This window comes from Hymenobacter sp. FMD4 (assembly GCF_058932745.1).
Genome location: NZ_JBZYWH010000007.1, coordinates 56,712 through 114,382 on the forward strand (window position 1 = coordinate 56,712; position 57,671 = coordinate 114,382).

Genomic DNA, 57,671 nt, shown 5'->3' on the forward strand with positions numbered 1-57,671 from the left:
AGAGAAAGGCATTGCCCCGAACCAGGCCCGCATTATCGTAGCCGAGCACAACTTCCACGGCCGCACTACCGGCATCGTGTCCTTCAGCACCGACGCCGATAGCACCAGTGGCTTCGGCCCTTATATGCCCGGCTACCAGGTAATTCCTTACGACGACCTGGCTGCGCTGGAAGCCGCTGTACAAGACCCACACGTGTGCGCTTTTATGGTAGAGCCTATCCAAGGCGAAGCCGGCGTGGTGGTACCGCACGATGGCTACTTGGCCCACGCTCACCAGATCTGCAAGAAGCACAACGTGCTGATGATTGCCGACGAAATTCAGACCGGCCTCGGCCGCACCGGCGAGCTGCTGGCTTCTTGCTACGAAGGCCTGCACGCCGATATTCTGATTCTGGGCAAGGCCCTGAGCGGTGGCGTACTGCCGGTATCAGCCGTGCTGGCTCGCAACGAAATCATGCTCACCATCAAACCGGGCCAGCACGGCTCCACTTTCGGCGGCAACCCGCTGGCTTGCGTGGTGCTGGTGGCCGCACTGGATGTGCTGCTGGAAGAAAAGCTGACCGAAAACGCCCGGGCTTTGGGCGAGGTGTTCCGCGAACGGATGCGCCGCGTGCAGGCCAAGCGCCCCGAAGTGGTGGAGCTGGTTCGCGGCAAAGGCCTGCTCAATGCCGTGGTCATCAAGCCCCGCCCCGATGGCCGCACCGCCTGGGACGTGTGCGTGACGCTCATGGAGCGCGGCGTACTGGCCAAGCCTACCCACGGCGACATCATCCGCTTTGCGCCGCCGCTGGTAATTACCGAGGAGCAGCTACACGAGGCTTGCGACGTGATTGAACAGGTAATTATGGAATTCTAATCTGCTACGGAACGCATCGGCCGAGTACGGCGGTTTGACGACTGAAGCTCCGGGTAGCTTCGCTGCTGATACCGACATTTACTTTTCGCTATGACAATGCGTTACGTACTGGCCTTGGCTCTGCTGGGCTGCTTATCTTTCACCGGCTGCCAAAGCAGCAAGAGCGCTTTTCAGACTCCGGCCTTGCGGACCGAAGCCGATACCGAGCGCACAGTAATGTTGCTGCATGATTCGCAAAGTCCCGAACCGACGCGCATCCCGCGGGCGGCTTGGCAGGTAGAAGATGCCGCTGCACCGCGCAAAAGCAACTAACGAGCGGCAACCAGTCACTCTTGAACAAAAACGCCGCTCCGGGTTAACGTCCGGAGCGGCGTTTTTTTGGTTTCGGGTGGTCCGCCCTATTGCTGTTATTGAGGCTGGATTTGGTGAAACTCAGCTATGCGGAAAACAATTACTCATTGGTGCCTCGTGCTGCTGGCGGCGATAAGCAGTTGTCGGCCCGGGCGCGAAGCTTACCGCTTTGCCCTCAGCCCCGGGACAATGCCCCCTAGTGCGCCTTTAGAGGCTGACGCAGTGGAGCCACCTTCCGCTTTCCAGCCCTTGGAGGCTAGCATAACGGCGCCTCTCACGTTCACACCTTTGCCTGGCAAAATGCGCCGCAACTCGTCGCTTCGGCAGCACCTCCGGCTTGAAAAAGCACCAGCAGGCACTGATGTCGAAGAAGGATTAAGCCTGCGGCGTCCAAATCTGCAAAAGTCAACCCACCCTACCAACCCAAGGCAGCCCCAGACGGGAGTGGATGATGCTTTCTTCTTAACGGGTACAGCCCTTGCCATCGGGGGTGCCATTTTGGGTATAGCCATTGGAGGTAGTGCCGGCTTGGCAATAGGTGGCGCCTTTTGCATTTTGGGAGTCGTCTTGGCGGCTCGCGGCTACGCCGGAAGCTGGAAGTAAAGCCACTCGTCCCGGCAACTTTATCTTTGTTCCGGCTGTTTTGCCCGGTTGATTCACACGTTCTCATGGCTATACTTCCCACTCACCGCCCGCGGCGCAACCGCAAGTCGGCAGTTATTCGCGACCTGGTGCAGGAAACCACCCTCACCACCAACGACTTCATCTACCCGGTGTTTCTCATCGACGGGCAGAACAAGGCCGTGGAAATTCACTCCATGCCGGGCATCTTCCGCCTTTCGCCCGACCGCCTTATCGACGAAATCGGGCAGTGCGTGGAGCTGGGTATCCGGGCTTTCGCGCCTTTCCCCGGCCTCGACGACAAGGTGAAGGACCGCATGGCCACCGAAAGCACCAACCCCGAGGGCCTGTACCTGCGCACCGTAGCCGAGATTAAGCGGCAGTTTCCGGACGTGGCCATCATGACCGATGTGGCCATGGACCCCTATTCCTCCGACGGCCACGACGGCCTAGTGGACCCCGAGTCGGGCGAAATCCTGAACGACGCCACGCTGGAAATTCTCGCCCAAATGGCCTTGGCCCAGGCCCGCGCCGGCTCCGATATCATCGGCCCCTCCGACATGATGGACGGCCGCGTGGCCTACATCCGCGACGTGCTCGACCGCAACGCGTTCAGCCATGTGAGCATCATGAGCTACACGGCTAAGTACGCCTCAGCTTTTTACGGCCCCTTCCGCGACGCTTTGGATTCGGCCCCGAAACGCGGCGACAAGAAAACTTACCAGATGAACCCGGCCAACCGCCGCGAAGCCCTGCGCGAGCTGCTGCTCGACGAGCAGGAAGGCGCCGACATGGTGATGGTGAAGCCCGCCCTAAGCTACCTCGACGTGATTCGGGACGTGAAGCAGCACACCAACCTGCCCGTGACGGCCTACAACGTATCGGGCGAATACGCCATGGTGAAAGCCGCCGCCCAAAACGGCTGGCTGGACGGCGAGCGGACCATGATGGAAGTGTTGCTAAGCATCAAACGCGCCGGCGCCGACGCCATCCTGACGTACTTCGCCAAGGAAGCCGCCGCGGTGCTGCGCCGCGGCTAAGCAGAAGCTATTATTTCTCACTGTTGAGGCAGCGGCCAGGGCGGATAACCTAGGCCGCTGCCTATTTTTATGGCCATTCGTTTGTTTTAAACCTCTCTATTCCGCCTTTCTATTGTGTTTACTCGCGTAGCTGTTAAGCTGGCCGCGGCCGGTTCAATGCTGATTTCTGTTCCTGTGCTAGCCCAACAGGCTAACGTTCCTCAAGCTTCAGCAGCCTACCCTGCGGTGGACGCCCGCATGCAGCAGGTGCCTGATTCATCCACTCATTCGGTGGGTGGCTTGGTGCGCTACATTCGGGCGTCGTTCAAGACCGAAGATGAGCAAGCGTGGGCAGCATTTACTTGGGTAGCCCACAACATCCGTTACCAGGTTCCTGCGCAAGTCTCTAACAGTTTTGAGGCTGAGCCAGCTGAGACAGTGCAGCAGGCGCTCAGCCAACGCACCGGCATGAGTGCGGAGTTTGCTGAGCTGTACGCGGCGTTGGCCAACGGGCTTGGCCTGAAAACCTACGTCGTGCCCGGATTTATAAAACAGCCCGACGGGCGCCTGTTACCGTGGCCACATGCCTGGTGTGTTACCCGCCTTGGGAATCAGTGGCATATCATGGATCCTACTCCCGTTACTGGGCGCGGCTCCAAGGGTGCGCCGGCACCCAAGCCTGGAGCTGACATGTTCAAAGCTGCTCCTGCCGATTTTGTGCGCACACGCCTGCCATTTGACCCCATGTGGCAGTTGCTAACGGCGCCTTACTCGTTTACAAATTTTCAGCAGAATACGGCCCCAGCGGCACCAGCTCAACCCTTTGCGTATTCCGATTCATTGACGGTGTACGATCAGCAAAGCATCGAGCAGCAACTACGAACAACCAGTCGGCGGGTGCAGCAGCAGGAGTTGCGGCACAACTTGGCCGACTTGTACTTAACTACCAGCCATCGTCGGCTTTACGATTACGGAGTAGCCCGGCACAACCACATGCTAAACGAATACAACCGTGCGCAGCAGCAGGCCCAACGCGCCATTGCCCGGTTGAATAGCTTCTTCGACTACTACAACCATCAGTTCCAGCCCATCAAAACCGACGCCCAGCTTCAACAGTTCCTGCCGCCCATTGCAGCGGACCTACAGCAGGCTCGTACCATATTGGCGGCGGTAAGGTTTGATGATGAAGTAAGTCAAACCATGGTTCGGGAGCTTTCGGCAGCCGTACAGAAAGGAGAAGCGCGCCTACGCAACAGTCAAGCTTTCCTGAAACGATACCTGAGCACGAAGCCAGCACAACGCCCTGTACTATTTACAACACGTGGCGGCCCTAATGAAATGACGCGTTGAGCGTGGTTGCGTGGCTGCCTGCGTTGGCAAGCTTAGAGCTTCTTATTCGGGTCGATGGCAACAGGTGCAGCATTAGGCCCGGCAACCGACCCAAACGGCCAGCGGCCCTGCTGCCGGTTCCAGATCAGGAATACGCCCACCCCCACCGCTATCATAGCCAGGCCCGACAGCATAAACTGCACCCCGGTACTCCAGAAAACCAGCAGCCACACCAGCACCGCCACGATGACTGGCAACGGGTATAGCGGCATGCGAAATGGTAGCCCAGCCGTGCCGCGTCGCTGCCGCAGGCGCACCAGCCCGATGGCCTGCCCCACAAACTGCACCACGATGCGCATGGCCAGAATGGCGCTGATGACCTCCGATAGCTTAAACAGTAAACTGAACACAAAGCCCGCGCCGCCGAGCACCAGCAGTGATACATGCGGAAACTGCTTGGTAGGGTGCAGCCGCCCAAATACTGGCAAAAATTCGCCATCGGCGGCGGCTGCGTACGGGATGCGCGAATAACCCAGCAGCACCGCGAAAAGCGAGGCAAAAGCGACCCACAGCACCAGTGCCGTGGCCAGTTGCGCCGCGCGCGGCCCGTACAGCCGCTCCACGAAGGTGCTGACGATAAACTCCGACCGCGCTGCCTCGGCCCAGGGCACCACGTGCGCCACGGCGTAATTCAGCAGCAGATACAGAACCGTAATGCCCAGAATGCTCAGGAAAATGGCCCGCGGGATGGTGCGCTCCGGCTGGCGGATTTCGGCCCCAAGGTGGCATACATTGTAGTAGCCCAAGTAGCTGTAGATGGTCTTGACGGAGGCCTGACCGAGCGCCACAGCCAGCAGCAGCCCGGTAGCTGGCGCTCCGGCTAGCGGCGCGGCCGTGAAGCCCGGCAGCGGCACAGGCTCGGTACCCAGCAGCAAGCCACTTCCAATAAGGCCCAGCAGCAAGGCCAGCACCCCTACCCACAAGGCCACGCCCAGCTTGCCCACGCTCCCGATGCGCCGGTACAGCAGTGCCACCAGCGCCAGCACCACAGCACCACTCAGCAGCCGCGGCTGCCAAAGAATTTCAACTACCTGGTTGTTGAGCGTCAAGCGCCACACGTCGTCGAGCGGCACGAGGTAGCCGGCGTACTGCGAAAAGCCGATGGAGCCCGAGGCCAGCACCAGCGGCGCTTGCACCAGCGTTTGCCACACGTACAAGAACGACAGTAGCCTGCCCCAGCGCTGCTCGCCGTAGGCCAGTTTCAAAAAGCGGTACGAGCCGCCGGCCTCAGGGTACGCCGCCCCAAGCTCCGACCAGATCAGCCCATCCACCACCGAGAGCAGCGCACCCGCTATCCACGCCCACATGAAGTACGGCCCCAGCAGTTGCATTACCAGCGGCAGCACCACGAAGGGCCCGATGCCCACCATGTCGATCATGTTCAGGGCGGTGGCCTGGACTAAACCCAGCTCGCGACGCAGGGCCGCGGGAGTTTCGGTAGAAGTAGAAGCCATAGGCAGCGTGGAGGGGGCGGGTGGCGCGAAGTAACCGGTTTTAGACAGCGTAAGTTTACGGGTGACAATCAAACGCGTACCATCAGACCGTCAGCCGACCGTCGCCAAGACAGAGCACACGGTGGCGAGGGATATTCAGTGGATGGCAAAGTTTATGGCCGCCCGCGAGCAGCCAGCGGCTCGATAAGCAGCAGATCGGGCTCCGCTTTTGCACTTCCTGCCCGCCTACGAAATGTTGGCGGGCAGTTTTGCGTTAAGGCCTTACCTTAACGGCAATGTACCTTTACCGCAGCGTCGCCACCCGGGCGGCCTGGCTTTCTCCATGAAACGAATTTCCTTCCTGCTGGCCTGCTGCTCCACGCTGCTCGTCAGCCCCGCAGTAGCCCAAAAAACCAAGGTCAAGACGAAAGGCGCCGCGGCCGCCGATGTGCCCCTGAGCGCCCGCCGCCAGTTGCCGCTGTTTGGCGGCCTAGCGCCCGAAGCGGCCCAACAGCTCGTGGGCGAATCCTTTCTGAAAGGCCTGGAACAGAGCTTTGCCTCGCGCGCCGAAGCCAGCAAGTTCTTCAGCAATAAAGGCTACGAATACCTCACCGAAGGCCAGGTGGATACCGCCCGCTACCGCTTCAACCTGGCGTGGCTGCTCGACCCTAAAAATCCCGAAGCTTATCGCGGACTCGGCCTGCTGTCGGCCAATACTTCGGTGGACGAGGCCATGAGCCTGTTTACCCAAAGCTTGGCGCTGTCGCCCAACAATGCACAGGTACTGACCGACCTCGGTGGCTTATATGCACTGCGCTACGGTCAGAATAAGAAAGCCAAGGACCTAAAGCTAGCCGAAGAAAACCTGCGTAAGGCCCTGGCCGTGGACCCCAACAGCTCCTACACGTGGCAGCAGCTGGCGTGGGTGCAGTACTACCAGAATGACTACGCCCAGGCCTGGGAATCCTTGCACAAAGGCAGCGGCTCCAGCCTCGCAGGCGTTGATTTTGAGCTGGTGAGCAACCTCAAAGAAAAAATGCCCGACCCCAAAGGGATGTTCAAATAGGCGGTGCCCGACAACGCCGCCGGGCCGGGCGGCGTATCGGGCCTGCTTACCATCTTTGTTTGTACGTGCGCATCACCCCCCTATTGCTCGGCGTGGCGCTGCTGGCTCCGCTAGCCGCCGCCGCTCAGGCTCCTCGTCGCCACTATGACCGCCAAGGCCGTGCTTTTTACCGCGGCCCCTTACGCCTGGTGGCCGGCGGCGGTGCCGCTATGTACACCGGCGACCTGACCTCCAGCCCAGGCGAGAACTTTATCGGCCCGGCAGGCCAGCTGGGCGTCATTTATACCTGGCGGCCGCATTGGAGCGTAGGCGGCGAAGTCACTGGCTTTGTGCTGGGCGCCCGCGACCAGTTACCGGCGCGCAACCTGGCCTTCCGCGGTACCAATTTGTCGGTGACCACCTTTCTGCGCTTCGAGCCCCTGCGCGACCCGAGCTGGTACACTGCCTCGCGCTACGAGCACGCCCGTGTCAAGCCGTTTTTGCAAGCCGGCTTGGGCTACCTGCTTTACAACCCCAAGGCCTACAACGGCACCGACCGCCCCACTACCAACACCGTGTACTTGGCTCCTGAGCGCCCCGACTATACGGCCACGGCGCTGGTGGCACCCGTGGGCGGTGGCCTCACCTTTTACCTGGCCCAGCGCTTCTGGCTGACGGCCGAAGCTACCTACGGCTTTACCTCCACCGACCACCTCGACGACGTAAGCCAACGCGCCAACCCCGACCGCAACGACGGCTACGGCCTGCTTTTGCTCAAGCTGGAATACCAACTGAAATAACCGCTCAGCTACAAGTAAGTCGTACGGCCTTGCTGTGCACCCACTTTCAGCTGAGCACTTAGTCCTCCCAATATGCCTTTTCCCGCTGATGCCACTGCGCGCTGGTCGCTGCAAAACCGAGTTTTCGTAGTTACCGGAGCTTCTGCCGGCATCGGGGCGGCGGTAGCGGCCGAGCTGCTGGGCTTTGGCGCTACGGTCATTTGCGTGGCCCGCCGCCTGGAACCGCTGCAGGAAGCGGTGGCGGCGTGGCAGCAGCAGGACCTTGATGCCCACGCCTTGGCCGCCGATGTCAGCCAACCCGAAGGCCGTCAGGCGTTGATAGCGGAAGTACAGGCCCGTTGGGGCCGGCTCGATGGCTTGGTTAATAATGTGGGCACCAACATCCGCAAGCCTACCGTCGAGTACTCCCAGGATGAATACCAGCGCGTGATGCAAACCAACCTAGACTCGGCCTTTGGACTGAGCCAACTGGCACATCCGTTGTTGCAGGCCAGCGGCGCAGGCGCCATCGTGAATGTGTCATCGGTGGCGGGGCTGACTTCGGTGCGCACCGGCGCTGTGTACGGCATGACCAAAGCGGCCATGGTACAGCTCACGCGCTACCTCGCCGCTGAGTGGGCTGCTGATGGTATTCGGGTAAACTGCGTGGCACCGTGGTACATCCAGACGCCGCTAGCCGCCGGCGTGCTCAGCAACGAAGCTTACCGCGACGAAGTAATCAGCCGCACACCCATGCGCCGCGTCGGCGAGCCGCAGGAAGTGGCTGCTGCCGTGGCCTTCTTATGCCTGCCGGCCGCCAGCTACATTACTGGTCAGACCTTGGCAGTGGATGGCGGCTTTGTAGGGTACGGCTTCTAATTGCGGTTCTTTCTAACGGCCCGAATTACGCGAGGCCTTTGAACGCAGTGGTGCCACGACTCATGAAGTCGTGGCACCACTGCGTTTACCCCGGTAGTATTTCGACTTCCACCGAGAAGTACCCGCGGCCTAAAATGAGCGCTGTTACGACTTATGAAGCCGTGGCACCATTGTCCGGCTTACTGATGTAGCAGCCGGCGCAGCGCCTGGTAGTACCGCTCGAAGGCCGCTTCGCCTTCTGAGTCCATGTACAAAAACGGCTCGATCAGCTCCAGCTCCATCAGCCAGAAACCTCCGTCGGGGGCTTCTACTCCGTCCACCCGGGCGTAGAGGCAGCCCTCGGCGAAACGCGCTACGATGTCGGCGGCGATGCGCTGAATATCGGCGGGCGGCGTTTCGGTGTGGATGCTACCGCCGTGGAAGTGCTGCACGCGGAAGTCGCCGGACTTAGGCGTTTTGCGCACACAATGGCTAAGCTCGCCGCCGAAGTAGATCAACGACCATTCGCCGGAGGTCTGAATCTGAGGCAGGAAGGGTTGTGCCAGGAAATCGGCTTCGTCTACCAAGGCCTGCAGCTGCGCGGTGGCGGCTTCCGCCTCTACCTGGGTGAGGGCAAAGGTATCTTTCGCGCCGCCGCTCACGGTAGGCTTCAGCACTAGGCGGTCGGTAGCCAACTCCGCCAGCAGGGCGGCCGGCTCCACGCGGCTGCCACGCCCAAGCCACTGCGTGGGCACGATAGGCACCCCGGCTTGCTCCATGTCGCGCAAGTAGGCTTTGTCGGCATTGTAGCGCACGATGCTGGTCGGATTGAGCAGGCGCACGCCGCGGGCATCCAGCTCGTTGAGCCACTGATGAAACTCAGCGGGACGCTCAAAGTAGTCCCAAGGCGACTTCAGTACGGCCGCATCGTAGGTTTCCCAACGCACGCTGGCGTCGGTCCAGGAAACGTAGGAAACCTGCAGGCCGCGGGCTTCGAGGTAGGCTTGGATTTGCTGGTCTTCCACGGCCACGTTGGTGGCTGCGTACTTGGCCAGCGCGTCGCAGGTAACGAGGGCTATGTGCATGTCAGAAATAGCAGATGAAGGGCCGATAACAAGGCAGCGGCGGAAAAAGGTCACAAAGAAACCACCCGGCCCATCGGCAAACAAAAAGCCCGCCGCACCGAAGTGCAGCGGGCTTTGGGCAAGCAGCTTACGCCGCGAGCTTATTGCTTGGCGAAGCGCGAGTGGAAAGCTTTCTGGCCGTCGGAAATGCTCAGCTGGTAGATACCGGCTTTCAGGCCACTGACGTCTACCTGCCCGTCTTCCAGCAGGCGTACTTTCACCTCGGCACCGCGGGCGTCAAACACCTGCACCGCTTGCACGGGCATGTGGCCGGGCAGGGCTACGCGCACCATTTCGGTGGCGGGGTTCGGGAATACGTGCGCCGTACGGGCTTCCTCGTGGCCGAGCTGCGTAGCAGAGGCAATACCGGCGAAAGTCGTCGGGGCGAAAGTGCCGCCGGTCACGTTCACGGTGTAATCCTCGGTTTCGCCGTAGGTGTAGCTGTTGCAGCTAGTGGTGGCTGAGTTGTCGCTCATTACCACCCGTAGGCGGGTAGCGCCGCTCTTGGCCGTGCTGGGCACGGTGAAAGTGCTGCTCAGCGTACCACTGCTCGACGAGGAGCCCGATACCACGGTTTCGCCCGCGTCGGTGAAGTCGCCGTCCTGGTTCCAGTCGATGTAGATTCTCCAGTACTCGGTGTAAGCCGTGGAGGCAAAGCCCGCGCTGAAGTAGATGGTCTGCGACGAGCCGGCAGCTACCGAGGTGCTCAACGCCGTGCCGTTGTAGTAGCCCGCGTCTTTGCCCGACGAACGGTTGATCGAGCCCAGTTGTACCAGATCGACCCATTCGTACGATACGTTGTTGCCCTTCGAAGCGCAGTAAGTAACCGTGGTGGGCGGCGGAGTGGTGCCACCGCCGTACGCAGCGCCCACACCCACGGCGTGCCAGGCGTTGGTTACGGCAATTTCCTGGGCCGAGCCGGCACCGTACAGGTCTTTGGCCGACTGGATGGAGTAAGTGCGGGCCGCCGCGTAGTTCGACGAAGAAGTCAGGTACACGCTCTCGGTGCGGTAGGCAATCTTGGCGGCAGCATCCATGCCGATGCCCGTCACGCTGAAGCTGTTGCCGATGTCGTTGGTGCCGCTGCCGCCCACCACGAGGCGGTAAAACCAGTGGTTGAGCACGCCCGAATTGGTGTGCACGCCGCCGTTGTCGCCGGTGCCGGCATACCAGTAAGTACCCTTGTAAGTATCAGGTTGATTTTCGGCGTTGGGGTTGCTCATCGAGCGCAGCGAGGGCCGCACTTTGTCGATGTCTTCGCCGATCAGCCAGGTTTGCTTGGTGGGTGCCTTGTAGTATTCCACGGCCGCGCCCCAGATATCAGAGAAGCCTTCGTTCAAAGCGCCCGACTCGTAAGAATAGGTCAGGTTGGCCGTTGAAGAGCACACCGCGTGACCGATTTCGTGAGCTGCCACGTCCAGCGAAGTCAGCGGCTGAAAGCGGGTGTAACCGTCGCCATATGTCATGCGCGAGCCGTCCCAGAAGGCGTTTTCGTAGCCTTTGCCGTCGCCGGGCGTGTCATCAAAGTGCACGTAGCTGCGAATAGCGGCGCCGGCATTGTTGTAGCTGTTGCGGCCGTGTACGTTCTTAAAATAGTCGTATGTACCCTGCGCGCCCCAGTGCGCATCCAGCGCGGCGTTGTCGAAATTGGCGTTGTTGTACTCTGTGGCCGTCCAGTTGTTGTCGGCGTCGGTGAAATCAACGGCGTTGGTGTAGCTGTTGCTCTTGCGGCAATTGTAAGTCAGAACACCGGAACCGCGGCTCACGTCGCGCAGACGGTAGGCCGTACCGCCGGTACTGGGCGCGTACGAGTCGGTGGTGGTGGTTTGGGAGCCGGCGTAGCGCGTGGCCAGCGTGCCGGTAGCAGCGGCGTGCTTGATGATGGCGTCCTGAAAGACGATTTCGCCGGTGTTGGCGTCCACATAGATGTAGGCGCGGCTCACGGGCTGCTGGGCGTACACATCAAACTTCCAGGCCAGCGTATGCTTGCCGGCCTTGGCGGCATCCATCGACAGGCCGTTCTGCACGATTACCAGCTCGCCGGTGGGCCGGTACGTAGCGTTCGGGTTCTGCTCCATTTGCTTCAGCAAGGCTTCTTCTTGCGCATCCTGCCACATGTAGCGGTTGGCACGCACGAAGCTCAGCGCCTGCTGCAAGGCCGTGCTGGCCGACAGCGTCGGGCGTACGCTCAGCTCGGCGGGCAGCTGGGCAAAATCACCGCTAATAGCTTCGATCTGCCTGTTGCGGCTGTGCACGGAGTACGAGGAGTGCTCCACTTTTACGCCCTTAAAGTACTGCTGAAACTTCTCGTGCGCGAAGCCCTGCTCGTCGGCATCGGTACGCGCCACGCGCAGCTCGTCGTTGGCGGTAATCGGCAGTGCAGAGGCTAGGGCTTGTCGGGCGTCGCTGAAGCGGGCGCCGGCTTCGAACGCCACCAGCTGCGGCAGTCCGTTGGCGCCGTTGACGCGCTGCGGACTGCGAGCGGCGTCTTGTGCTTGTATAGAGGCACTGCTGAGCAGCACCAGCCCAAGGGCGGTGTACTTGTTAAACATAGAACGATGGTTTGGTTGTGGAAAAGTAGGACGACTTCGAAGCGGATCGAAGAAGGGCTCAAATTAACATTATTTTAACATATCAGAAATTTATAAGTACACATTTTAAAAAAAGCAGCTTAAAAATAAATACCTCTTAAACATCAACCATTTATAGCTGTCCTGCGTAGCCATCTTAATGTAGTAAATAGGCTATATACAAAACCTGATTCAATGGCCTTTCTGTCGTCAACTTCGTTCTGAATAGCACTTTTCCGCACTGCGGGCGCTGGCTCTCAATTCTTCGTTTATTGAGCTTGGATATAACAAACCGCCCTCCCGCCAACCGAAATTTCGGCTGGCGGGAGGGCGGTTTGTTATATCCGAAAAGCCTACTTACCGGATGACGCCAGCCAAGTAATCCACCGCTAAGCGCGACAACGTGCGCACGCCCAGCCCAAAGCCGCTTTCATCGAGGAAGAATGTGGGCGTATGGTGCGGGCCGGTGGTAGCCGGGTCGGCGCCGCGGGGCATGCCGCCAAGGTACAGAAATACGCCGGGCACCTTCTCCTGGTAGCAGCCGAAGTCCTCGGCGCCGGTTACAGCTTTCATCTCGCTCACATTGCCGGCGCCGGCCACGGCGCGCAGCGAAGGCAGAATGCGCGTGGTCAGCTGCGGGTCGTTGTAAGTGAGTGGGGCGGCCGGACGTACTTCCACTTCGGCAGTAGCGCCGGCAGCCTCGGCAATGTTGGTTGCCACGCGCTGCACGCTCTTGGCCAGTTGCTCGCGGGTTTGGGCATTGAGGGCGCGCAAGGTGCCCTGCAGCTCTACTTGCTCAGGAATGATGTTGTTGCGTACGCCGCCGTGTACCATGCCCACCGTCACCACGGCGGCATCTTCGGTCAGCTGCACCTCGCGGCTCACGATGCTCTGCAGGGCCACTACAATCTGCGACGACACCACCACCGGATCGACGGCCAGCCAAGGGTACGCGCCGTGCGCCGACTTGCCCTTCACCCGAATCTGGAACACGTCGGCCGAGGCCATCATGCCCCCAGCGCGGTACTTGATCTGCCCGACTTCCGTCTGGGCATTGATGTGCAAACCGAAAATGGCGTCCACTTTGGGATTGTTGAGCACGCCTTCCTTCACCATCAGCGCCGCGCCGCCTTCCTCGCCGGGGGGCGGTCCTTCTTCGGCGGGCTGAAACACAAACTTCACCGTGCCAGGCAGGTCCTTTTTCAGCTGGCTGAGCACGTTGGCGGTACCCAGCAGCATGGCCACATGCGAGTCGTGGCCGCAGGCGTGCATCACGCCCACCTCCTGCCCGCTGTACTGGGTGCGCACCTTGGAGGCGAAGGGCACTTTGCGGTCCTCGGTTACGGGCAGCGCGTCCATATCGGCGCGCAGGGCTACCACGGGGCCAGGCTTGCCGCCGCGCAGAATACCCACTACGCCAGTTTTGCCCACGCCGGTCTGCACCTCCAGCCCGAGGCGCTTCAGTTCCGCCGCAATGATGCCCGCCGTGCGCGTTTCACGGTTGCCGAGTTCCGGGTTTTCGTGAATATCGCGGCGCCAGGCTATTACCTGCGGCTCTACGCGGGTGGCCAGCGCATCAATACGGCCCGCAAGGGCATTTTTCTTCTGCGCCTGCGCATCGGGCGCGGCAGCGAGTAGCAGCCCAGCGGCTGCAAGTAGGGAAAAAGTCAGGCGAGACATCGGCGCCGGGTAGAATTTGATCGGCAGCCAAGGTACGACACAGCATCCTTCTTGCACCGCAAAGTCTGCTCACCGCACCAGATGCAGAAACCGCAGGTAGAAAGGCGTGGCGCTATCGGCGTGCCGGGGCTGGTAGCGACCGGCCACAATGGGCACGTACATCACTCGCCGCCGCGACGCCTCACCCATCAGCGGTGAGCGAGCCACGCGGTGCCACAGGCGGCCGTCGTGCACAGTTAGGTCGCCGGCTTCGGTTTCGATGGCGAGTTCCTGCGGATCGGGTTCGTGGCTGCTGAAGTACCGCTTGCGAAACAGCAGGTCGTGTAGCGGCTGCCGGTGCGTGCCGGGCAGCACACGCAGTCCGCCGTTGGTGGCGGGGCAGGCATCGAGATGCAAGCCTACATTCAGCATGGGGCTGATGCGACGACCATCAAACAGGTCGCGCAGCGCATCGGTGTGCCAGCCCATTTGCGAAAACTCGCTACCGGTTGCATTCACGTAGTGACTGACGACTAAGCCATTTTTTTCTGCTGCGCCGATGCGACCATTCGGTGTTTCCAGCAACGACATCAGGGCTTGCAGGCGCGGATCCCGCAAAAAATTTTCCAGTACCGAGCTGTGTTGCGAGGCAAACGCAAAGCGCTGCACCATGCGTGAGCCGTCCACGTCGCGGCCGTACTTGATCGGAATGCCGTTTACCTTCTTTAGCCCTTGCCTTAGCCAGCGCTGCTGTACTTCCTCGATGGCCCCTAACAACTCCTGCACCCCGGCAGCATTCACAAATTGACGGAAATGAAGAAAGCCGTGGCGGTGAAAAAAAGCGACTTGCTCGGCAGTAAGCGCCGAGCAAGTGAACAGGAAGCGCGGATAGTCAGTGGCTGCTTTCATTGCCCTTAGCGCGTAACAGAAGGTGCAGACGTACCAGGGCCGCCACCAGCCCGAAGATACCGCCGAGCGTATGCTTAAAGCAAGGCTTGCCGCTCAGCCGCGGGCCAGTATTCGCGGGCTAAATTCTTGACTTCAATAAAATTGTGTATTTTCGGGATGTTGGAACCCCCTCCACCTTCCAACACTCCACCTATGAAATGCCTTGCCTGGCTGCCTTTGGTAGTGCTGCTCAGCCATGCTACGGCCGCGGCCCAGCCCGCTACGGCCCGCCTCGTTCCGTTCCGCAAAGGCACCCAATGGGGTTACGCCGACCGGCGCGGCCGCCTGGTGCTGCCGCTGCGCTACGATGAGGCCGGTCCGTTTATCAACGAGGTAGCCTGGGTGCGCATCGGCCCCTGCTACGGGTACATCGACGGGGCTGGCAATTTTCTGACGCCGGTGCAGTATGATCGGGCGGGCAACTTCCACAACGGCCGCGCCACCGTCAGCATCGGCCACGACACCTTCGATATTTCTATCACGGGCAAGCGCCTCGTCGAATCAGCGGACGTGATGGAGGAAGAATTTCTAGCCCAGGGCGACCCGGTGCAGCAGAACGGCAAAGTGGGTTTTCGCTTTACCGTGGGCACTGCTGTGGTGCCACCCGTGTACGACGAAGTGCGCGACCTATACCGCGACGGCCTGCTACTAGTGCGCCAAGGCCCAAAGTGGGGCGTGGTGGATAACCGCGGCCGTTTGCGCTTGCCCACCCAGTACGATGCTATCAAGGCCACGGAGCAAAACGGATTTGCCTACCCCATCGTGGAGCAGCAGGGCCGCTACGGCTACCTCGGCCCAGCTGGCAAGCTCATCGTGAAGCCCAAGTACGCCAGCGCCGAACCCTTCGTGGCCGGTGTGGCCCGCGTGACTACGCCCGATGGCCGCACTGGTTACATTGACGAGAAGGGGCGGGAGTATTTCGAGTAACGGTTGATTGGCTGTCGGTTTGTGCTATTTCGAAACGGCGCGGCTTTAAGCTTTGGCACCCGAATCTGAGTGTAAAACGTGTGCGGCAACTACTGGAACTGCTGTTAGTCAGACGTTCGTAGCCAAGATCCTTGTTTGGGGGTGCTTAAAATCGTCCCACCAAATCATACCTTGAGCCCCTTCACTCATTTCCGACCTTATGGAGTCAATTCTACTGACTGTGCTTTCGCGTTTCCGAGGTTTATTTGAATGGCTGGGGAAAGCAGGTATTTGGCTGGGCATTTTGCCTTTTTTTTTACTGTGTTGGTATGCCCACCCATCCGCTGATGATTTTCTGCAGGCCAACGACGTAAGCAAACATGGGCACTTGGGCTATTTGCGGTACATGTACCTGCACTGGACCGGGCGCTACACCGCCATGGTCGGCTGGAGCTTTCTTAACCCTGTTTCCTATGGCGAGACCAAGGCAGGCTACGGGCTGGTATGTTTTCTCCTGCTACTGGTTTTGCTGGGTGTACTGGTACTAGTACTGCGCGTATTGGTGCGCGGCGCTGGCTACAGTGCCCGGCAGCTTTGGTTGGCGGGCGCAGGCGCCTTTCTGCTTCTTACTTACAACCTGCCCAGTACTGCCGAATTTTATTATTGGCTCACGGCTAGTTATAACTACCTACTACCGGGCATGTTGCTGTTGTTGGCTTTGGCAGCATTGGCCGCTCACGCAGCAGGCCCTGGTCCGAACGGACGACGCTTTCCGCTACTAGTTACGGCTGGACTATTGTTTTTGACAGTAGGCTGCAATGAAACCATCGCCGTGCCGGTTCTCCTCACGGTTTGGGTATTCGCAGCACTGGAATCTTGGCGTCGGCGGCATGCGGTGGGCATGGCAATGGTACTGATCGTCAGTATCGGCTGTGTTCTGGCATTTTTTGCGCCCGGCAACACCGCCCGGGCCGTAGAGCAGGGCAATACGTCGCAAGGCCTGGTACACACTGTGTTGGACGCCCTCCGGTTTACCAAATACACCTTGGCCATATGGGTGGGCAATGGCATTTTGGTTGCCGTGACGCTGCTGCTAATTCCGGTATTTGCTCGGCTGTCCCGTTTGCCCGGTTTGCCCATCAACCATATAGTACGGTACCCGCTGCTGCTTACCTTGCTGGTTCCGGCTTTTCTGATAGCAGGTATGCTTCCTAGTTTCCGGGTACTCGGCACACCTCCACCAGTTCGGGGCCTGAATTTGCTGTACCTCTGCTTTCTGACTTCTTGGATGCTGGCCGTATATGCTTGGGTATGGTATTTTGAGCAGCAGAAGGCCGACCACGAAGCCCCGGTGCGCCTGCCGGCTTTTGTCAGCTGGGGCTTATTGCTCTGGCTGCCCTTCACGTACTTGAATGACTACAACCATCACCTCACCGCGGGCAACAGGCTCAACACCAACAACTCTTTTCTGGCCTACCGCGACCTGCTGCGCGGTGCCGCGGCCCGCTACGATGCCCAACTGACGGCCCGCTATGCGTATCTACAAAATACCCCTCTGACAAGGCCAACCGTGCAAGCTCTCGTCGACCCACCTATGACTTTATTGTTCAGTGATATCACGCCCGATTCTACCGATTGGTCCAACCTTGCCTACGCTGATTTTTTCAAGAAAAAAACCATTGTCACGCAAACTGACACGTTAAGCACTCGGCCCTAACTGGCTGAGGAATGGGCTTGAGCAGCGGTCCTGATTTGGGTTTCGACTTACACACCGGCTATACCGGCGAAAAAACGGCCGTTGTATAAACCTTGACTTATACACTTTGACTGAGTTCGGCGCGTCCTCAACATCCATTCGCTTGTCATGCTGTATGCCCTGTCCATTGCTGATGCCCACTTGAAACTTCGCTTTATCGGGGCTGACATGCTTGTTCGCGTGGCCGTTGGCCAGTACTGCACCGACTGTAAGCGTGCGGTCCAAGATTTACCTGGGCTACGGCCGCTGAGGTAGCCCTAAGAGTATTTGCAAACATGCCCGACTGGGAGCCTGCCAAGAACAATGGTCAGCCGCTGGGTGGGCACTATATGTTACCCGTCACCTTCGTTCTTGAATGAGCGCCGGGTAAGCGCAAGAAGCGCCGGTAGCCGATTAGCTCACGGAGAGCAGGCGTTTATGGCCAGCGGCACTCCGGCATATGGCCGCATTGAAGCCGGCTACGTAGCACAGCAGTAGCATTCAGACCGGAAAAGCTTATACTTATAGCCGGACCTGATAGCTCCTTCCCGCGACTATGGAAACCGCATCCTCCCCTGCCATGATCTTCACCCCCAGCCCCATGCTGCTGAAGCTGCTCTACACCCGCGGCAGCCTCCGCAACCTGCCCGACAACGGTGGCATTTCGTTCTCGCTCAAGAACCGCCTCGATACCGTGCGCCTCACCCGTATCGACAAAGTGCAGGTAGACGGCCGCACGCTCGGCCCGGAGCAGATTACCATCGATTTGGGCAATGGCAACATCCGCCCCGCGACGGAGCTAAACCGCGACGGCGGTCTGGAATTTCCGGTGGGCCATAGCATCACGCTACGCCTGCACACCAACGCGCTGCCCGAAGGCATGCACCCCGTGCAGTTGCAGTTTCAGACCGATCCTTTCGGCCAGCTAAACCTGGAGGTGGAGGATGCCATTGCGCCCCAGGACTCCCGCGTGCGCATTCCGCGCTTTGAGCCCGATGATTACAACGATGCAGCCATTCAGGCGCGGCAGCGGTTTGCGGAGGAATTCAGCGGGCAGAAATTCGAGCACATCACCAAGTACTCCTTCGATCCGCACATGCTCAAAGGCAACTGCGAGCATTTCACCGGCGTGGCTCAAATTCCCATCGGGCTGGCCGGTCCGCTGCACGTCAACGGGGAATACGCGCAGGGCGACTTCCTCATCCCGATGGCCACTACCGAGGGCACTTTGGTAGCGAGCTACAACCGCGGCATGCAGTTGCTCAACCTCTGCGGCGGGGTCAAGTGTACCGTCATCGGCGACGCTATGCAGCGTGCCCCGGTGTTCGTGTTCGACGACGCCCGCGGCGCCCGCGACTTTTCGCGCTGGGTGGATGCGACGATGGACAAGATTCGCCCAGAGGCCGAAAGCACTTCGCGCGTGGCCAAGCTGCAATACATCGACACCTACCTCTCCAACAAATTCGCTTACCTGCGCTTCAACTTCTCCACCGGCGACGCTGCCGGCCAGAACATGGTTGGCCGGGCTACTTTTGCGGCTTGCTCCTGGATTCTGGAGAACTACAAGGGTGCGCCCATCCGCCACTTCTACCTCGAGTCGAACTTTGCCACCGATAAAAAAGCTTCGCAGATCAACGTGATGCGCACCCGTGGCAAGCGCGTGGTGGCCGAAGCCGTCATCAAGCGCGAAATCCTGCAGCAGCGCATGCGCGTGACGCCCGAGCAACTGGCCTACCACGGACAAGTAAGCAACGTGGGCGCCTTCATATCGGGGGCCAACAACAATGGCGCGCATTCCGCCAACGGCATCACGGCCATGTTTATCGCGACTGGCCAAGACGTGGCCAACGTGGCGGAATCATCGGCCGGCGTCATTTACTCTGAAGTGACGGCCGAAAAAGATTTGTACCTGAGCATGACCATTCCGTCGCTGATTGTGGCTACCCACGGCGGCGGCACCGGCCTGGCCACCCAAAACGAATGCCTGCGCATGCTGGGCTGCACCGGCCGCGATACGGTGAACAAGTTTGCCGAAATCGTGGCCGGCGTGGTGCTGGCCGGCGAGCTAAGTCTAGCCTCTGCTATCAGTAGCTCGGACTGGGTAAGTTCTCACGAGCAGTACGGGCGCAACCGGTAGGCCAAAGCCCCGCCTCACAAAACCGTCATCCTGAGCAACGCGAAGGACCTTATCACCTTGGAACGAGTCGTTGTTACGACAGTCGTTCACACGTGGTAAGGTCCTTCGCGTTGCTCAGGATGACTGATGGGTCTTAATTGTTCTTCAGCAAACAGCTCGTCTGCCGCAGCTGCTCCACTTTCTGCTGAATCACTTCCAGCCCGAGGTTATGCACACTGCCCTGGTGGGTAGTGTGGAAATCTTTGTGCGGCACGTAGGTGCCATCTTCCACGGCCTGCCCCACCTGCTTGTAAGCAGTGCGGAAAGGCGTCCCGGTTTGGATCAGCTGGTTGATGTTTTCCACGGTGTACGTGGCGTCGTACTTCGTCTGATCCAGCAGGTTGGGCTTGATGCGCAGCTGTGGCAGGGCAAAGAGCACGATATCAAGGATGTCCATGAACTGCGTCAGCGGCTCGAACAGGATTTCCTTTAAAATCTGGAAGTCGCGGTGGTAACCGCTGGGCAGGTTGCTGGTGACCAGCATGAGCGTGTTGGGCAGGCCCTGCAAGGCGTTGCAGCGCGCCCGAATCAGTTCAAACACGTCAGGATTCTTCTTGTGCGGCATGATGCTGGAGCCGGTGGTGAAGGCCGCCGGCAACTCCACGAAAGCGAGGTCCTGGGAGTTATAGAGCACCAGGTCGTAGGCCATTTTGCCGAGCGTGGCGGCCATGCCGGCTAGGGCAAAGGCCAGCGTTTTCTCGGTCTTGCCGCGCAGCATCTGAGCGCCTACGCTGCTCACCGCCAGCTGCCCGAAGCCTAGCTCGGCGGTGGTCATCTGCCGGTCGATGGGGAATGAGCTCCCGAAGCCGGCGCCGGAGCCCAGCGGATTTTGATCGGCCACGCGGTGGGCGGCTTCAAACAAGGCCAGATCCAGCAACAGGTGCTCGGCGTAAGCTGAAAACCATAGCCCGAACGAGCTGGGCATAGCAGCCTGAAAGTGCGTGTAGCCGGGCATCAAGTCGGTTTGGTGTTGCTCCGCTTTTTGCAGCAGCACCTGCACCAGCTCCAGGTTGCGGGCTCCTACGCGCTCGGAGTAATCTTTCAGAAACAGCTGAATGGCCGTCAGCACCTGGTCGTTGCGCGAGCGGGCGGTATGAATCTTCTTACCCGCGTCGCCAAACTTCTCGGTGAGGTAGTACTCGATTTTGGAGTGCACATCTTCGAAGGCTTCCTCAATCTGAAACTCGCCCGCTTCTATCTGGGCTGCCAGCTCCGAGAGGCCTTGTTGCAGCTGCTGGTTTTCTTCTTCAGAAATCAGCCCGGCCTTTGCCAGCATGTTGGCCTGGGCTTTCGAGGCCTGCACGTCGAATTTAGCCAGGTACAGATCTAGCTCCCGGTCGCGCCCCACGGTAAACTGCTCGATTTTCTTGTCGACAGCAATGCCCTTGTCCCAGATTTTCATGTGTCTTGTTGTAGTCAGAAGCGAGAAGCCAGAGTTGTGACTAGACTTTACTTGCCTCCTCGTCCGAGGGAAACCAGTTCTAGCTTCTGGCTCTATTTAAAATTAAAACCATCCAGCAGCTCCACGTACCCGCGTATTCCGTCGCGAATTTCGCTGAGCAGAATGTATTCGTCGGGCGTATGTGAACGAGCCGAGTCGCCGGGCCCCATCTTCACCGTTTCAAAGGGCATCACTGCTTGATCGGAGAGCGTGGCGGAGCCAAACGTTTTGCGGCCCAGCGCCGCGCCGCGCCGCACCAGCGGGTGCTCCGGCGCAATGCGCGAAGAATTCAGGTGCGTGGAGCGGGGCGTGACGGTGGCGCCGATATGCGTTTGCACGGTGCGCACCACGTCTTCGTTGGAGTAAAACTCATTGGTACGCACATCCACCACGAACGAGCAGCGGTCGGGCACCACGTTGTGCTGCGAGCCGGCCTGCACCTGCGTCACGGTCATCTTTACCGGGCCGAGCAAGGGCGACACCTCCGGAAAGCGGTACTGCCGAATCCACTCGATGTCCTGCACGGCTTTGTAGAGCGCGTTGTCGCCTTCGTCGCGGGCAGCATGACCGGTGCGGCCGTGGGCTACACAATCCAGCACCACCAAGCCTTTTTCGGCAATGGCCATGTCCATCTGCGTCGGCTCGCCGACGATGCCAAGGTCAATTCGTCCCAGCTGCGACAGGATGCTGCGCACGCCGCCAGCACCGGATATTTCCTCTTCAGCCGTGATGGCGCAAATCAGATTAAACGGCAGCTCCCGCCGCTCGTGAAAGTGCAGAAACGTGGCCAGCAAACTCACGCCCGACGCCCCTGCGTCGTTGCTACCGAGGCCGGTGAGCCGGTCGCCTTCCACCACCGCGCCGAAAGGGTCATAGGTCCAGCTGGCGCCGGGCTTCACGGTGTCGTGGTGGGAATTGAGCAGGATGGTTGGCTTAGCGGCATCGAAGTGCCGGTTCCGGGCCCACACGTTGTGCCCCGCCCGCTGGGGCTGGGCGCCGTGCTCGGTTAGAAAGTCGAGCAGCAGCGCGGCCGTCTGGTCTTCCTCCCTGGAAAACGAAGGCGTCCGAATTAGCCGGGTCAGCAAATCAATAGCCGCATCGGCCAAGCGGCTTAGCTCCGGCATAGCACCGATTTGATGGGCTCGTTGATGTTCAGCGCGTTTTCAATCACCACTTTCTCTACACCCGCATCGAGGGCGGCAAAAGCATTATCGAGCTTGGGCAGCATGCCCGCCGCAATGCGGCCATCAGCTTTCAGCGAGGCGTACACGTCGGGAGTAATTTTGGGTACTACCGAGTGCTCGTCGTTGACGTCGTACAACACGCCGTCCTTCTCGAAACAGAAGTGCAGCTCCACGGTGTAATGCACGGCCAAGGCCCGCGCCAACGTGCTGGCAATGGTGTCGGCATTGGTGTTGAGCAGCTGCCCCTGGCCGTCGTGGGTAATGGCACAAAACACCGGCGTGACGCCAGCGCGCAGCAGCTGATCCAGCAGCACCGTGTTTACGCTTCGCTCGTGCAAGTCGCCCACAAAGCCGTAATCAATGTCAGCGACGGGGCGCTTCGTAGCCCGGATGGTGTTGCCGTCGGCGCCGGAAAGGCCCAGCGCATTGATGCCGTACATCTGCAGCAAGGACACAATCTGCTTGTTGGTTTTGCCGGCGTAGAACATCGTCACCACGTCCAGGGTGGCGGCATCGGTAATGCGGCGGCCGTCCACCATCTGCGGCTGAATGCCCAGGCGGGGCAGCATATCATTGGCGCCTTTGCCGCCGCCGTGCACCAGTATTTTCTTGCCCTCTACCCGGGAAAGCTCGCTCAGGAAGAAGCGCAGCTTAGCGGCATCGTCAATTACGCCACCGCCTATCTTGAATATCTTAAGAAACTCTTTCATCTACGTCTGTTGGTCGGTTCGCGAGTACGCGAATCGTTGCGGGCAAGGCTGATTTCTGGAAAAAATACGCTCCAAGCAGGGCTGGCCGAAGTGCATGGGGTTGATGGCCGACGACAAGCTTTGCTGCGCTGCAAATAACGCCCTCAATTGAAACGATTTTGGATTTAAAACACGTTAGCGCCACTAGAATACCTTACCGCCATCCGGCCTCTGCCATGCTCCGACAACGCTCCTCTTCTTGCCTGCTCCCGACACCGACGCTGGTGTTTCGGTTGAGCCTGGAGTGGTTGTCGATTTGATACTTGGCACTAAGTGGGCGCTAGGTTACCATTAGGTTAGCATCCACTTTTTTCAGCATTTTCTCAGTCACCCAAAGCGCATCAACGTAAGATTTAGCTCGTTTTTAAGCTATTACAGTTGAGCTCAACGGCGTACCCTGCTGCCTGGCGGCAAAAGTACGTTTGCATTCTAAAGACTGAGGAGTATGTTTGCGAAAAATTTCAGGAGTGGTGCTGTCTTCCGACGACGAAGCCCACAAGTGGAGAGGACTCTAACGACCCAAACTGGCTGCACGAGTGTAGGACGCGGTACATGTACTGATGGTGGGCTTGCCTAACTGCCCCGCCTGAGCGACGCCCAAAGTGTGCGTTGCCCGCCCCAGCCATTCCCCCTCCCACTGGCACTTTTCCCGGATACCGGGCCCTTGCGTGGTCTGGTCGTCGCGACATCGGTCTCCCCCGGTTCGCCCGCGTACATCTTGTACATCTGCTGTTTTTCCTGACTCCTGACTTTTTGCTGCGCCCATGCAGTGGCCGGCACCATTGTCTCCTTCCCGATGATTTTACGAGTTGCTAATGCTGCCGACGCGCAGTATGTAGAAACGCTTTGTCAATGGTACGAGGAATCGGCCAGACAGCGGGGCGTGGGCATTGCCAAGCGCGACCCTAACTACCTGAAAAAGAAGATGGAGCGCGGCGACTCCATCATTGCCTTCATCGACGACCAACTGGCCGGCTTCTGTTACATCGAGACGTTTGAGGACGCTAAGTTCGTCGTCAACTCGGGCCTGATCGTCAACACGGAACTGCGCAAGGAGGGCCTCGGCCGCGCCATCAAGCACCGCGTGTTTGAGCTGTCGCGCACGAAGTATCCGCAGGCCAAAATCTTCGGTATCACGACCAGCGCCGCCGTAATGAAGATCAACACCGAGCTGGGTTACAAGCCGGTGACGTTCCCGGACCTGACCCAGTCGGACGACTTCTGGAAGGGCTGCTCGGCCTGCAAGAACTACCCCATTCTGCAAGAGAACCAGCGCAAGATGTGCCTATGCACCGGCATGGTGTACGACACCCTGAACGACAAATACAGCCAACCGGCGCAGGAATCCATTGACTTCGTTGGACAGGAACCGGTGAGAAACCAGCAGTAGAAGCCTGCCTGATGCTGGCAGCCACTTTGCCCCGCTTTTCTCCCAAAGTCACCCGCCTTACTTCTCACCTCTCACACTCACATGTCTCAAAAAAAGGTAGTTCTCGCCTATAGCGGCGGATTGGATACGTCCTACTGCGTCGTGTATCTGACGAAGGAACTGGGCCTGGAAGTCCACACGGTAATCGTCAACTCTGGCGGCTTCTCCGAAGAGGAGCTGGCCGGCATCGAAAAGCGCGCCTACGAGATGGGCTCGAAGCGCCACGAGGTAATTGACGTTACTGAGCGGTTCTACCAACAGTGCCTGCGCTACCTGCTGGCGGGGAATATTCTAAAGAACGACACCTACCCACTAAGCGTCAGCGCGGAGCGCATGTTTCAGTCGTTGGCGCTGGCGGAGTATGCCCGCGAGAACAAGGCTGACTACATTGCCCACGGAAGCACCGGGGCCGGCAACGACCAGGTACGCTTCGACGTGGCTTTCTCAGTGATTTCGCCTAATACCGAAATCCTGACGCCCATCCGCGACCTGCGCCTCTCGCGCCAGCAGGAAATCGAGTACCTGCAAGCCAACGGTGTGGAGATGAGCTGGGAAAAAGCCAAATACTCCATCAACAAGGGTATCTGGGGCACGAGCGTGGGCGGCGTCGAGACACTGACTTCGCGACAGGGCCTGCCGGAGTCGGCCTGGCCGACCCAGCTGACGGCGTCTGAACCGCAGGAAATCAGCATAACCTTCGAGAAGGGTGAGCCGGTAGCGCTGAACGGCGAAACCATGAAGCCGGTGGACCTGATTGTGGCGCTGAACGAGCTAGCCGGCCAGTACGCCATCGGCCGCGATACGCACGTAGGCGACACGATTCTGGGCATCAAGGGCCGCGTAGGCTTTGAGGCACCGGCGCCGCTGATTCTTATTAAGGGTCACCACTTGCTGGAAAAGCACACCTCCTCGCGCTGGCAGCTGCTGCACAAGGACTACATCGCCAACTGGTACGGCACGCTGCTGCACGAGGCACAGTACCTCGACCCGGTGATGCGCGACATGGAAGCCTTCCTGGAATCGTCGCAGGAGCGGGTGTCGGGCACGGTGTACGTATCGTTGAAGCCGTACCAGTTTGAGCTGCTGGGCATCGAGTCGGACTACGACATGATGCAGTCGAAAGTGGCAACCTACGGCGAAGAGAACAACGCCTGGGACTCGCGCGACGCGAAGGGCTTCATCAAGATTTTCAGCAACCAGCTGCGCATTCACTCCTCGTTCAACGATGAAAATTAAGGTTGGCATCGTCGGCGGGGCCGGCTATACGGCAGGCGAGCTGATTCGCATTCTGCTGCACCACGAGTTTGTGGAGCTGGGCGCCATCGTCAGCTCATCCAGCGCGGGCAGCCCGGTGTACCAGGTGCACGACGATTTGGTGGGCGAAACAGAGCTGCGGTTTGCCGCGGAGCTGGCCGGCGACGAAGACGTGGTGTTCCTGTGCCTGGGCCACGGCAACTCACGGACGTTTCTGGAGAAGAACAACTTGCCGGAAACCACCCACGTCATCGACCTCAGCAACGACTTCCGCCTGCAGGCCGACCGAGAGTTTCAGGACCGTGAGTTTGTGTACGGGCTGCCGGAACTGAACAAGACACAGATTCAGCAGGCCCAAAGCATTGCTAACCCCGGCTGCTTTGCCACCGCCATTCAGCTGGCTTTGCTGCCGCTGGCCCAGGCCGGCCGGCTCACCGACGACGTGCACGTATCGGCCATTACCGGCTCGACGGGCGCGGGGCAGAGCCTATCGGAAACGGTGCACTTCTCGTGGCGCTCAAACAACGTGTCCATATACAAGCCCTTCACGCACCAGCACCTCGGCGAAATCGGCGAAAGCCTGGCGCAGCTGCAGGCACCGTTGGAGCTGGACATCAACTTCATTCCTTACCGCGGCAACTTCACCCGCGGCATCTTCGCCAGCGTGTACACACCCTCTGAGTTGACGCAGGATGAGGCCCGGGAGCTGTATCAGAAGTTCTATGCCGACGCACCGTTTACCACGGTTTCGGATAAGGAAGTTCACCTTAAGCAAGTGGTGAATACCAATAAGTGCCTGCTGCACGTGCAGAAATTTGGCAAGCAGCTGCTCATCACCTCGGCTATCGACAACCTGGTGAAGGGCGCTTCCGGCCAAGCCATCCAGAACATGAACCTGCTGTTCGGTCTGCCCGAAACGACGGGTTTAGGATTGAAAGCAGGGTTGTTTTAAGCAGCTTGATTACTAGGCATGACGGCATATAACCTTAATATTTTGGTGTTCATTGCTCTGTCAGCATTGCTGGTTTATGCGTTTGTTCTAACAATAAGAGGTGTAAGGAAAACTAAAAAATCTCGAAGATTTCTCTGGATACTGGGCTTTACAATACTAATTCCGTTTGCCTTACTAGATGTGTTTGTTTGGTTCTTACTTCTGTTGTCCTATTACCCCCACGTAAGTTTTGATAAAGACGCCTGGGCGAACAATGTACAGCAGCGTTATACTATGGCGGATGATTTGGTTGCTTCCAAAAGGCTAATAGGACTCACGAGAAATCAAGCCATCATATTGCTTGGAAAGCCCTATAAAGAGTGGGACAGCATCGACAGCACTATTCGTTTCGATATTGGTGACCGACCAACCATGGGCTTGGACCTTGACCCAGACGAGTTAGTTCTTGAAGTAAAAGATGGAAAAGTAGTTAGTAGCTACTTAAATGAAAGGTAAGGCACTCAGCCAAAACTCATACATGGAGCTTTTTAACGTCTATCCGCTCAACGACATCACGCCGGTGCGCGCCCTCGGGGCACAGCTCTGGGACGATAAGGGCGAGCAGTACCTCGACTTCTACGGCGGCCACGCCGTGATTTCCATCGGCCACAGCCACCCGCATTACGTGCAGCGCCTTACGGAGCAGGTGCAACAGATCGGCTTCTACTCGAATTCGGTGCACATTCCAATTCAGCGCGAGCTGGCCGAGAAGCTGGGCGAGGTATCGGGCTACCAGGACTACACGCTGTTTCTGTGCAACTCGGGCGCCGAGGCCAACGAGAATGCGCTGAAGCTGGCTTCCTTCCACACCGGTAAAAGCCACGTTATTGCGTTCAAAGGCGCTTTCCACGGCCGTACCTCGGGCGCGGTAGCGGCTACCGATAATCCGAAAATCGTAGCGCCGTTCAACGCCAGTCACCCCATCAGCTTCCTGCCTTACGACTTGGCAGAAGTGAAGCGGGTGCTGCAAGAGGGCAAGACCTGCGCCGTCATCATCGAGCCGATTCAGGGCGTGGGCGGCATCATCATGCCTTCCGACGAGTTCCTGCAGGGGCTGGAGCAGTTGTGCCAGCAGTACGGCGCGGTGCTCATCGCCGATGAAGTGCAGAGCGGCTACGGGCGCAGCGGCAAGTTCTTCGCGCACCAGCACGCCGACGTGCGGCCAGGTGTCATTTCGGTGGCTAAGGGCATGGGCAACGGCTTCCCCATCGGTGGCATTCTGATTGCGCCGGAGTTCAAGGCTTCGTACGGGCTGCTGGGCACCACCTTCGGCGGCAACCACCTGGCCTGCGCTGCCGCGCTGGCCGTGCTGGAAGTCATCGAGCAGGAAAACCTGCTGGAGCACGCCCGCCAGATGGGCGAGTTCCTGAAGCAGGAGCTACTGAGCAACGGTGGCGCGCAGGAAGTACGTGGCCGCGGCCTGATGATCGGCCTGAAGTACGACTTTCCTATCAAGGACATGCGCGACAAGCTGCTGAGCGAGTACCACATTTTCGTGGGCAATGCTTCCGACCCAACGGTGCTGCGCCTGCTGCCGCCGCTGAATATCAAACGCGAGGAAATCGACCAGTTTCTGCAGGCGCTGTACGCAATTATTCCGGCAGAGGTAAGGAGGTAAGCGACTTGTGGCCTAACTTGCGGCCTTAATGAGTGGCACGACGAAGTTCACGAGCAAAGCTCTCCTTCTGATCAGCTGCACGCTGCCATTGCCTACAATAGCGCAGCCCCTGGCCGGTTCTTTCCCTGAAAGCGCGGCCACCCCTTCCTTTTTCCAGCAGTCGTGCCCACCCGACTTTCCGATGCCTGACATCTGGGAGCGGTATGGCGCGGGACCGATTGATATACCTTCTTTCGCTCCCGTTTGGCTTAAGTCCTCGTTCGGCTGGAATAGACCTCTAATTTTTGGTTCTGTTCCAGCCGAAATTGTTTCTAGGCGGCTGCAAACGCTAGCTGAGGCTACGCCGCTACCTAACAAAACTCCCGGCTACGGGGCTTTCCGAATCGTGGCATTCTTCTTTGAGGGCAAGGCTACGAGTAGTGTTAACGGGGCTGATGGGCGCACCTACTGCCTCAGCCAACCGCAACGAGCAAGGAAGCCGCGGGCCTGACAACTGCAGAAAATCAACCATAGCATAAACCCTTTTTCGGACAACAGAGTGGAAAACGCTAAATCGGTGAAGCTGGTGCTGGAAGACGGCACCGAAATCCAGGGCAACTCCTTCGGCGCATTCACCTCGGCTGCGGGCGAGGTGGTGTTCAGCACGGCCATGACCGGCTACCCCGAAAACCTCACCGATCCGTCCTTCGCCGGGCAGATTTTGGTGCTCACCTACCCCATCGTGGGCAACTACGGTGTGCCGGGTGAGGAGCTGTACGAGTCGATTTCCAAGATTTTCGAGTCGGACAAGATTCACGTGGCGGGCCTGGTGGTGAACTACTACTCCGAAGAGCACAGCCACTGGAACGCCGCCAAGAGCCTCGGCGACTGGTTGGCCGAGTACAACATCCCCGGCATCTTCGGCGTGGATACCCGCATGCTCACCAAGAAGCTGCGCGAGAAGGGCGCCATGCTCGGCAAAATCGTGGCCGAGGAGGACGTGCCCCTGCACGACCCCAACCAGGACAACTTGGTGGCGCAGGTGAGCCCCGAAGGTGTGCAGCACTACGGCACGGGCAAGAATAAAATCGTGCTGGTGGACTGCGGCACCAAGACCAACATCATCCGCTGCTTCCTGGAGCGCGACGTGGAGCTGATCCGCGTGCCCTGGGACTACGACTTCACCCAGCTCGACTACGACGGCCTGTTCCTGAGCAACGGCCCCGGCGACCCGAAAATGTGCACCGCTACCATCGAGCACCTCCAAAAGGCGCTGGAGCAGGACAAGCCCATCTTCGGCATCTGCCTGGGCTCCCAGCTCATGGGCCTCGCGGCCGGCGGCGACACCTTCAAGCTGAAATACGGCCACCGCAGCCACAACCAGCCGGTGAAGCTCACGGGCACCCAGCGCAGCTACATCACCAGCCAGAACCACGGCTTCGCGGTGGACACCGCCACGCTGCCCGCCGACTGGGACATGCTCTTCGAGAACCTGAACGACGGCACCTGCGAAGGCATCAAGCACAAAACCAAACCCTTCTTCTCCACCCAGTTTCACCCCGAAGCCGCCGGCGGGCCGCAGGACACGGAGTTCCTGTTCGACCAGTTCCTGGACGAGGTAGAGAAGTACAAGGCCGGTAAGTAGCCGACCGACCAAGCTCAGCACGACAAAAAAGAACGTCATGCTGAGCTTGCCGAAGCATCTCTACCGGGCGCTACCGGAAGCCTGGATTAGCAGGACGGCCGCTTTCGTTGAAGTACATGTAGACCTTGAATGGCTTGCCATCATAGTCGGTAAAGCACTCTACCTGATACTCTACTCTGTTGGCTACTTGGTGTCCGACCGTCCTGAATACTTTGCCGATGCCTTGGACATTGAAGGAGTTTTGAGTGAGGGTTTGCTGCAGTAGCAGCGGTAGCTCTTCAACAGAAACCTCAGTTTTAGATTCGGCGAATTTGCAATGCCTGTCGAATGCCACGTTGAGCACCCGGTTCTGCCGCTTCGAGTAAAACATGTACTCTTCTCCTCCATTCTCCAAGTCGCCGTAGACGCGGCAAGAGTCAATCTGAGCATCCGGATAGGTACGCTTAAACTTCTTAACCACTTTGGCCGGCACTGGTACTTCGCGAGTACGCATAGCATTCTTAGCCCGATAAGATTGTGCCGACACTTGATTCATCAGCGCACAGCAGAATAGAAGGAAGAAAGCTCTTTTCATAAGGAATAACCACTTAGCGAAATCCGCTGGAACGCGGTTATTCAAACATACTGAACTGTTGACAGCGTCGCGCTTCGCCTGACGTTCTAACAAAACACAAACTCTCACGCCGGCATCCGCCGGGCTAGCCGGGAGCCCAGCTCCCACCACCGCACACGATAGATGGAAAAACCGCAGAAAGTGCTCATCCTCGGTTCCGGCGCCCTCAAAATCGGGGAAGCCGGTGAGTTCGATTACTCCGGTTCGCAGGCCCTCAAGGCGCTGAAAGAGGAAGGCATCCGCACCATCCTCATCAACCCCAACATTGCCACCGTGCAAACGTCGGACGACATTGCCGACGACGTGTACTTCCTGCCCGTGACGCCCTACTTCGTGGAGGAAGTCATCAAGAAAGAGCAGCCCGACGGCATTCTGGTGGCCTTCGGCGGCCAGACGGCCCTGAACTGCGCCGTGGCCCTGTACCGCGCCGGCGTGTTCGAGAAGTACAACGTGCGCGTGCTCGGCACGCCCGTGCAGAGCATCATCGACACCGAGGACCGCGACATCTTCAAGGAAAAGCTCGACCAGATCGGCGTGCTCACGGCCCGCAGCGAAGCCGTGACGACGATGGAGGACGCGCTGGCCGCAGCTGAGCGGATCGGCTTCCCCATCATCGTGCGCGCCGCCTTCGCACTGGGCGGCCTGGGCAGCGGCTTCGCCAACAACCCCGACGAGCTGCGCGCCCTGGCCCAGAAGGCCTTCTCCACGTCGGACCAGATTCTGGTGGAAGAGTCCTTGAAGGGCTGGAAGGAAGTGGAGTACGAGGTGGTGCGCGACCAGTTCGACAACTGCATCACCGTCTGCAACATGGAGAACTTCGACCCCATCGGTATCCACACCGGGGAGAGCATCGTGGTGGCTCCGTCGCAGACCTTGAGCAACCGCGAGTACCACAAGCTGCGCAGCATCGGCATCAAGACCATCCGCCACCTGGGCATCGTGGGCGAGTGCAACATTCAGTATGCCCTCGACCCGCACTCGGAGGAATACCGCGTGATTGAGGTGAATGCGCGCCTGTCGCGCTCCTCGGCCCTGGCTTCCAAGGCTACGGGCTACCCGCTGGCCTTCGTAGCCGCCAAGCTCAGCTTGGGCTACTCGCTGGCCGAGCTGAAAAACAGCGTCACCCAAACCACTTCAGCCTTCTTCGAGCCGTCGTTGGATTACCTGGTGGTGAAGCTGCCGCGCTGGGACTTGGGCAAGTTTTCGGGCGTGCAGCGCCAGATCGGCTCGGCCATGAAGAGCGTGGGCGAGGTTATGGCCATCGGAAAAACCTTCGAGGAAGCCATTCAGAAGGGCCTGCGCATGCTGGATACCGGCCGGCGCGGCTTCGTGGCCAACAAGCCCGAGCCCATTGACCTTACTAACCTCGACACGCTGCTGAGTGAGCCGAACGAGGAGCGCATCTTCGCCATCAACGAGGCCTTCCAGGCCGGCTACGACGTGGAGCGCGTGTACGAGCTGACGCGCATCGACCGGTGGTTTTTGCAGCGCCTCTACGGCATCTACCAGTTGGGCCAGCAGCTCGGCGAAAAGCGGAACCAGGGCGGCCTCGATGCCATCGACACCGACCTGCTGCGCCAAGCCAAGAAGCAGGGCTTCTCGGACCAGCAGCTGGCCGTGCAGCTGCTCGGCCCGGCCGAGGTGAAAGCCAACGAAATGCTGGTGCGCGCCCGCCGCAAGGCCCTAGGTGTGCTGCCCGTCGTCAAGCAAATCGACACGCTGGCGGCCGAATTCCCGGCCCAGACCAACTACCTGTACCTGACCTACCACGGCACCGAAAACGACCTGGAGCCCGAAACCGACAAGTCGGTGGTGGTGCTGGGCTCGGGTGTGTACCGCATCGGCTCGTCGGTGGAGTTCGACTGGTGCGGCGTGAATGCGGCCCAGACGGTGAACGAGGAGGGCTACAAGTCCATCATCATCAACTACAACCCCGAAACCGTCTCGACCGACTACGACGTGTCGGACCGCCTGTACTTCGAGGAATTGAGCTACGAGCGTGTAATGGACATCCTGGACTTCGAAGAGCCGCAGGGCGTGATTCTGAGCACCGGCGGGCAGATTCCGAACAACATTGCCACCCGCCTGGAGCAGGCCGGCGCGCCCATCCTGGGCACCGCCGCCGCCCGCATCGACGAGGCCGAAAACCGCCACAAGTTCAGCAGCATCATGGACGAGCTGGGCATTGCCCAACCGCGCTGGAGCGAGCTGACCACCATGGAGGCCATCTACGATTTCGTGAAGGAAGTCGGCTTCCCGGTTCTGATCCGGCCGAGCTACGTGCTGTCGGGCGCGGCGATGAACGTGGTGTCCAACGTGCAGGAGTTGGAGGAGTACCTGAAGCTGGCCGTGGACGTCAGCGCCGAGTACCCGGTGGTGGTGTCGCAGTTCATCCAGGATGCCAAGGAAATTGAGCTAGACGCCGTAGCCGACAAAGGCGAAATTGTGTCGTACGCCATATCGGAGCACGTGGAGTTTGCTGGCGTACACTCCGGCGACGCCACCATGTACTACCCGCCACAGCGCGTGTACGTGGGCACGGTGCGCAAGCTCAAGGTCATTGCCGAGAAGATTGCCAAGCGCTTCCAGATCAGCGGGCCGTTCAACATCCAGTTCCTGGAGAAGAACCGCGAAATCCGCGTCATCGAGTGCAACCTGCGCGCCTCCCGTAGCTTCCCGTTCGTGAGCAAGGTATCGGGCCACAACCTGATCAAAAAGGCCACGAAAGTGCTGCTGGGCGTGCACGTGGACCGCGACGCGAGCGAGCTGGTGTACGACCTGCCCTTCGTGGGCGTGAAGGCCTCGCAGTTTTCCTTCACGCGCCTGCAAGGCGCCGACCCGGTGCTGCGCGTGGACATGACCTCCACCGGCGAAGTGGGCTGCCTGGGCGATACGGCCGAGGAAGCGCTGCTGAAGTCGCTGCTGTCGGTGGGCTACCGCATTCCGGAAAAGACGGTGCTGATTTCCAGCGGTCCGCTTACCTCGAAAGTAGCCTTGCTGGAATCGGCCCAGGTGCTGGTGCAGAAGGGCTACACCATCTACGCCACGCACGGCACGCACAGCTTCTACGCCGAAAACGGCGTGCCCAGCACCCTCGTCTACTGGCCCGACGAGCTGCAGGAGCCCAACGCCCTAACCTACCTGCGCGAGCGGAAAATCGACCTGGTCATCAACATCCCCAAGAACACGACCAAGGGCGAGCTGGACAACGACTACAAAATCCGCCGCACGGCCGTCGATTTCAACATCCCGCTCATCACCAACGCCCGCCTGGCCAAAGCCTTCATCCACGCCTTCACCACGCTGAAGCTGGAGGATCTGAGCATCAAGAGCTGGAAGGAGTTCAAGGCCGAAGCGGTGAACGTGGAGGCGTAGTTGACGGATAGAATGCACTAAATAAGAACGTCATGCTGAGCTTGTCGAAGTATCTCTACAGCTTCGTCGCAGGCCTCAACATGACGTTCTTTTATTATTAAGACTTGTCTTTCGATATACAGCTCTATGCTCAAACAGGTTGTTCTACGATTTCTGCTTGGTACCCTGTTCTTGAGCTCATGCAACATGAGTGATGATTACCATGAGCTTGGCTCTGGTTACGCTTATATCGGGGAGGGTGGTACTACAAACTACATTGCTGGCGGAAATCCCACTAACAACACCGCTGTCTATGGTAAAGTAACCAAGTTCAATTTCGATGAAAGCTGCATTGTTGCTGAACAAGAGCCGAGCTATCGAGAATATATCGACCAGCTTAGCTTCGACATGGTCCCTGAATTCTGCGAATACCACGACTTCTTCACCGATTCTACGAAGTGGAAGAAAAGTAAAACTGAGGCTGATATACGAAGCGTTAGAAAATCAAAGCACTTATACTTCCTGCTTAATAGAAAAGGAGTAACGATAAAGAATATAGAAGACACCGGCCGAATTGAGTGTGACGCTATTGCCGACAGCATATTGCGAAATCAGTCGTACTACCGAAACATATTCAAGCGCAAACGCAACTATTGGATTATTGACAAAAAAGCAGATAAGGGTTACGGCCCTTATGAATTGGCTCAGTTTCACCGAAAATGCCAGCAATTTGGAATCAAGCTTGAACTTGAAGCACATAACGTCGCCATAGACAACTAAGCCTGACGTTCTGAACTACTCGGCGGATGTGCAGTTCCATTCTTCTATTAAAAGCTTATACGCTAATGCGCCTACTTACTCAGAAAGAAAAAGAGGCCATAACTTTTCTGCTAGCTGATAAGCCTCATGCGGCCAATATTCAGCCGTTACTGAGTCACATATTAGCTGAGAACATGAACGACGGAGGCATGGGCAGCATCCGATTTCACAGTCAAACTCCCGAGCAAGACCGCCGATACGGCGGTGACATTGCCCAGGCTCAGTTGCAAGATGAAGATGGCGTTCCAGTACTAATCTCGTTGATAGTAGACCAGTATCAGCAGCTCTATGAACTTGATGTATGGAAGGTTGATTTTTCACCCACTAAAAACCTGATAGTACCGCCTTTACCAGCCAAGCCGGAGTGAGAAGCTTTCTGCCGCTTCTTCTTTCTAGGCTTCGACATACACCACCCCATGAAAAAATTCACCTCGTTCGCCGACGTATCCGACTACCGTGCCCTGCTGCAACAGGCGCTGGAGATTAAGCAGAACCCTTTCGGCTACCAGCACCTAGGCAAGAACAAGACCGTCGGGCTAATATTCTTCAACCCCAGCCTGCGTACCCGCCTGAGCTCCATCAAGGCGGCCTACAACCTCGGCGCGCAAGCCTGGGTGCTCAATGCCGGCGCCGACTCTTGGACCCTGGAAATGGCCGACGGTGCCGTGATGAACGGCGGCACGCAGGAGCACATCAAGGAAGCTATTGCCGTGATGAGCCGGTATTGCGACGTGCTGGGCGTGCGTACTTTCCCCGGCCTCAAGGACCGCGACGAGGACTACAACGAGGTGGTTTTTAACAAGATTCTGCAGCACGCCACCGTGCCCGTCATCAGCTTGGAAAGCGCCACCCTGCACCCGCTGCAGAGCTTCGCCGACCTCATCACCGTGGCTGAAACCAAGCAGACCGAGCGCGTGAAAGTGGTGCTAACCTGGGCCCCGCACGTGCGCGCCCTACCCCAGTGCGTGCCCAACTCCTTTGCCGACTGGTTTTCGGAAGTCGATTGGGTTGATTTCGTCATCACCCACCCCGAAGGATACGAGCTGGCCGAGCAGTTTACCAAGGGTGCCCGCATCGAGTACGACCAGGCCAAGGCCCTGGAAGGCGCCGACTACGTGTACGCCAAGAACTGGAGCTCCTACCGCAACTACGGCCAGATCATCACCCAGGATCCGAGCTGGATGGTGGACGCCCGCCACATGGCCCTGACCAACAACGGCAAGTTCATCCACTGCCTACCGGTGCGCCGCAACGTGGAAGTAGGCGACGCGGTGCTGGATTCGCCCAATTCCCTGGTGGTACAAGAAGCCGGCAACCGCGTGTTCTCGATGCAGACGGTGCTGCACGAGATGCTGAAGTAGCAGCGGTGCCTATTGGCCTGAAAGCAACGAAGCCGGTCCTCAGGGCCGGCTTCGTTGTTTTCAACCTTGCGGTTGCGGGAAAGTAGTTTACAGCGGATCGGCCGTCACCTTGAACTTGGAATCGGCGCGCATGGTGATGTCCTGCGTTACGGCGGCGCGCACGCGGGCTTCGGTGGTCAAGGTGTAGCTCGCGGCTTTGATGTACTTATCGAGCTTGGTGCCGCTGGGCTGCAGGTCGATAACCCGTACGCCTCGCGGTACCGACTGCAGCGCGGCGAGGGGCACACGGTCGTTTTGGTCGGTGCTGATGTAGATAGTGATGCTTTCGAGGAAGTCGAAGTTGGCCGTGTTCGGGTCGGTGATGGTCAACGTCAGCTTTTCCAGGCTTACGTCTTTCACTAAGTCGGCGCGGGTGTCTTCGTTGCGGAAGCGGTCCTCCGAGCGAGTTGTTACCGATACGGGCGCCACGGGCAGCACCGAGCCCAGCGGCAGGTTGGAGCCGGCTACGCGGATGTTCTGCGAATCTTCGATGGTGAAGGTGAGCAGCTTGTCAATCTTTTTGCAGGAAGTCGTTGCCAGCACCGCAAAGGCCAGTAGCAACAATAGTATTTTGTTCATATTCTTGAATTTTGCCAAACTTACGAAAGTGTCGGCTCGTCGGTTGACTTGGATTTAGCCCGCCCACTCGTTAAGGGCGTAGCGGTAAAACATTATTACCAGCAAAACACTGTTGATCAGCACCGTCAGTACCAGCGCCACTTGCCGCACGCGCAGCTTGGGGTGCGCATTGGTCAGCACCACCCCCACGTACACACCGACCAAAAGGTACAGCAGCACCGTCTTGATGTGTCCGTAGGTCTTGAACAATACCAGCCACATCAGCTCGGCAGCCAATAACGTCCACAACAGCTTTTTAGTGCTCAGCGGCTGGGTGCGCAGTTGCCAGTTCAGCAGCATCACGAAGAAAGGCGTGGCAAACACGTAGCGGCTCAGGCTAACGAGCCAGCCGGCCTTGGTGGCCAGCGTAACGGCCGTCACACCGGCGATGTACAGCAGCGAAAACAGCACCGCCGCCGATGGCACCGCCTGCCGCGGACGTAGCAGCAAGTACAGCACGTACAGTCCGCAAGCCACCCCAAACAGGAAGGCTACTGCCTCGTAGCGCGTCATAAAATCGCCGCTCCAGCTGGCCAGCGGCCATTTTGGCCACTGCAGGCGCACATTCCAGAACTGCCGCTGCGAGTCCAGAAACCCCATCCAGCGGCCCGTGTCGCAGTAGTGCGCGCCTAAGCTGAGCACTAAGCCCGCTATTGAAGCTACTATGCCACCCAAGGTGTTACGCCACGCGGCGGGGCCGTCTTCGCGGTAGCGCAGCCAAGCGGTAAGGAGCAGCGCCGGCACGAATATTAGGCCCACCGAGCGGGCACAACTACACACAAACAGCCCCAGCCAGTTGAGCGGCGCCTGCTTACGCTGCCAGCCCACAAGGGCCAGCGTACCACCCAGAAAGAATAGCGCTTCGCTGTATGGCACCGCCATAAAGAACATCGGCGGCACAGAAGCCGCTAGCAGCTGTTCTTTCAGCGTCAGCCGGAAAGCCCAGGCCAGCCCGGCCAGCGCCAGCACGTACAGCCCCAGATTGGCCACCGACACGCCCGCCGCCGACAGCCCCGACCAGCGCCAGAGCAGCGGAAAGCCCGGGAAGAAGGCGCTGCGCTTTAGATCGTAACCATGCGACCGGATGTATTCGTAGTGCTCGGCATCCCAATGCACCAAAAACGGAACGGAGCGCAGGTCCAGCTTGATCAGCATGGGCGCCAGCAGCAAGGCTAAGGCAGCCATGCAGGCAGTATACAGCGCCGGTAGCCACAGGTAAGCCAGAAAATTTGGGTTGGGCGGCGCAATGCCCGCGGCACCGGGGGCCGAAAACGAAGCACCGGAAACGGCAGGCGTTTCCGGTGCGGGTGAGCTAAAAGGCATAAAGGAGAGTTAGTCCATCATGTCGGCATGAGGCTGGCAGGCAGTTAGCCAAACCGTGTTGACGGATCTTTAAACCAAACTTAGTGAAAAGACTTTTCAGCCTGACCCATGACCCGGCCGCTTAGATCTACATAGTACCACTCATCGCACTCCATCCAAGAATGCTCGCCATCAGTTTCTTGTCGGCAATACTGTCCTACCCTAGCTCGACCATTCTCAAACGGAAATGCCGCTTCAAACCGAGGAGTGATGACCACCCGCCCGCTTGGCGTGGCGTAACCAATGCGGCCTGAGTCGCCAAGGATGCGAAAGCGTCCTTCGGCGGGTTCATCCGGGCCGTTGTCGAAGGAATATACCTTGAACAGCACTTTTTCCTGCCGGTTGATGGCGACAAAGCCAACGCCTGCTTTCAGCACGACGGCCGCGCTATCAAAGCGTTCGGTGTAGCACATGGCATAGCGGCCAAATGGAATGACAGTGTCGCCAGCGGCGGATTGGTAGCCGTAACCCTCCGGAACCGCCCGGGCAATTCGACTTAGTGGTTCCTGAGAATCGGTTGTCCGCTGGCAGCCTGGCAATAACAACAAGCAGCCACCCCAAAGAGCCCACGTACAGGTGGTCGTTGATGCAGCTTGACTTTGTTTGTCCATGCTGACCTAATCTAATCCATCATATCCGCCGGCATAGGGCCAGCGTGCGGGTAGTCGGGGTTCCAACTCATGGGGTAGCCGGTGTCCTCGTACTGCAGGGCTGTTTCGGTGAGGTAAAGCGGCCGGAAGGTGTCCACCATTACGGCCAGTTCGTGGGTTTCTTTCTTGCCGATGCTAGCCTCCACGGTACCCGGGTGCGGGCCGTGCGGCAGGCCGGAGGGGTGCAGCGTAAACGACGCCAGGTCCACGCCGCGGCGCGACATGAAGTTGCCGGCCACGTAGTACAGCACCTCATCGGAGTCCACGTTGGAGTGGTTGTAGGGCGCCGGAATGCTTTCGGGGTGGTAATCGAAGAGGCGCGGCACAAAGGAGCAAATGACGAAGTTGTGCGCTTCGAACTGCTGGTGCACGGGTGGCGGCTGGTGAATGCGGCCCGTTATTGGCTCGAAATCATGAATGCTGATGGCATACGGGAAGAAGTAGCCGTCCCAGCCCACCACATCGAAGGGCGTGTGGGCGTAGAACAGCTCGTGCAGGGCATCTTCGCGCTTCACCAGCAGGCGGTACTCGTCACGGCTATCGTCTTCGGTTACCAGCTCGTGCGGCGGCCGGATGTCCCGCTCGCAGTAGGGGGAGTGCTCCAGCAGCTGCCCGAAGTGGTTGCGGTAGCGGCGGCACGTCTCGATGGGGCTAAACGACTCGATGATGAGCAGGCGCACCGGGCCTTCCTCGAAGTGAAACTGGTGGATGATGGTGCGCGGAATCACCACGTAGTCGCCGGGCTCAAACGCGACCTTGCCCAGCTGGCTCCACAGCTCGCCGCGGCCTTCATGAACGAAGACGACCTCGTCGGCCAGTGCGTTTTTGTAATAATAATCCATGCGCCCCGGCTCGGGGTTGCAGATGCTAAGCGCCACGTCGTTGTTGGCCAGCAGGGTCTGGCGGGCAGCGAGGTAGTCGGGGCCGGTTACAGACTGGGGCAGCGTGCGCAGGTGCGTAGGCTGCAGCGGGCGGTCTTTCAGCAGCTTGGGCGCGAAAGGCTTGGGCGTGCCCACCCGCTTGATCTGGGTAGGTGGATTCTGGTGATACAGCAAGGACGAGACGCCTGAGAAGCCCAACGTACCCACCAGCTGCTCAGAATAGAGCGTGCCATCGGGCTGGCGGAACTGCGTGTGGCGCTTGCGCGGAATCTGACCAAGGCGGGAATAGTACGGCATGGCAGCGGGGTGGGAATGGACAGTGGTAACGGGATGCTAAAGATACGGTAGCCGGGCAATTGGCCGCGCTGGGGCTTGCCCCTCACCCGATTATGCTATAGCGCTGGGTACCCCTACTGGGTTACTTGCAGAGGCACTGGCCTTCTGTATTACTACACTCCTTTTCGCCTCTCCCGTTCCATGACGCTACGCCTTACTCTTCGCTACGTGCTGGCCTTTTTGCTGCTGACCTTGCTCACTCACGAGCTGCACGAGTTGGCCCACCTCTGGGTGGGCGGGGCCGTCTGTGGCTGCTACGGCCCGCGCGAGTTCAACGAGTGGCAGCTGTGCGCAAGCTGCGTTCGTCCCGACCTCACGTGGCTTTCCAGCATTGCTGGGCCGCTGTTTTCCTACGCTTGCATGTGGTTGGGGCTGCTGGGGCTGCGCTCCAATAGCGTTAAGCGGCAAGCCTTGGCGCTAAGCTTGCTGTTTGCGGGACTGCCGTTTGCCCGTCTGTTCACTACCCTCATGAACGGCGGCGACGAGCTGACCCTCATCCGCTTCTTATTTGCCGACAGCCCTTCCCTACCGCTCTACCGCGCCCTGATGACGGCCCTGGTTGCCGCTCTCACGTTGATTCCCCTGATAGGTGCTTACCGCCACATCCGCAATCAGCGGGCTTGGCTCTGGTTGCTTGGCCTCACGCTCGGCCCGATGGTTTTCCAGTTCATTTACCTGTTTCAAGGCATGAACGCCGTGCTGCAGCGCGGCATCCTGACGCAGCAATGGGCCGTAGGCACCCCCGCCCTCATCTGGGTACATACCGGCGCCGTAGTGGTTCTGCTGGGCCTGAATTACCGAAACTTGTTCTTGCTCAACAGCCCCGAGCCGGCATTACGATCTGCGGCTACGAAAGCTGTTTCGGCCTAAACCCAGAGCAATTGGTTGATTCCGAGCGCGGCGCTTATTCTGGCTGGCCCAGCGCCAGCTTGGCATTGCCGGTTTGCAACGCGTCGATGGCTTGCAGCAACTCCGCGTCCTGCTCGCGCAACACGATATAGTAGGCGTCTTTGCCATAGGCACTCCGCGCTATCAGCGCCTTCAGCTGATTGCGCAGCAGCGGTGCGCAGCGGCGCAAACCGCCGGCGTCGGCCCGTACACCATCTTGGGCGGCACGGGCGGCCAGGGCCTGCAATTGCACGTCGCTGATGTCAAACGTGCGGCTGAACTGCTCAAAGGTCGTTTGCTCCAGCTCGGGGCGGTGTTGCTGATACAAACTAAGGGCAAACTCCCGCACCACGTTGGCACCTTGCAAGCGAGCGTAGTAGCGATTTTGCGTGCTGGTGTCGCGGGGTACGAATACGTCGGGCATGATGCCGCCGCCGCCGTACACCGTGCGGCCGCGGGCCGTGCGGTAGCGCAGCTCCGGGGCAAACCGGATGCTGTCGGCGTGGAAGGCTTCGCCGCGGGCAAAACGCTCCTGCAGGTCGCGGTCGTAAGCCGCCACGCCGCCGCCGTAGGGCTTTTGGATGGAACGGCCCGAGGGCGTGTAGTAGCGCGCAATGGTCAGGCGCAGCTCCGAGCCGTCATTGAGCGTAATAGGCTGCTGCACAAGCCCTTTACCGAAGGAGCGGCGGCCAACCACGAGGGCGCGGTCGTGGTCTTGCAGGGCGCCGGCTAGCACTTCGGAAGCCGAGGCGCTGCCTTCGTCCACCAACACAATCAGCTGACCCTGTTCAAACTCGCCCAGCACCCGCGAATACGTTTGGGTATCGTATTGGTCGCCCTTGCCGTCGGTGTACACGATTTTGCGCGTACCGGCCAAGAATTCGTCCGCAATCTTGGTGGCGCGGTCGAGGTAGCCGCCGGGGTTGCCGCGCAGGTCTAGCACCAGCCGCTCCATGCCTTCGCGGCGCAGGCGGCCCATTGCGGCTTTGAACTCATCGTAAGTTCCCGCGGCAAAGCGGCTGATTTTGAGGTAGCCCGTCTGCCCGTCGAGCAGGTAGGCCACATCTACCGAAGTATTGGGAATGCGGTGCCGCGTCAGCGAAAAAGTAAGCGGCCGGCTCTGCCCGCGGCGCAGCAGCAGCAAACGCACAGTGCTACCGCGGGGCCCGCGCAGTTTATTAAACACCTGATCAAAGCTCAAATGCTGGCCCGATACGCTGGCGCCATCAATGGCCAGCACCCGGTCGCCGGGCTGCATGCCAGCTTGCTCGGCCGGGCCGCCGCTGAGCGGGGCTACCACCGTCACCGTGTCGCGAAACAGGTTGAACTCCACTCCTACCCCATCGTAGTCGCTCTGCAGAAACGCCGCCGCTTGCTGTTGCTCCTTGGCCGGAATGTACACCGAGTGCGGATCGAGCCGCTCCAGCATGCGCTTAACGGCATAATCCGACAGCTCCTCGGCATTGACGGAGTCGACGTATTCGCGGTCGATGTAGCTGAGGATTTCCTTGAACTTCAGGTAACCCCGGGCCGTGCCATCGGGGTTCTGAGTAGAAGGCCGGAAGGGGTTGGAGCCCAATAGCACTCCGCAGGCCAGAGCTGCGCCCAGCAACAATGGCTGCCGCCAGCGTGCCCACCCGCTCCGCGGCGCGCGCACCTGAGCCGTCGCGGCCAGCAAAGCTTCGGAGCGTGAAGCGGGGTTCATAACTTAAGCTGGCGAGGAGAAGTGGGCGATAAAAACGGAGTCTGATTGAGAATACTAACCAAAAATACTACAACTATTCGGAGGTAGTCCGAGAGAAGATGTAAGCATGGTAATTTTCCTATAAAAAGTCAATAAAGTATTTACTAAAGCCAATAAATCAGCATTTCATAGCTTGCTGATGCAAATCAGGGTTACCGACGAAACGTTGTCAATCGTAGCTGTGACGAAAGGCGTAATACTATTTTTAGTAGTCGCGGCTTCGGTGGATTACGGGTATACAAACTCTTGATTAATCATCTTATATTGTCTGGCATTCTTGCGCAGTTTTTTAGCCAGTACCCTTATGCGCTCCTTACTGCGCCTGCCCTACGTTCACGTGTCGCATCATCCCGAGGCGGCAGCTTTGGAAGTAGCTTGGTTGCTGGCGCCAAGCAGCACCCAACTGCGCCAGGTGTTGCAATTTGGCGGCAGGCTGGTACAGCAGTTGCAGGTCCGCACTTGGATCGGGGATGTCCAGCATTTGGGCGCTCTTACCACCACCGATTATGCATGGCTGGCCGAAGAATGGCTACCACAGCTCGTGGGCGAAGGCGTGGAACACCTAGCGGTGGTACTCCCCACCGACACGCTGGCGGCCTCTCCGGCCCGGGCGGCCATGGACTACCTATTTAGCCCAGGTTTAGCTCTGCACACCTGCTACTTCACCCAACTCGACGAAGCTCGGGTTTGGGTGCATCAGTACGCCTAAGCCTACTGCCGCTGTTTGCCCGCGTATCTACTGCCAGCCGGGAACCGTATCTTTGTCGGAGCCGCGCCAAATGGCGCCGGTTGTTTACCGTTCATTGCCAAGCCCTTTTATGGCCCGTATCCTTGCCATCGACTACGGCAACAAGCGCGTGGGGCTGGCCGTCACCGACCCCTTGCAGCTGATTGCGACTCCACTGGACACCATTCACAGCAAGGACTTGTTTACCTTCCTGAAGCAGTATCACCAGCAGGAACAGCTGGCGGCCATCGTGGTGGGCATGCCGCGCACGCTTATGAACGAGGCGACTGATTCTACCTCGGCCGTGGTGGGCGTGGTGCGCAAACTGCGCCGCGAACTGCCCGAGGTGCCGGTGCACGAAGTAGACGAGCGGTTTACTTCGCGCATGGCGCACCAAACCATGCGCGACGGTGGCCTCGGCCAGAAAGCCCGTCGCGACAAGGCCTTGGTCGACCGCATCAGCGCCACCATCATTCTGCAATCTTTTCTCGACTCGCGTCCGTTATGATTTACCCCATTGTGGCCTACGGTGACCCGGTGCTGAAAGCCCGCGCCAAGGACATCCCGGCTGATTTCCCGGCTGAGGAGCTGCAAAAGCTCATCGCCGATATGTACGACACCATGTACTACGCCCACGGTGTAGGCCTTGCCGCCCCGCAGATAGGCAAGAGCGTGCGGTTGTTTGTAATCGATTCCGAGCCAATGGTGGACGACGACGAGGACGATGACGCCCCGGCCGAAACCGGCGTAAAGCGCGCCTTCATCAATCCCGTCATGATCAAGGAAAGCGGCGAGGAGTGGCCTTTTGAGGAAGGCTGCCTGAGCATTCCAGGTGTGCGCGAGCGGGTATTCCGCCAGCCCGACATCATCATCCGTTACGAAGACGAAAACCGGCAGGTACACGAGGAAGGCTTCACGGGCCTGACGGCCCGCGTGATTCAGCACGAGTATGACCACCTCGAAGGCGTGCTGTTTACCGATAAGATTTCGTCGTTCAAAAAGCAGCTCATCAAAAGCAAGCTGCTGCGCATTGCCAAAGGCGACGCCAAAGCCGATTACCGCATGCGCTTTGCCGGCCAGCGTGGCCGCTAAATCACGAGGGCTTTCCTACTGATATTCTTGCGAAAACGCCCGGCTGCACCGGGCGTTTTTTGCTTTCTTTGGGTGGGCAATTACGCCCGGCCCGCCGCGTATGCTTCGTCGTCCCGTTTCTGCTGCTTTTCTGGCTTTGCTGCTGTGGCTGACGCCCATGCGGCCCGACACCCGCGCCTGGGGCTTCTTCGGGCACCGCAGCATCAACCGGCTGGCGGTGTTCACCTTGCCGCCCGAGATGATTGGGTTCTACAAGGGCCGCATCGAGTACCTCACGGTGCAGTCCACAAGGCCCGACTCGCGCCGCAACGTGGTACCGGGGGAGGCTCCGCGCCACTTCATCGACCTGGACGTGTACGGCGACAGCGCCGCTTACAAACTGCCCCGCGCCTACGCCGATGCCGTGGCCCGCTACGGCGAAGATTCCCTGCAGCGGCACGGCATTGTGCCGTGGCACGTCATCCGCATGAAAGGCCAGCTCACGGCCGCGTTTCGGGAGCGAAACACCGAGCGCATCATCAACCTCTCGGCCGATCTGGGCCACTACATTGCTGATGCCTGCGTGCCGCTGCACACAACCCGCAACTACAACGGACAGCTAACCGGCCAGCGCGGCATTCACGGTCTGTGGGAATCGCGCCTGCCCGAGCTGCTGGCCTCCAACTACGACTTCTTTACCGGTCCGGCCCCTTACTTGGCCAAGCCGACGGACGTTATCTGGGCCACCGTGACGCGCTCCAACGCCGCTGTGGATTCGGTGCTGCGCTTTGAGCGGGAAGTAACCCAGAGAATGCCTCCTGATCAGAAATACGGCTTCGAGGAACGCGGCGGGCGCACCAACCGGGTGTACTCGCAGGAGTTCAGCCGCGAATACCACCAGCGCCTAAGCGGGCAGGTGGAGCGGCAGATGCGCCTGGCGGTGCGCCTGGTGGGGGCCTTCTGGTACACCTGCTGGGTAGATGCTGGTCAGCCCGATCTGAAGAACCTGCCCACTTTCACGGAAGAGCAAAAGCGTCAGCTAGCCCTGCAGGCGAAGGAAGAGCAGGCGGCTCCCGCCACCGAAACGCATGGTCACGTGGACTAGGACTTCTCTTTAACAGTGCTTTTCAACTTCGAAGGCTTTTGAGCTGGCGGAACTTGGCTAAACGGCGGGGCCGGTAACAAGCCAGACGTTTGCTAACAGCGTCGAAGCAGAGCCACTCCGACTCATAAAGGCTATCAAACGATTATTAGCACTATCAACCACATGGTATTTCCGGTTTTCTCGCTTGCGTTGCGCAGCGGCTTTGGCTGCGCCTTTGCTTTACTGGCGGCCGCCCCAGCTGCTTTCAGCCAACAAGCCAATTTCAAGCCTGGCTATGTAGTGCTGGCTACGGCCCCTGCCGACACCCTGCGCGGCAAAGTGGACCTGCATCGTGCGGGTCGCGCCAAGCCCCAAATCTACTTCCGTCAGGGAGCGGAGCCGGTAAAAGTGTACGGCTTGCAGGAGTTGCAGGCGGCCGGCGACGCCAATGGCCTGCAGTACCGCCGCTGCCTCGTGCCAAAGGGCCAAGACAACGTGCTGGCCTTATTGCAGGTGCTGGTGGCCGGCCCGGCGAGCCTATATGCCGACCGCACGGGCCAACTGCCGGCGACATATTACCTCGACAAACCTGGCCGCACGCCCATGCCCCTGAAACGGGAACAGTTCGCGCAGGTCCTACAAACGTCCTTCGCCGACTGCCCGACGGTGAACACCCAAGTGGCTTACGCGGGCCAGTATGTGTATTCGGGTGCCGACCTGCGCCGGTACGTAATGAACTACAACCGCTGCGTGTATCCTGAAGCCACGGTACAAGCTGCCGTAGCCAAGTCAGAGCCAAATCCGGTGCGCTGGGCGGTGCAGGCTGGGGTAACTCAGATGCAGTTTTATTACCCTTATACCATCCAGCGAAAGGCCGTTGCCGGGCCGCTTGGTGCCATGGCGGGCGCCTACACTTACATACCGTTCAACAGGCACCTGGGCTTAACCCTTGGGCTTGCGCTCAGTAGCCTCCGTTCCGATCATACCGTCAGCCAGCCGGTGCCCCGCACCGATTACATGCAGACGATGAGTTTCCAAACCAAAGGCAGCCTGCTAAAGCTGCCTTTGGCCGTGCGGTACATCATGCGGCCCGCCGACGCCAGGTGGCGCCCGTACGTGCAGGTGGGTGGCCACGTAAGCCACATCGTACGCGGCCGCATGTATTGGCAGAATAGCTATACCGGTTCCGGTTCGGGCATACCGCAACCTCAAGCCTACGAACTTTACTACGGTGGAATTGGCCGGGGCTACCAGGCCGAAACGGGCCTGTTGCTGCGCTTTGGCCATCACCACCTCGGAGCAGGGCTCCGCTACGAGCAGACCTACGGATTTCCGAATACCGGACGCACGTTTTCAATCGACCTGAATCAGCTCAGCTTCGCTTTGAGTTACGTGTACTGATTTCGGTTGGGGTGTGCACAGGCAAGCAGCCGTTAGCTTCCCACAGCTGGCAGCTTGAGTAGTGAAGTTCATGCGTCAGTTAGCGGCCATGTTTGCTTAGACCTCTGCTAACAATTACAGGGCTGGCTCAGACTGTCTTGTTCTTGCTTAACGCCCCCTTATCAAACGGCCTTTAAGGTTCTTCGCTACCCTTTTTCGCCTACGCTCTTAGTTGGTGAAGGGACGTTCGCATAGGTAGATTCTCCCAACAAGCTTCAAGTTTGCCCCCTTACTTCTGCTGCCGCCGAACTTTGTCGCTTTCCCGATGCTGCAGCTCAACTTACTGCTTGATGAAAGGCTTCCTTACCATTGCTCTGCTCACTGTTTCCAACCTGTTCATGACCTTCGCTTGGTATGGGCACCTGTACTTCCGCCAGCTGCCGTGGTTTGCGCGGGCCGGCTTGTTTGGCGTGGTGCTGCTGAGTTGGGGACTGGCTTTCTTCGAATACGTGTTCCAGGTACCGGCCAACCGCATTGGCTTCGCGGGCAACGGCGGCCCGTTCAACCTGTTTCAGCTTAAGGTAATTCAGGAAGTGGTGTCGCTGACGGTGTTCACGCTGTGCGCCGTGTACGTGTTCAAGTCCGATAAGCTCGGCTGGAACCACTTGGTAGGCTTTGGGCTGCTGGTGGCGGCGGTGTACGTGATATTCCGAAAGTGGTAAGCTCCGAAAGCCGGAAATGCCTCCGCTAATCTTCCCTGAAACGCAACGTGCCCCGGCTCGACACCGGGGCACGTTGCTTTAATACTTTGAGCCGATTATTCAGCGCGTAAAACTCGTAGCACCTCAGTACGGCCGTCGAGCTGCAAGTGCAGGGTGTACACGCCGGCTTTTAGCTGCGGCAGCTGCAACGCCAGCTGCTGCTCGCCGGCTGCCGCCGCGCGACTGGTGGCATGCACCACTTGGCCCAGCGCATTGTGCAGCTGCAGCGTCACGGACTGCGGCCGCTGCGCCGCGAAACGCACCGTTAGCTCCGAGCTGAATGGATTAGGAAAAACGGAAGTGGTGGCGGCTGGCCGGTACTCAGCGGCTTTCAGAATATTGGCGAAGGTGCGCAGCGTGCCCCACTGCTCCACCCCGGTGCTGGTGGGCAGGTTTACTTTGCGGTAGCCGATCAGAGAAGTGGACTGATCGAAGTACACGCCGGAAGTACTGGAGCTTACCTGGCCCAGACCCGCGGCGTACTGCACGGTACTGCCGTTATCCACGATGTTGCTCAGCAGCAAGCTATCCGCAGCGGCCGCATTCTGGCACACCTGCCGCCTCACGACGCGCTGCAGCTTGCGACCGAAGTAGTTGGTGGTGCGCACGCCGGCCAGCGTCAGGGGGCGCCACGGTTGGCCTGGGCTGGCCGGCACGGTGTGCGTTACGCGGCCCAACTGGCTTTCATCGTAGGCCGATATTACCCAAGTGACAACACTGCCCGGGCCCAGCACTGTGCCGGGCGTATTGTTGCAGAACGGCGCCGGCGCCGAGGGCGAGCCGTAGTTGCGCGTCAGGGTGCGGTGCATTATGGTGTAACGGATGGTGTCGCCGGCAGCATTGGGAGTGCGCGTGAGCACGCTGTCGCGGGTCCAGCTTTCGGAGCAGATGCTGCCGCCGAGCGAAGCTTCCTGCTTGCCGTAGCGCAGAAACACGTCGCCGGGCTGGAAGTCGTGCATGGCTAGGTTGCCCACGGACGGCAGGCCCAGCACCATACGCTCAATCTGCAGCGCGGTAGTGGTGAGCACGCGCGGACGCTGCCCATTTAGATAAGCTCCCAAAGCAGGGCCCTCAATCCAACCGTAGCGCTTGCCAATGCGCATTACCTGACCGTCCGACAAAGTGATGGTGACCACCGAATCGGGCTGGCCGAAGATAGTAGTAGTGCCGCGGGCCGTCACGCGGGCCGTAATGCCGGAGGTGGTGGCCGCCCAGGGCTGGTTCAGGGCCGCGCGGGGCTTGATAAGGAAGGAGCGGCCGTTGGCGGCGCGCAGCTCGTACTCGGCGCGCATGGTGGCGAAGTGCCGCACGATGACCAGGGCTCCGAACAGGCCATCGGGGCGCTGCACCTGGGTGGCGTAGCAGCTGCTGGCCGGCCGCGTCGCTACCGATACCACGCGGCCACTGAGGCGGTAAGTAGAATCGGGCCACTGCGGCCCCATAGCGAAGCTCATACGCAGCGTATGCGTGGTGTCGCCGGGAGTGCCGGCTTCGGAAAGCTGATACAGCAAACCAGGGTGAAAAGGATGATAGTTGAAGGCCTGGGCTGGGGCCGCGAAGCCCAACAATAGCGCGAGTAGCCCGAGGTACACGTGTTTCATACTGACGGATAAGAGACGCAGGAAAAAATATGGCCGCAGATTAATCAGAATGCGCGCCAAAACCAATTGCTAAGCCCTTTGCGCTCAGGGTAAGATCCGGCAACCGGGGGCGCGCAACTCGCCCTGACGAGGTGCGTAGGTAGCTCGTTGCCCTGCCCTCTCCTTTTCGTTTATGACTCAATTTTTCCGCCTCTTCGCAGGTTTCTTGTTTTTATGGTTGAGCACCTGCCTGCCGGCCCAGGCGCAGAAAGTGGGCTTGGTGCTCAGCGGCGGCGGCGCCAAAGGCTTGGCCCACGTGGGTGTGCTGAAAGTGCTGGAGCAAAATGGCATTCCCATCGATTACATCGTGGGCACGAGCATGGGCTCGGTGGTGGGGGCGCTGTACTCAGCCGGCTACTCGCCGCGCGAAATCGAACAGATCATCATTCAGCCCGAATTTCAGTACTGGGTTTCGGGCAAGCAGTCTGCCGACCGTACTTTCAATTACATCACGGCCGACCCCAACCCCTCGGCCCTGCGCGTGGGCCTGGCTATTGATTCATCGTTTCGGACGCGGGTGACCCCCAACCTGATCAACGACGTCAACCTCAATTTTGTGCTGGCCAAGATGCTGGCCCCGGCGGGCACCATTGCCGGCTACGATTTCAACAAGTTATTTGTGCCCTTCCGCTGCCTTGCGGCCGAGGTGTTTACGCGTAAGCAAGTAGTGCAGCGCGACGGCTCCATTTCCGATGCCGTGCGCAATTCCATGGCCGTACCGCTGGTGTTTCGGCCCATCCGCAACCCCGATGGGCGCTACCTCTTCGACGGCGGCATCTTCAACAACTTTCCCACCGACGTGATGCGGTCGGAGTTCAAGCCCGATATCATAATCGGGGTGAACGTGGGCGACGTGGCTTACAAGAAGTACCCGTTTGAGAAGGACGATGAGTTGCTGCTCGGCTCCATCGTGTTTTTAGGAGCCAATGCCGCCGATACCCTGGCCGTGGGCCCGAACGGCGTGTTTATTCAACCCGATCTGGAAGGTTTTGGGGCCACCGACTTTGCGCGGGTGCGCGAGCTGATTGATATTGGCGAGAAAGCAGCTACCGCCAAGCTTTCCCAAATGCAGCGCCGCATTTCGCGCCGCGTAGATACGCTGGACCTCGCGCAACGGCGGCAGCAGTTTCAGCAGCGGGCCCCGCATCCCCGCTTTTCGCGCGTGACGGTGCAGGGCCTCACCGACCGGCAGGCAGCCTTTGTGCGGCGCTTTTTCCGGCGCGAAGGCAGCACCTACACCATCGACGACATCGAGGAAGGCTACTACCGGCTGGCTGCCGACGACTTTTTCCGCAATGTGTACCCGCGCATTCGTTACGACCAGGCCTCGCAGGGCTACATTTTGCAGCTTGATGCGCGCCAGAACAACAACCTCTCCGGGGAGGTCGGCTTCGTGTTGTCATCCAGGCCCATCGACAACTTTTACTTTGGGCTGGAGCACCGCTTCCTGCGCACTTTTCTATATCAAGCCTCAGCCAGCGTCAATATTGGGCGCTTTTACAACGCTGCCCGGGCCTCGTTCCGCATCAATGTGCCGGCGCGCTACTCCTACTACGTGGAGCCCACCATCGTGTACAATCAGTGGAACTACCAGAAAACCGGGGGCTTGCTGGGACGCGACGTGCTCAGTACCCAGATTCGGCAGCAGGACCTGAAAGCCGGCATTCAGATGGGCGTCAGTCCCAATTATCGTAGCCGTGTGCTGCTAGAAGGAGCCTGGTTTACGCGCCAAGACGAGTACTCCAACGTCAACCAGCTCAGCAGCACCGACCGCCTCGACGAAACTGACTTCACCGGCTACACGGCCGCCGCTCAGTTTGCCCGCAACTCCCTGAACCGCAAACAGTACGCCACCGCCGGCAGACGAGCCGTATTCACCATCCGGGGCGTATATGGCCGCGAACAGTTTACGCCCGGCACTACGGCGCTGGTGCAGGAAGAGCAGGAACGTTTTGTGCGCTGGCCGCAGGTGCGGGTCTTCACAGAGCAGTTTTTCCCGATGAAAAACGACAAGCAGAGTTGGGGCTACTTCGGCGAAGTGATGGTGAGCGGGCAACCCCGCTTCTACAACTACCGCTCCTCGGTGGCGGTGGCGCCCATCTTCTCGCCTCTGCCCGATTCGCGCACCATTTTTCTGGAGAATTACCGCTCGGCACGCTACGTGGCCGCCGGCCTGCGCTTCAACCAGGGCCTGGTAGGCAAACTGGAATGGCGTACCGAAGCTTACGCGCACGTCCGGCACCAGTCGCTGCGCCAGCGCGCCGACCAAACAGCCGAACGCGACGGCCGCTTCACCCTGGACCGCCCGCGCCTGACGGCCAGCACCGGCTTGGTGTACCAAACGCCCGTGGGCCCGCTGGCCGTGCACGTCATTCACTACGACGACCCGGCCAAGCGCTGGGGCGTGTTCGGGCACATCGGTTACCTGCTGTTTCAGGGCCGGGCGCTGGAATAGCGCCGGTGGCCTGTGCGTGGCCACTCACATAAAAAGGGGATGCGCCCTCGCGCCAAAGCCCTGTCGGCCGCTCCTGCAGCAGCCGGCAGGGCTTTTTTGCGGAACTACCCGGCGCGTGAGCCAGCAGCAGTTCTACTACCATTTTACCTGTGGAAGGTGACGGGACAATAGCTTGAAGAGACTGATAGACAATATGCTGCCACCGCCAGCCGCAAGCACCCCGGTACAAATCATGTGATTGCGCCTAGGGGCCAGGGACCGATAACTTCGCTGCTGTAACCCACTCTCAATACCACCTTCGCTATGAAACAGCTTCGTTTTCTGCTGGCCGCCCTGCTGCTCGCCGGCTCCCTCAGCACCAGTGGTGCATACGCCCAGTCGCGTGAGATTTACCAGAGCCCGCAGTTCAAAACGCTTACGGCCGGGCACAAGCAGCTGGCCGTGCTGCCCTTCGCCGTCACGATGACTGCCAAGAAGCTGCCCAAAGGCGTAACGGCCGAGCAAGTCCACCAGCAGGAGCTGCAGGAGGGCAAAACCATTCAGAGCGCCCTGCACTCGTACTTCCTGAAGCACCAGTCGTCGGACCACTTCACGGTAACCTTTCAGGATGTAAATAAGACCAATACCCTGCTGGCCAAGGCAGGCATCACGCCGGAGAATATCAGCGAGAAAACCTCGGAAGAGCTAGCCAAAGTGCTCGGCGTAGACGGCATCATCTCGGGCACGTTCATGACCGACAAGCCCATGTCGGACGGCGCAGCTGTGGCCATGACGGTGCTCGTGGGCATGTCGGGCCCCACCAACTCGGGCCGCACCAGCATCAGCATCAACGACGGCGCCACCGGCGAGCTACTGTGGAAGTACGACAAAGCCCTGTCGCGCGGCCTCGGCTCGGATACCAGCACCATCATCAACGCCATCATGCGTAAGTGCTCGAAGATGTTCCCCTACGCTAAGGCTTAAGCTCCGTAGACTTTCCGCCTACGCAAACGCCCCGGTTGCCTCGAGCAGCCGGGGCGTTTGCGTAGGCGGAAAGCCGTTAATAGCAATGAGTTTTGAATTCTTGCACTACCTGTTGATGATCAATTGGCTTTAGGCTTCTGTGGCACAAGAAGGGAAACAAAACATTATAAATATATTAAATACAATATTTAGATATGATATTTATACCTGATTCAATATTTTTACCGCACCATGCTTTCCCGTGGTGCAGTTGTTTTTTTCCATTGGCGTGAATGGAGCTGATGGCTCGTTGTGAAGTTGGCAACGGCTTTTTCTACATGCATCGTGCTACTAGCTACTGTCAGCGTTAAGCCCAGCACTTTTCCTTGCCTATCCATTCCTCACTGATTTTCCCTAATTGAGAATAAACCAAGCCAACATGAATTTTTCAATATAAAAGTTTACTGATTCCCTATATTCGAGCCGCCGTTCAGCCCTTTTGGTAGCGGCATCCTGCCCCCTTACCCTACTTACACCCTATTGCTTACTTACCCTACTGAGAGCTTTTTGCTCATCAGCAGGCACTGCTTTGCCTGCTGACTTGGGCTTTTTATTCCATTCTTTTCCATTTCCCAACTCCTAAACATGGATCCTTTTGTAGGAGAAATCCGCCTGATGGCCCTCAACTTCGCGCCAAAAGGTTGGGCGTTTTGCAACGGGCAAATTATGTCTATTGCGCAGAACCCGGCCCTCTATTCGCTGCTGGGCACAGTGTATGGCGGCGACGGCAAAGTCACCTTTGGTCTGCCGGATCTGCGCGGCCGCACCCCCATCGGCATTGGGCAGGGGCCCGGGCTGAGCTCTTACACGCCAGGCCAAATGACAGGCACCGAAACAGTGACGCTGCAAGCAAATGAGATGCCTGCGCACAACCACGGTTTTGCCCCGGCCATCCCGGTGAGCACCGGCAACGCCTCCTTCAACAGCCCCAGCAACGCCTATTTCGCTTCCACGGGCTCCGAGCAGTACGGCAGCACGCCGGTGGCCGGCTCTACCATGGCGCCCGATATCCTAAGCGGCACCACCCAAACCAGCGGTGGCAACGAGCCCCACGAGAACCGCATGCCTTTCCTGACGCTGAACTACGCCATTGCCCTGGAAGGCGTGTATCCGCAGCGTCAATAGCCGCCCGGCTTTTCTCTTATCATCCTCGCTTAATCTACCTCCTTTATGTCTACTCCCTACATCGGCGAAATTCGCACCGTAGGTTTCACCTTCGTTCCCGTGGGCTGGGCCCGGTGCGACGGCCAACTGCTCAGCATTGCGGGCAATGAAGCTCTGTTTACCGTGATTGGTACTACGTACGGCGGCGATGGACAAACCACGTTTGCCGTGCCCAGCCTGCAGAGCCGCGTGGTAGCGGGCGCCGGCGCCCGTGGGTCTTCCAGCTATACCCTGGGAGAAACGGCAGGCTCCGAAAGCGTGACCCTGTCCACTATGCAGCTGGCCCCGCACCAGCACATGGCCCAGGCCACGCTGGCGGCCAGCACCGGCGGTACTCCCACAAACGATCCGACCAATGCCTACCCCGGCGTTGGCTCGGCCTCGGATTATTCTCCGACGCCCACACCGGACGCGCACCTGTCGCCGGCGGCCGTGCAAACCACTATGCAAATCGCCGGTGGCAGTCAGCCGCACTCCAACATGCCCCCGGTGCTGGCTCTGAACCACATCATTTGCACCGAAGGCATTTTTCCGCCGCAGAACTAGGCCCTTAGTTTTTCCTCACGCTTTCTTTCCGATTTACCATGGACGAACCATACCTCGGCGAACTGCGCGCCATTGCCTTTCCATACGCCCCCAAAGGCTGGGCTTTCTGCAACGGCCAAACTCTACCCATTGCTCAGAACCAGGCTCTGTTTTCCCTACTGGGCACTACCTACGGCGGCGACGGTGTCACTACGTTTAATCTGCCCGATCTGCGGGCGCGGGTGCCCGTCAGCTCGGGCCAGGCGCCCGGCCTCAGCGCCTACTCGCTGGGCCAAACCGGCGGCGTGGATCAAGTGAGCTTGCAGGCCAACCAGATTCCGGCTCATAACCACAGCTTTACTGGCACGCTGCACTACAGCGCCGATCAGGAAGAAACCAACCCCAACGGGCAGCTGCCGGCTACCGGCTCGCTGAACCAGTACACCTCCGGTCCGAAAAACACCGCCATGGCCGCCAACTCAGCGCAGGGCCAGACGACCTCCGCCGGGGGCGGTGCACCTCACACCAACCTGCCGCCGCTGATGGCTCTGAACTACGTCATTGCGCTGCAGGGCATCTTCCCCTCGCGCGGTTAAGCCGCTTTGCGCCCCAGTACCCGCCAGTCGACAGGAGCCAGTCTGGCCCTCGGCTGGCGGTCGGCGCTACTTACCTCACCGTCGATTTTAATTGATTTATGCGTTTAGCCGTCATTATTAGTAGTCGTCTGGGCCTGCCGCTGCTGCAGGACTTGGCCGCTCAGGGGGTGGTAGCCGGCGTGGCCACGCCCGTTACGGGTAGCGAAGAGGCCGCGCAGCTGCAGGAGCTGCTTGCCCAAGCCGGCGCCGCGCCGCGGCAGCTCACGCGGGCTCACCTGTCATCTGATCTTTCAGCTTGGCTGCAGGAACTGAGGCCAACGGCTGTGCTGGTGCTGACCTTTCCATGGCGCATTCCAGCGGCGGTGCTGGCGCTGCCGCCGCAGGGCTTTATCAACTTTCACTTCGCGGCGCTGCCTGACTACCGCGGACCGGAGCCCACGTTCTGGCAGATCCGCAACGGCGAAACGGCCGGCGCCGTGACGGCGCACCGCATGGAAGCCGACTTCGATACCGGACCGGTGCTGGTGGCCCAGCCCGTACCCATCGGGCCGCACGATACCTTCGGGCTGCACCGGGCCCAGCTGGCCTTGCAGGCCGTGGGCGTGGGGCGGCAGTTGCTACGCTGGCTGCGCGGCGACGCCCCCGAGCTGACTCCTACCCCCCAGGACCCGTCTCAAGCCCGCTACTGGCCCCGCCCCGCCCTCGCCGATGTGTGCGTGGACTGGCACGAACTGGCCGAGGCCATTTACCGCCTGGTGCGGGCCGCCAACCCCTGGAACCGCGGCGCGCTGGCCACCCTGCGCGGGCAGCCCCTGCGCCTGCTGGGCGTAACGCCCCGCCCCGAAACCGTAGCCGCCGCGCCGGGCACCGTGGTACTGGCATCGCCCGGGCAGCCGCTGCTGGTGGCCTGCGGCGCTGGGCAGGTGCTGCAGCTGGATATGGTGGCCCTTGACGAAGGCTATTTCACCGGCCCACAGCTAGCTGGCCTGGGCTTGCAGACCGGCGAAGTGCTGGGCGCACTGCCCCTGGCCCAAATCCATGGCCTTGCCCAAACTGCCCCGCCCACTCCGGTGCCGGCCTGATGGCTTGGCCTTACTTCTGACTGGTGCTGGCCTGCTTACAAGGTCACCGGCAACTCACTTCTTTTTGCAACACTTATGAAATCCAGACTACTACTGTTATTACTGCTTTTGTTTAGCCCCGTGGCGGCGCAGGCGCAAACTACCCTGGCCAGTCAATCCTTTGAAAACGGCGAAACGGTAAACTACACCGCTGGCAGTGTACCTGCTGTTTCCACCACCCGCTATTTCTACCGCACCAATGCCAACCCCCTCTCCACGTTTGGCTCGGGCAGCAGCGGCATCAGTGGCATCAGCGGCAGCTATTACTGGGCCTCTGAAAACGTAAAGGCCACCTCCGATCCAGCCCTCGCTGTGGCATTGAACTCGTTTCCGATTGCGGGCTTTTCCAACCTGCAGGTAACCGTGTCACTGGCCGACCCGCAAAACTTTCCCGGCAACACTGCAGCTAATTTAACGCGCTGGGAAGCCGACGACTACGTCAGAATTCAGTACCGGATAAATGGGTCGGCCACCTGGCTAACAGCTGGGCAACTGGTAGGCGACAACTCCGGCACCGGGGGCACCGTGGGCTACCTGCGCCGCGACCTGCACATGGACGGTGCTTCGTCCGATGATATATCGGCTGCCAACCCACCCGCATCATCGACCATGCGCCCCTTTACATTCGACATTGCGGGCAGCGGCAATTCGTTGGAAGTGCGGGTGCTTATCGACCAGAGCGGGGCCAGCGAGGAAGTAGCATTTGACAACATCGTCGTGCGGGGAACCAGCGGCGGCAATGCGGCGCCCGTGCTGGCTGGTATCGAAAGCACGAGCCTTAACTACGTGGAAGGCAGCCCCGCCACGATTATCACCAATACGGTAACCGTGGCCGACACCGACCATGGAACCCTGAGCAGCGCCACCGTGCGGATACAAACCAATTACGATGCCTCGGAAGATGTGCTTTCCTTCGTAGCAGACGGCACCACCGGCAACATCGCAGCTAGCACTTTCGATACTGGCACGGGCACGCTGACACTGACCTCGACGGGTTCTTCAGCTACGCTGGCGCAGTGGCAAAACGCCCTGCGCAAGGTGCGTTATCAGAACACCGACGCCGCAGACGCTTCCCCGCTGACACGCACCATTTCGTTTTCGGTCACTGACCCCGCTGGTGCACCCAGCAGCGCCGTTACCCGCAATATTACGATCAGCACGGGCCTCGATGCGGCGGCGCCCCCGCCCTACACCGAAGACTTTTCCACCAACGGCGACGGGACGCGCTACCTATTCAACGATTTCACGGCCGCCAACAACACTACCTTTCGGCGCACCAATGTGACGCCGTACCCCGGCTTTCCGGGCACGGCTACTTTTACCAACATCAGCAACGGCTTCTATATCTACGGCGTGGGCGTCAGTAATTCGTCCAGCCCCAACGTACCCAAAACTGCCCTGCTTCAGACGCGGCAAATCGACGCAACCAACTACACAAACCTACACTTTCAAGTGCGGCTTGGAGCCAGCAGCACTTGGTACCGAAGCTCCTTTCTGCGGCTGGCGTACCGTATTGGTAGCGGCAGCTGGGTGACGTTTGCCTCCTTCCGCAGCATCGACCAGAGCTCAGACCAGGTTCAGACGGCGCTGCGCCTGGAGGCCAATGCCGCCGTGCCCAGCAGCCCCGCCGCGGGCACGGTGCTAAATAGCTTGCTCACCAACTTTGATTTTACCTTACCGGCCGCCCTGGCCGGGCAGGTGGTCGATTTCCGGCTGGAAGC

General features: G+C 59.4%; 49 protein-coding genes (2 of these 49 cut by a window edge). 34 read left to right on the forward strand and 15 right to left on the reverse strand.

What is annotated here, in order from left to right; all coding sequences use genetic code 11:
* The 4 genes from rocD to AC5FXY_RS09210 all read left to right on the forward strand — a co-directional run.
* On the forward strand, positions 1 to 856 hold the 3' portion of the coding sequence (rocD, locus tag AC5FXY_RS09195; protein WP_493556366.1) for an ornithine--oxo-acid transaminase. It extends 407 nt beyond the left edge of the window; only the last 856 of its 1,263 coding nucleotides appear in the window; its start codon lies off the left edge, out of view; the stop codon is at positions 854 to 856.
* 96 nt (positions 857 to 952) lie between these two features.
* Positions 953 to 1,168, forward strand: coding sequence for a hypothetical protein (locus tag AC5FXY_RS09200; protein WP_493556367.1), 216 nt, complete (start codon positions 953 to 955; stop codon positions 1,166 to 1,168).
* Between the two features lie 707 nt (positions 1,169 to 1,875).
* The gene (gene hemB, locus AC5FXY_RS09205) at positions 1,876 to 2,868 is read left to right on the forward strand and encodes a porphobilinogen synthase (protein ID WP_493556368.1); all 993 of its coding nucleotides are present in this window, start codon (positions 1,876 to 1,878) and stop codon (positions 2,866 to 2,868) included.
* A gap of 114 nt (positions 2,869 to 2,982) precedes the next feature.
* Complete coding sequence (locus AC5FXY_RS09210) at positions 2,983 to 4,197, forward strand: transglutaminase domain-containing protein (protein ID WP_493556369.1); 1,215 nt, start codon at positions 2,983 to 2,985, stop codon at positions 4,195 to 4,197.
* Positions 4,198 to 4,229: 32 nt separating this feature from the next.
* Here AC5FXY_RS09210 and AC5FXY_RS09215 read toward each other — a convergent pair whose 3' ends face one another.
* Entirely contained in the window at positions 4,230 to 5,690 is a 1,461-nt protein-coding gene (locus AC5FXY_RS09215) for an APC family permease (RefSeq protein ID WP_493556370.1), read from the reverse strand.
* A gap of 322 nt (positions 5,691 to 6,012) precedes the next feature.
* On the opposite strand from AC5FXY_RS09215, the gene AC5FXY_RS09220 reads away from it, so the two are divergent.
* From AC5FXY_RS09220 to AC5FXY_RS09230, 3 genes are all read left to right on the forward strand, one after another.
* Entirely contained in the window at positions 6,013 to 6,735 is a 723-nt protein-coding gene (locus AC5FXY_RS09220) for a tetratricopeptide repeat protein (RefSeq protein ID WP_493556371.1), read from the forward strand.
* A gap of 65 nt (positions 6,736 to 6,800) precedes the next feature.
* Positions 6,801 to 7,514: a hypothetical protein gene (locus tag AC5FXY_RS09225; protein ID WP_493556372.1), complete on the forward strand. Its 714-nt coding sequence runs from the start codon at positions 6,801 to 6,803 to the stop codon at positions 7,512 to 7,514.
* Between the two features lie 72 nt (positions 7,515 to 7,586).
* A complete protein-coding gene (locus AC5FXY_RS09230) occupies positions 7,587 to 8,372 on the forward strand; it encodes an SDR family oxidoreductase (RefSeq protein ID WP_493556373.1) in 786 nt (261 codons plus the stop codon).
* A 179-nt stretch (positions 8,373 to 8,551) separates the two neighbouring features.
* Here AC5FXY_RS09230 and AC5FXY_RS09235 read toward each other — a convergent pair whose 3' ends face one another.
* The 4 genes from AC5FXY_RS09235 to AC5FXY_RS09250 all read right to left on the reverse strand — a co-directional run bounded on the left by AC5FXY_RS09235 (position 8,552) and on the right by AC5FXY_RS09250 (position 14,613).
* Positions 8,552 to 9,436 carry an ATP-grasp domain-containing protein gene (locus AC5FXY_RS09235; protein ID WP_493556374.1) on the reverse strand — a complete coding sequence of 295 codons (885 nt, stop codon included), beginning with the start codon at positions 9,434 to 9,436 and terminating at the stop codon, positions 8,552 to 8,554.
* A gap of 140 nt (positions 9,437 to 9,576) precedes the next feature.
* Complete coding sequence (locus tag AC5FXY_RS09240) at positions 9,577 to 12,027, reverse strand: M4 family metallopeptidase (RefSeq protein WP_493556375.1); 2,451 nt, start codon at positions 12,025 to 12,027, stop codon at positions 9,577 to 9,579.
* Between the two features lie 375 nt (positions 12,028 to 12,402).
* Positions 12,403 to 13,725 carry an amidohydrolase gene (locus AC5FXY_RS09245; protein ID WP_493556376.1) on the reverse strand — a complete coding sequence of 441 codons (1,323 nt, stop codon included), beginning with the start codon at positions 13,723 to 13,725 and terminating at the stop codon, positions 12,403 to 12,405.
* Between the two features lie 69 nt (positions 13,726 to 13,794).
* The gene (locus AC5FXY_RS09250; protein WP_493556377.1) at positions 13,795 to 14,613 is read right to left on the reverse strand and encodes a phytanoyl-CoA dioxygenase family protein; all 819 of its coding nucleotides are present in this window, start codon (positions 14,611 to 14,613) and stop codon (positions 13,795 to 13,797) included.
* A 192-nt stretch (positions 14,614 to 14,805) separates the two neighbouring features.
* On the opposite strand from AC5FXY_RS09250, the gene AC5FXY_RS09255 reads away from it, so the two are divergent.
* The 3 genes from AC5FXY_RS09255 (at position 14,806) to AC5FXY_RS09265 (ending at position 19,430) form a co-directional block, all read left to right on the forward strand.
* On the forward strand, positions 14,806 to 15,579 hold the full coding sequence (locus tag AC5FXY_RS09255; protein ID WP_493556378.1) for a WG repeat-containing protein: 774 nt from the start codon (positions 14,806 to 14,808) through the stop codon (positions 15,577 to 15,579).
* Positions 15,580 to 15,778: 199 nt separating this feature from the next.
* On the forward strand, positions 15,779 to 17,275 hold the full coding sequence (locus tag AC5FXY_RS09260) for a DUF6056 family protein (RefSeq protein WP_493556379.1): 1,497 nt from the start codon (positions 15,779 to 15,781) through the stop codon (positions 17,273 to 17,275).
* A 574-nt stretch (positions 17,276 to 17,849) separates the two neighbouring features.
* Positions 17,850 to 19,430 (forward strand): hydroxymethylglutaryl-CoA reductase, encoded by a 1,581-nt coding sequence (locus AC5FXY_RS09265; RefSeq protein WP_493556380.1) that lies wholly within the window; start codon positions 17,850 to 17,852, stop codon positions 19,428 to 19,430.
* A 133-nt stretch (positions 19,431 to 19,563) separates the two neighbouring features.
* On the opposite strand, the gene argH is transcribed toward AC5FXY_RS09265, so the two are convergent.
* The 3 genes from argH to argB form a co-directional block, all read right to left on the reverse strand.
* Positions 19,564 to 20,871, reverse strand: coding sequence for an argininosuccinate lyase (gene argH, locus AC5FXY_RS09270; protein WP_493556381.1), 1,308 nt, complete (start codon positions 20,869 to 20,871; stop codon positions 19,564 to 19,566).
* A 92-nt stretch (positions 20,872 to 20,963) separates the two neighbouring features.
* The gene (locus tag AC5FXY_RS09275) at positions 20,964 to 22,034 is read right to left on the reverse strand and encodes a M20 family metallo-hydrolase (RefSeq protein WP_493556382.1); all 1,071 of its coding nucleotides are present in this window, start codon (positions 22,032 to 22,034) and stop codon (positions 20,964 to 20,966) included.
* Positions 22,022 to 22,804, reverse strand: a complete 783-nt coding sequence (gene argB / locus AC5FXY_RS09280) for an acetylglutamate kinase (RefSeq protein ID WP_493556383.1) — start codon at positions 22,802 to 22,804, stop codon at positions 22,022 to 22,024. The genes AC5FXY_RS09275 and argB overlap by 13 nt, the downstream gene beginning before the upstream one ends.
* A gap of 835 nt (positions 22,805 to 23,639) precedes the next feature.
* Here argB and AC5FXY_RS09285 point away from each other — a divergent pair.
* From AC5FXY_RS09285 to carA, 6 genes are all read left to right on the forward strand, one after another.
* Complete coding sequence (locus AC5FXY_RS09285; RefSeq protein ID WP_493556384.1) at positions 23,640 to 24,233, forward strand: GNAT family N-acetyltransferase; 594 nt, start codon at positions 23,640 to 23,642, stop codon at positions 24,231 to 24,233.
* Between the two features lie 81 nt (positions 24,234 to 24,314).
* The gene (gene argG, locus AC5FXY_RS09290) at positions 24,315 to 25,508 is read left to right on the forward strand and encodes an argininosuccinate synthase (RefSeq protein WP_493556385.1); all 1,194 of its coding nucleotides are present in this window, start codon (positions 24,315 to 24,317) and stop codon (positions 25,506 to 25,508) included.
* The gene (gene argC / locus AC5FXY_RS09295; RefSeq protein WP_493556386.1) at positions 25,498 to 26,478 is read left to right on the forward strand and encodes an N-acetyl-gamma-glutamyl-phosphate reductase; all 981 of its coding nucleotides are present in this window, start codon (positions 25,498 to 25,500) and stop codon (positions 26,476 to 26,478) included. The genes argG and argC overlap by 11 nt, the downstream gene beginning before the upstream one ends.
* 45 nt (positions 26,479 to 26,523) lie before the next feature.
* Entirely contained in the window at positions 26,524 to 26,973 is a 450-nt protein-coding gene (locus AC5FXY_RS09300) for a hypothetical protein (RefSeq protein ID WP_493556387.1), read from the forward strand.
* Positions 26,974 to 26,995: 22 nt separating this feature from the next.
* Complete coding sequence (locus AC5FXY_RS09305; protein WP_493556388.1) at positions 26,996 to 28,135, forward strand: aspartate aminotransferase family protein; 1,140 nt, start codon at positions 26,996 to 26,998, stop codon at positions 28,133 to 28,135.
* A gap of 538 nt (positions 28,136 to 28,673) precedes the next feature.
* The gene (gene carA / locus AC5FXY_RS09310) at positions 28,674 to 29,759 is read left to right on the forward strand and encodes a glutamine-hydrolyzing carbamoyl-phosphate synthase small subunit (protein ID WP_493556389.1); all 1,086 of its coding nucleotides are present in this window, start codon (positions 28,674 to 28,676) and stop codon (positions 29,757 to 29,759) included.
* 70 nt (positions 29,760 to 29,829) lie between these two features.
* Here carA and AC5FXY_RS09315 read toward each other — a convergent pair whose 3' ends face one another.
* Complete coding sequence (locus AC5FXY_RS09315) at positions 29,830 to 30,333, reverse strand: hypothetical protein (protein ID WP_493556390.1); 504 nt, start codon at positions 30,331 to 30,333, stop codon at positions 29,830 to 29,832.
* 162 nt (positions 30,334 to 30,495) lie between these two features.
* On the opposite strand from AC5FXY_RS09315, the gene carB reads away from it, so the two are divergent.
* From carB to AC5FXY_RS09335, 4 genes are all read left to right on the forward strand, one after another.
* A complete protein-coding gene (carB, locus tag AC5FXY_RS09320) occupies positions 30,496 to 33,747 on the forward strand; it encodes a carbamoyl-phosphate synthase (glutamine-hydrolyzing) large subunit (protein ID WP_493556391.1) in 3,252 nt (1,083 codons plus the stop codon).
* Between the two features lie 186 nt (positions 33,748 to 33,933).
* Positions 33,934 to 34,506, forward strand: coding sequence for a DUF3997 domain-containing protein (locus tag AC5FXY_RS09325; RefSeq protein ID WP_493556392.1), 573 nt, complete (start codon positions 33,934 to 33,936; stop codon positions 34,504 to 34,506).
* A gap of 65 nt (positions 34,507 to 34,571) precedes the next feature.
* Positions 34,572 to 34,913 (forward strand): DUF6984 family protein, encoded by a 342-nt coding sequence (locus AC5FXY_RS09330; RefSeq protein WP_493556393.1) that lies wholly within the window; start codon positions 34,572 to 34,574, stop codon positions 34,911 to 34,913.
* A gap of 48 nt (positions 34,914 to 34,961) precedes the next feature.
* Complete coding sequence (locus AC5FXY_RS09335; protein ID WP_493556394.1) at positions 34,962 to 35,906, forward strand: N-acetylornithine carbamoyltransferase; 945 nt, start codon at positions 34,962 to 34,964, stop codon at positions 35,904 to 35,906.
* 87 nt (positions 35,907 to 35,993) lie between these two features.
* Here the strand turns inward: AC5FXY_RS09335 and AC5FXY_RS09340 are convergent, their stop codons facing one another.
* From AC5FXY_RS09340 to AC5FXY_RS09355, 4 genes are all read right to left on the reverse strand, one after another.
* Positions 35,994 to 36,524 carry a hypothetical protein gene (locus AC5FXY_RS09340; RefSeq protein ID WP_493556395.1) on the reverse strand — a complete coding sequence of 177 codons (531 nt, stop codon included), beginning with the start codon at positions 36,522 to 36,524 and terminating at the stop codon, positions 35,994 to 35,996.
* A gap of 54 nt (positions 36,525 to 36,578) precedes the next feature.
* The gene (locus AC5FXY_RS09345; RefSeq protein WP_493556396.1) at positions 36,579 to 37,886 is read right to left on the reverse strand and encodes a hypothetical protein; all 1,308 of its coding nucleotides are present in this window, start codon (positions 37,884 to 37,886) and stop codon (positions 36,579 to 36,581) included.
* A gap of 80 nt (positions 37,887 to 37,966) precedes the next feature.
* Positions 37,967 to 38,536, reverse strand: coding sequence for a WG repeat-containing protein (locus tag AC5FXY_RS09350; protein ID WP_493556397.1), 570 nt, complete (start codon positions 38,534 to 38,536; stop codon positions 37,967 to 37,969).
* A gap of 11 nt (positions 38,537 to 38,547) precedes the next feature.
* The gene (locus AC5FXY_RS09355; RefSeq protein WP_493556398.1) at positions 38,548 to 39,753 is read right to left on the reverse strand and encodes a homogentisate 1,2-dioxygenase; all 1,206 of its coding nucleotides are present in this window, start codon (positions 39,751 to 39,753) and stop codon (positions 38,548 to 38,550) included.
* A 180-nt stretch (positions 39,754 to 39,933) separates the two neighbouring features.
* On the opposite strand from AC5FXY_RS09355, the gene AC5FXY_RS09360 reads away from it, so the two are divergent.
* A complete protein-coding gene (locus AC5FXY_RS09360) occupies positions 39,934 to 40,662 on the forward strand; it encodes a hypothetical protein (RefSeq protein WP_493556399.1) in 729 nt (242 codons plus the stop codon).
* A 34-nt stretch (positions 40,663 to 40,696) separates the two neighbouring features.
* Here the strand turns inward: AC5FXY_RS09360 and AC5FXY_RS09365 are convergent, their stop codons facing one another.
* Complete coding sequence (locus AC5FXY_RS09365) at positions 40,697 to 42,385, reverse strand: S41 family peptidase (protein ID WP_493556400.1); 1,689 nt, start codon at positions 42,383 to 42,385, stop codon at positions 40,697 to 40,699.
* Between the two features lie 343 nt (positions 42,386 to 42,728).
* On the opposite strand from AC5FXY_RS09365, the gene AC5FXY_RS09370 reads away from it, so the two are divergent.
* The 6 genes from AC5FXY_RS09370 to AC5FXY_RS09395 all read left to right on the forward strand — a co-directional run bounded on the left by AC5FXY_RS09370 (position 42,729) and on the right by AC5FXY_RS09395 (position 47,408).
* Complete coding sequence (locus AC5FXY_RS09370; protein ID WP_493556401.1) at positions 42,729 to 43,133, forward strand: hypothetical protein; 405 nt, start codon at positions 42,729 to 42,731, stop codon at positions 43,131 to 43,133.
* A 109-nt stretch (positions 43,134 to 43,242) separates the two neighbouring features.
* A complete protein-coding gene (gene ruvX, locus AC5FXY_RS09375; RefSeq protein ID WP_493556402.1) occupies positions 43,243 to 43,659 on the forward strand; it encodes a Holliday junction resolvase RuvX in 417 nt (138 codons plus the stop codon).
* Positions 43,656 to 44,243 carry a peptide deformylase gene (gene def / locus AC5FXY_RS09380; RefSeq protein ID WP_493556403.1) on the forward strand — a complete coding sequence of 196 codons (588 nt, stop codon included), beginning with the start codon at positions 43,656 to 43,658 and terminating at the stop codon, positions 44,241 to 44,243. The genes ruvX and def overlap by 4 nt, the downstream gene beginning before the upstream one ends.
* A 100-nt stretch (positions 44,244 to 44,343) precedes the next feature.
* On the forward strand, positions 44,344 to 45,327 hold the full coding sequence (locus tag AC5FXY_RS09385; protein WP_493556404.1) for a zinc dependent phospholipase C family protein: 984 nt from the start codon (positions 44,344 to 44,346) through the stop codon (positions 45,325 to 45,327).
* Between the two features lie 162 nt (positions 45,328 to 45,489).
* Positions 45,490 to 46,707, forward strand: a complete 1,218-nt coding sequence (locus AC5FXY_RS09390) for an outer membrane beta-barrel protein (RefSeq protein ID WP_493556405.1) — start codon at positions 45,490 to 45,492, stop codon at positions 46,705 to 46,707.
* Positions 46,708 to 47,036: 329 nt separating this feature from the next.
* Complete coding sequence (locus tag AC5FXY_RS09395; protein ID WP_493556406.1) at positions 47,037 to 47,408, forward strand: DMT family protein; 372 nt, start codon at positions 47,037 to 47,039, stop codon at positions 47,406 to 47,408.
* A gap of 95 nt (positions 47,409 to 47,503) precedes the next feature.
* Here the strand turns inward: AC5FXY_RS09395 and AC5FXY_RS09400 are convergent, their stop codons facing one another.
* Positions 47,504 to 49,048 (reverse strand): T9SS type A sorting domain-containing protein, encoded by a 1,545-nt coding sequence (locus tag AC5FXY_RS09400; RefSeq protein ID WP_493556407.1) that lies wholly within the window; start codon positions 49,046 to 49,048, stop codon positions 47,504 to 47,506.
* Positions 49,049 to 49,220: 172 nt separating this feature from the next.
* Between AC5FXY_RS09400 and AC5FXY_RS09405 the strand changes: the two genes are divergently transcribed.
* The 7 genes from AC5FXY_RS09405 to AC5FXY_RS09435 form a co-directional block, all read left to right on the forward strand.
* Entirely contained in the window at positions 49,221 to 51,542 is a 2,322-nt protein-coding gene (locus AC5FXY_RS09405) for a patatin-like phospholipase family protein (RefSeq protein WP_493556408.1), read from the forward strand.
* Positions 51,543 to 51,845: 303 nt separating this feature from the next.
* Positions 51,846 to 52,505, forward strand: coding sequence for a hypothetical protein (locus AC5FXY_RS09410; protein ID WP_493556409.1), 660 nt, complete (start codon positions 51,846 to 51,848; stop codon positions 52,503 to 52,505).
* Between the two features lie 624 nt (positions 52,506 to 53,129).
* Positions 53,130 to 53,669, forward strand: coding sequence for a phage tail protein (locus tag AC5FXY_RS09415; protein WP_493556410.1), 540 nt, complete (start codon positions 53,130 to 53,132; stop codon positions 53,667 to 53,669).
* Positions 53,670 to 53,714: 45 nt separating this feature from the next.
* Positions 53,715 to 54,254 (forward strand): phage tail protein, encoded by a 540-nt coding sequence (locus AC5FXY_RS09420; RefSeq protein WP_493556411.1) that lies wholly within the window; start codon positions 53,715 to 53,717, stop codon positions 54,252 to 54,254.
* Between the two features lie 38 nt (positions 54,255 to 54,292).
* On the forward strand, positions 54,293 to 54,829 hold the full coding sequence (locus AC5FXY_RS09425; RefSeq protein WP_493556412.1) for a phage tail protein: 537 nt from the start codon (positions 54,293 to 54,295) through the stop codon (positions 54,827 to 54,829).
* A 98-nt stretch (positions 54,830 to 54,927) separates the two neighbouring features.
* Positions 54,928 to 55,911 (forward strand): methionyl-tRNA formyltransferase, encoded by a 984-nt coding sequence (locus tag AC5FXY_RS09430; RefSeq protein ID WP_493556413.1) that lies wholly within the window; start codon positions 54,928 to 54,930, stop codon positions 55,909 to 55,911.
* A 75-nt stretch (positions 55,912 to 55,986) separates the two neighbouring features.
* Positions 55,987 to 57,671: the beginning of an Ig-like domain-containing protein gene (locus AC5FXY_RS09435; RefSeq protein ID WP_493556414.1), read on the forward strand. Its footprint extends 3,874 nt past the window's final position; 1,685 of the gene's 5,559 nt are visible here — the first part of the coding sequence; its start codon is at positions 55,987 to 55,989; its stop codon lies beyond the right edge, outside the window.

Bases quoted from the DNA above. Each gene is read 5' to 3' on its own strand.
- AC5FXY_RS09200 (WP_493556367.1), top strand. From the start codon at position 953: ATGCGTTACGTACTGGCCTTGGCTCTGCTGGGCTGCTTATCTTTCACC.
- hemB (WP_493556368.1), top strand. From the start codon at position 1,876: ATGGCTATACTTCCCACTCACCGCCCGCGGCGCAACCGCAAGTCGGCA.
- AC5FXY_RS09215 (WP_493556370.1), bottom strand. From the start codon at position 5,690: ATGGCTTCTACTTCTACCGAAACTCCCGCGGCCCTGCGTCGCGAGCTG.
- AC5FXY_RS09220 (WP_493556371.1), top strand. From the start codon at position 6,013: ATGAAACGAATTTCCTTCCTGCTGGCCTGCTGCTCCACGCTGCTCGTC.
- AC5FXY_RS09230 (WP_493556373.1), top strand. From the start codon at position 7,587: ATGCCTTTTCCCGCTGATGCCACTGCGCGCTGGTCGCTGCAAAACCGA.
- AC5FXY_RS09235 (WP_493556374.1), bottom strand. From the start codon at position 9,436: ATGCACATAGCCCTCGTTACCTGCGACGCGCTGGCCAAGTACGCAGCC.
- AC5FXY_RS09240 (WP_493556375.1), bottom strand. From the start codon at position 12,027: ATGTTTAACAAGTACACCGCCCTTGGGCTGGTGCTGCTCAGCAGTGCC.
- AC5FXY_RS09245 (WP_493556376.1), bottom strand. From the start codon at position 13,725: ATGTCTCGCCTGACTTTTTCCCTACTTGCAGCCGCTGGGCTGCTACTC.
- AC5FXY_RS09250 (WP_493556377.1), bottom strand. From the start codon at position 14,613: ATGAAAGCAGCCACTGACTATCCGCGCTTCCTGTTCACTTGCTCGGCG.
- AC5FXY_RS09255 (WP_493556378.1), top strand. From the start codon at position 14,806: ATGAAATGCCTTGCCTGGCTGCCTTTGGTAGTGCTGCTCAGCCATGCT.
- AC5FXY_RS09260 (WP_493556379.1), top strand. From the start codon at position 15,779: ATGGAGTCAATTCTACTGACTGTGCTTTCGCGTTTCCGAGGTTTATTT.
- AC5FXY_RS09265 (WP_493556380.1), top strand. From the start codon at position 17,850: ATGGAAACCGCATCCTCCCCTGCCATGATCTTCACCCCCAGCCCCATG.
- argH (WP_493556381.1), bottom strand. From the start codon at position 20,871: ATGAAAATCTGGGACAAGGGCATTGCTGTCGACAAGAAAATCGAGCAG.
- AC5FXY_RS09275 (WP_493556382.1), bottom strand. From the start codon at position 22,034: ATGCCGGAGCTAAGCCGCTTGGCCGATGCGGCTATTGATTTGCTGACC.
- argB (WP_493556383.1), bottom strand. From the start codon at position 22,804: ATGAAAGAGTTTCTTAAGATATTCAAGATAGGCGGTGGCGTAATTGAC.
- AC5FXY_RS09285 (WP_493556384.1), top strand. From the start codon at position 23,640: ATGATTTTACGAGTTGCTAATGCTGCCGACGCGCAGTATGTAGAAACG.
- argG (WP_493556385.1), top strand. From the start codon at position 24,315: ATGTCTCAAAAAAAGGTAGTTCTCGCCTATAGCGGCGGATTGGATACG.
- argC (WP_493556386.1), top strand. From the start codon at position 25,498: ATGAAAATTAAGGTTGGCATCGTCGGCGGGGCCGGCTATACGGCAGGC.
- AC5FXY_RS09305 (WP_493556388.1), top strand. From the start codon at position 26,996: ATGGAGCTTTTTAACGTCTATCCGCTCAACGACATCACGCCGGTGCGC.
- AC5FXY_RS09315 (WP_493556390.1), bottom strand. From the start codon at position 30,333: ATGAAAAGAGCTTTCTTCCTTCTATTCTGCTGTGCGCTGATGAATCAA.
- carB (WP_493556391.1), top strand. From the start codon at position 30,496: ATGGAAAAACCGCAGAAAGTGCTCATCCTCGGTTCCGGCGCCCTCAAA.
- AC5FXY_RS09325 (WP_493556392.1), top strand. From the start codon at position 33,934: ATGAGTGATGATTACCATGAGCTTGGCTCTGGTTACGCTTATATCGGG.
- AC5FXY_RS09330 (WP_493556393.1), top strand. From the start codon at position 34,572: ATGCGCCTACTTACTCAGAAAGAAAAAGAGGCCATAACTTTTCTGCTA.
- AC5FXY_RS09335 (WP_493556394.1), top strand. From the start codon at position 34,962: ATGAAAAAATTCACCTCGTTCGCCGACGTATCCGACTACCGTGCCCTG.
- AC5FXY_RS09340 (WP_493556395.1), bottom strand. From the start codon at position 36,524: ATGAACAAAATACTATTGTTGCTACTGGCCTTTGCGGTGCTGGCAACG.
- AC5FXY_RS09345 (WP_493556396.1), bottom strand. From the start codon at position 37,886: ATGCCTTTTAGCTCACCCGCACCGGAAACGCCTGCCGTTTCCGGTGCT.
- AC5FXY_RS09350 (WP_493556397.1), bottom strand. From the start codon at position 38,536: ATGGACAAACAAAGTCAAGCTGCATCAACGACCACCTGTACGTGGGCT.
- AC5FXY_RS09355 (WP_493556398.1), bottom strand. From the start codon at position 39,753: ATGCCGTACTATTCCCGCCTTGGTCAGATTCCGCGCAAGCGCCACACG.
- AC5FXY_RS09360 (WP_493556399.1), top strand. From the start codon at position 39,934: ATGACGCTACGCCTTACTCTTCGCTACGTGCTGGCCTTTTTGCTGCTG.
- AC5FXY_RS09365 (WP_493556400.1), bottom strand. From the start codon at position 42,385: ATGAACCCCGCTTCACGCTCCGAAGCTTTGCTGGCCGCGACGGCTCAG.
- AC5FXY_RS09370 (WP_493556401.1), top strand. From the start codon at position 42,729: ATGCGCTCCTTACTGCGCCTGCCCTACGTTCACGTGTCGCATCATCCC.
- ruvX (WP_493556402.1), top strand. From the start codon at position 43,243: ATGGCCCGTATCCTTGCCATCGACTACGGCAACAAGCGCGTGGGGCTG.
- def (WP_493556403.1), top strand. From the start codon at position 43,656: ATGATTTACCCCATTGTGGCCTACGGTGACCCGGTGCTGAAAGCCCGC.
- AC5FXY_RS09385 (WP_493556404.1), top strand. From the start codon at position 44,344: ATGCTTCGTCGTCCCGTTTCTGCTGCTTTTCTGGCTTTGCTGCTGTGG.
- AC5FXY_RS09390 (WP_493556405.1), top strand. From the start codon at position 45,490: ATGGTATTTCCGGTTTTCTCGCTTGCGTTGCGCAGCGGCTTTGGCTGC.
- AC5FXY_RS09395 (WP_493556406.1), top strand. From the start codon at position 47,037: ATGAAAGGCTTCCTTACCATTGCTCTGCTCACTGTTTCCAACCTGTTC.
- AC5FXY_RS09400 (WP_493556407.1), bottom strand. From the start codon at position 49,048: ATGAAACACGTGTACCTCGGGCTACTCGCGCTATTGTTGGGCTTCGCG.
- AC5FXY_RS09405 (WP_493556408.1), top strand. From the start codon at position 49,221: ATGACTCAATTTTTCCGCCTCTTCGCAGGTTTCTTGTTTTTATGGTTG.
- AC5FXY_RS09410 (WP_493556409.1), top strand. From the start codon at position 51,846: ATGAAACAGCTTCGTTTTCTGCTGGCCGCCCTGCTGCTCGCCGGCTCC.
- AC5FXY_RS09415 (WP_493556410.1), top strand. From the start codon at position 53,130: ATGGATCCTTTTGTAGGAGAAATCCGCCTGATGGCCCTCAACTTCGCG.
- AC5FXY_RS09420 (WP_493556411.1), top strand. From the start codon at position 53,715: ATGTCTACTCCCTACATCGGCGAAATTCGCACCGTAGGTTTCACCTTC.
- AC5FXY_RS09425 (WP_493556412.1), top strand. From the start codon at position 54,293: ATGGACGAACCATACCTCGGCGAACTGCGCGCCATTGCCTTTCCATAC.
- AC5FXY_RS09430 (WP_493556413.1), top strand. From the start codon at position 54,928: ATGCGTTTAGCCGTCATTATTAGTAGTCGTCTGGGCCTGCCGCTGCTG.